55 protein-coding genes and 4 pseudogenes (1 of these 59 running past the window's edge) are annotated in these 57,671 nt (G+C 35.6%); 36 read left to right on the top strand and 23 right to left on the bottom strand.

Annotated elements, in window-relative coordinates:
* Window positions 1-8 precede the first annotated feature (8 nt).
* The 7 genes from EG359_RS06700 to EG359_RS06670 are packed head-to-tail and all read right to left on the bottom strand — an operon-like array spanning window position 9 to window position 5,859.
* Complete coding sequence (locus tag EG359_RS06700; RefSeq protein ID WP_076350765.1) at window positions 9-707, bottom strand: SDR family NAD(P)-dependent oxidoreductase; 699 nt, start codon at window positions 705-707, stop codon at window positions 9-11.
* A gap of 13 nt (window positions 708-720) precedes the next feature.
* Window positions 721-1,002: a TIGR03643 family protein gene (locus EG359_RS06695; protein ID WP_076350767.1), complete on the bottom strand. Its 282-nt coding sequence runs from the start codon at window positions 1,000-1,002 to the stop codon at window positions 721-723.
* Window positions 1,002-2,480, bottom strand: coding sequence for a cryptochrome/photolyase family protein (locus EG359_RS06690; protein ID WP_076350769.1), 1,479 nt, complete (start codon window positions 2,478-2,480; stop codon window positions 1,002-1,004). The genes EG359_RS06695 and EG359_RS06690 overlap by 1 nt, the downstream gene beginning before the upstream one ends.
* Complete coding sequence (locus EG359_RS06685; protein ID WP_076350771.1) at window positions 2,468-3,769, bottom strand: DASH family cryptochrome; 1,302 nt, start codon at window positions 3,767-3,769, stop codon at window positions 2,468-2,470. The genes EG359_RS06690 and EG359_RS06685 overlap by 13 nt, the downstream gene beginning before the upstream one ends.
* Entirely contained in the window at window positions 3,721-3,876 is a 156-nt protein-coding gene (locus EG359_RS06680; protein WP_076350773.1) for a DUF2256 domain-containing protein, read from the bottom strand. Before EG359_RS06680 ends, EG359_RS06685 begins: the two co-directional genes overlap by 49 nt.
* The gene (locus tag EG359_RS06675; protein ID WP_076350775.1) at window positions 3,877-5,199 is read right to left on the bottom strand and encodes an ABC1 kinase family protein; all 1,323 of its coding nucleotides are present in this window, start codon (window positions 5,197-5,199) and stop codon (window positions 3,877-3,879) included.
* Between the two features lie 3 nt (window positions 5,200-5,202).
* Entirely contained in the window at window positions 5,203-5,859 is a 657-nt protein-coding gene (locus EG359_RS06670; RefSeq protein WP_076350777.1) for a hypothetical protein, read from the bottom strand.
* Window positions 5,860-5,956: 97 nt separating this feature from the next.
* Here EG359_RS06670 and EG359_RS06665 point away from each other — a divergent pair, with 97 nt between their 5' ends.
* From EG359_RS06665 to EG359_RS06615, 12 genes and pseudogenes are all read left to right on the top strand, one after another.
* On the top strand, window positions 5,957-6,247 hold the full coding sequence (locus EG359_RS06665) for a GTP cyclohydrolase II (protein WP_084180261.1): 291 nt from the start codon (window positions 5,957-5,959) through the stop codon (window positions 6,245-6,247).
* A pseudogene (locus EG359_RS06660) lies at window positions 6,237-6,421 on the top strand (DUF2867 domain-containing protein); the annotation flags it as partial. The gene EG359_RS06665 and the pseudogene EG359_RS06660, both read left to right, overlap by 11 nt.
* Before the next feature lie 809 nt (window positions 6,422-7,230).
* Window positions 7,231-8,091: an AraC family transcriptional regulator gene (locus tag EG359_RS06655; protein WP_076350779.1), complete on the top strand. Its 861-nt coding sequence runs from the start codon at window positions 7,231-7,233 to the stop codon at window positions 8,089-8,091.
* A gap of 23 nt (window positions 8,092-8,114) precedes the next feature.
* Entirely contained in the window at window positions 8,115-8,750 is a 636-nt protein-coding gene (locus EG359_RS06650) for an SDR family oxidoreductase (RefSeq protein ID WP_076350781.1), read from the top strand.
* Between the two features lie 285 nt (window positions 8,751-9,035).
* Entirely contained in the window at window positions 9,036-9,596 is a 561-nt protein-coding gene (locus EG359_RS06645) for a nuclear transport factor 2 family protein (RefSeq protein ID WP_076350783.1), read from the top strand.
* A complete protein-coding gene (locus EG359_RS06640; protein WP_076350785.1) occupies window positions 9,596-9,982 on the top strand; it encodes a nuclear transport factor 2 family protein in 387 nt (128 codons plus the stop codon). The genes EG359_RS06645 and EG359_RS06640 overlap by 1 nt, the downstream gene beginning before the upstream one ends.
* Before the next feature lie 78 nt (window positions 9,983-10,060).
* Window positions 10,061-11,131, top strand: a complete 1,071-nt coding sequence (locus EG359_RS06635) for an NADH:flavin oxidoreductase/NADH oxidase (RefSeq protein WP_076352053.1) — start codon at window positions 10,061-10,063, stop codon at window positions 11,129-11,131.
* Between the two features lie 127 nt (window positions 11,132-11,258).
* Window positions 11,259-11,429, top strand: coding sequence for a putative quinol monooxygenase (locus EG359_RS22950; protein ID WP_084180292.1), 171 nt, complete (start codon window positions 11,259-11,261; stop codon window positions 11,427-11,429).
* Window positions 11,430-11,469: 40 nt separating this feature from the next.
* Entirely contained in the window at window positions 11,470-12,213 is a 744-nt protein-coding gene (locus EG359_RS06625; RefSeq protein ID WP_076350787.1) for an SDR family oxidoreductase, read from the top strand.
* A 28-nt stretch (window positions 12,214-12,241) separates the two neighbouring features.
* Window positions 12,242-13,387 (top strand): NADH-dependent flavin oxidoreductase, encoded by a 1,146-nt coding sequence (locus EG359_RS06620; RefSeq protein WP_076350789.1) that lies wholly within the window; start codon window positions 12,242-12,244, stop codon window positions 13,385-13,387.
* A 297-nt stretch (window positions 13,388-13,684) separates the two neighbouring features.
* A pseudogene (locus EG359_RS22945) lies at window positions 13,685-13,771 on the top strand (hypothetical protein); the annotation flags it as partial.
* A 27-nt stretch (window positions 13,772-13,798) separates the two neighbouring features.
* Complete coding sequence (locus tag EG359_RS06615; RefSeq protein ID WP_123867288.1) at window positions 13,799-14,008, top strand: hypothetical protein; 210 nt, start codon at window positions 13,799-13,801, stop codon at window positions 14,006-14,008.
* 102 nt (window positions 14,009-14,110) lie between these two features.
* On the opposite strand, the gene EG359_RS06610 is transcribed toward EG359_RS06615, so the two are convergent.
* Window positions 14,111-15,406 (bottom strand): NRAMP family divalent metal transporter, encoded by a 1,296-nt coding sequence (locus tag EG359_RS06610; RefSeq protein WP_076350791.1) that lies wholly within the window; start codon window positions 15,404-15,406, stop codon window positions 14,111-14,113.
* A gap of 848 nt (window positions 15,407-16,254) precedes the next feature.
* Between EG359_RS06610 and EG359_RS06605 the strand changes: the two genes are divergently transcribed.
* The 13 genes and pseudogenes from EG359_RS06605 (at window position 16,255) to EG359_RS06545 (ending at window position 33,136) form a co-directional block, all read left to right on the top strand.
* Window positions 16,255-17,700, top strand: coding sequence for a helix-turn-helix transcriptional regulator (locus EG359_RS06605; protein WP_076350793.1), 1,446 nt, complete (start codon window positions 16,255-16,257; stop codon window positions 17,698-17,700).
* Window positions 17,701-18,220: 520 nt separating this feature from the next.
* Window positions 18,221-19,141, top strand: a complete 921-nt coding sequence (locus tag EG359_RS06600) for a hypothetical protein (protein ID WP_076350795.1) — start codon at window positions 18,221-18,223, stop codon at window positions 19,139-19,141.
* Window positions 19,142-19,151: 10 nt separating this feature from the next.
* Window positions 19,152-20,063, top strand: a complete 912-nt coding sequence (locus EG359_RS06595; protein WP_076350797.1) for a hypothetical protein — start codon at window positions 19,152-19,154, stop codon at window positions 20,061-20,063.
* Between the two features lie 640 nt (window positions 20,064-20,703).
* Window positions 20,704-21,090 carry a hypothetical protein gene (locus EG359_RS06590; RefSeq protein ID WP_076352054.1) on the top strand — a complete coding sequence of 129 codons (387 nt, stop codon included), beginning with the start codon at window positions 20,704-20,706 and terminating at the stop codon, window positions 21,088-21,090.
* A gap of 140 nt (window positions 21,091-21,230) precedes the next feature.
* Window positions 21,231-25,578, top strand: a pseudogene (locus tag EG359_RS06585) (CusA/CzcA family heavy metal efflux RND transporter).
* Window positions 25,579-25,580: 2 nt separating this feature from the next.
* Complete coding sequence (locus EG359_RS06580) at window positions 25,581-26,735, top strand: efflux RND transporter periplasmic adaptor subunit (protein WP_076350799.1); 1,155 nt, start codon at window positions 25,581-25,583, stop codon at window positions 26,733-26,735.
* A 42-nt stretch (window positions 26,736-26,777) separates the two neighbouring features.
* Complete coding sequence (locus EG359_RS06575; RefSeq protein WP_076350801.1) at window positions 26,778-27,242, top strand: heme-binding domain-containing protein; 465 nt, start codon at window positions 26,778-26,780, stop codon at window positions 27,240-27,242.
* A gap of 68 nt (window positions 27,243-27,310) precedes the next feature.
* Window positions 27,311-29,806 (top strand): cation-translocating P-type ATPase, encoded by a 2,496-nt coding sequence (locus EG359_RS06570; RefSeq protein WP_076350803.1) that lies wholly within the window; start codon window positions 27,311-27,313, stop codon window positions 29,804-29,806.
* Between the two features lie 50 nt (window positions 29,807-29,856).
* On the top strand, window positions 29,857-30,246 hold the full coding sequence (locus tag EG359_RS06565) for a hypothetical protein (protein ID WP_047099116.1): 390 nt from the start codon (window positions 29,857-29,859) through the stop codon (window positions 30,244-30,246).
* 70 nt (window positions 30,247-30,316) lie between these two features.
* Window positions 30,317-30,760, top strand: a complete 444-nt coding sequence (locus tag EG359_RS06560) for a thioredoxin family protein (RefSeq protein ID WP_047099117.1) — start codon at window positions 30,317-30,319, stop codon at window positions 30,758-30,760.
* Window positions 30,761-30,765: 5 nt separating this feature from the next.
* Entirely contained in the window at window positions 30,766-31,692 is a 927-nt protein-coding gene (locus tag EG359_RS06555) for an FAD:protein FMN transferase (protein ID WP_076350805.1), read from the top strand.
* On the top strand, window positions 31,689-31,910 hold the full coding sequence (locus tag EG359_RS06550) for a DUF4266 domain-containing protein (protein ID WP_047099119.1): 222 nt from the start codon (window positions 31,689-31,691) through the stop codon (window positions 31,908-31,910). The genes EG359_RS06555 and EG359_RS06550 overlap by 4 nt, the downstream gene beginning before the upstream one ends.
* Window positions 31,911-31,945: 35 nt before the next feature.
* Window positions 31,946-33,136, top strand: coding sequence for a DUF3570 domain-containing protein (locus EG359_RS06545; RefSeq protein WP_076350807.1), 1,191 nt, complete (start codon window positions 31,946-31,948; stop codon window positions 33,134-33,136).
* 294 nt (window positions 33,137-33,430) lie between these two features.
* Here EG359_RS06545 and EG359_RS06540 read toward each other — a convergent pair whose 3' ends face one another.
* The gene (locus EG359_RS06540; protein WP_076350809.1) at window positions 33,431-34,105 is read right to left on the bottom strand and encodes a DUF6629 family protein; all 675 of its coding nucleotides are present in this window, start codon (window positions 34,103-34,105) and stop codon (window positions 33,431-33,433) included.
* 138 nt (window positions 34,106-34,243) lie between these two features.
* On the bottom strand, window positions 34,244-34,924 hold the full coding sequence (locus EG359_RS06535) for a BON domain-containing protein (protein WP_076350811.1): 681 nt from the start codon (window positions 34,922-34,924) through the stop codon (window positions 34,244-34,246).
* 193 nt (window positions 34,925-35,117) lie between these two features.
* Here EG359_RS06535 and EG359_RS22940 point away from each other — a divergent pair.
* Window positions 35,118-36,728: pseudogene (locus EG359_RS22940) on the top strand (HAD-IC family P-type ATPase).
* A 234-nt stretch (window positions 36,729-36,962) separates the two neighbouring features.
* Window positions 36,963-37,520, top strand: coding sequence for an inorganic diphosphatase (locus tag EG359_RS06525; RefSeq protein WP_076350813.1), 558 nt, complete (start codon window positions 36,963-36,965; stop codon window positions 37,518-37,520).
* A gap of 84 nt (window positions 37,521-37,604) precedes the next feature.
* On the opposite strand, the gene EG359_RS06520 is transcribed toward EG359_RS06525, so the two are convergent.
* The 4 genes from EG359_RS06520 to EG359_RS06505 form a co-directional block, all read right to left on the bottom strand.
* Window positions 37,605-38,663 carry an MlaD family protein gene (locus tag EG359_RS06520; RefSeq protein ID WP_076350815.1) on the bottom strand — a complete coding sequence of 353 codons (1,059 nt, stop codon included), beginning with the start codon at window positions 38,661-38,663 and terminating at the stop codon, window positions 37,605-37,607.
* Between the two features lie 11 nt (window positions 38,664-38,674).
* Window positions 38,675-39,454, bottom strand: coding sequence for an ABC transporter ATP-binding protein (locus EG359_RS06515; RefSeq protein ID WP_076350817.1), 780 nt, complete (start codon window positions 39,452-39,454; stop codon window positions 38,675-38,677).
* On the bottom strand, window positions 39,454-40,218 hold the full coding sequence (locus EG359_RS06510) for an MlaE family ABC transporter permease (protein ID WP_076350819.1): 765 nt from the start codon (window positions 40,216-40,218) through the stop codon (window positions 39,454-39,456). The genes EG359_RS06515 and EG359_RS06510 overlap by 1 nt, the downstream gene beginning before the upstream one ends.
* 110 nt (window positions 40,219-40,328) lie before the next feature.
* On the bottom strand, window positions 40,329-40,991 hold the full coding sequence (locus EG359_RS06505) for a BON domain-containing protein (protein WP_076350821.1): 663 nt from the start codon (window positions 40,989-40,991) through the stop codon (window positions 40,329-40,331).
* A 165-nt stretch (window positions 40,992-41,156) separates the two neighbouring features.
* Here EG359_RS06505 and EG359_RS06500 point away from each other — a divergent pair, with 165 nt between their 5' ends.
* Complete coding sequence (locus EG359_RS06500; RefSeq protein ID WP_076350823.1) at window positions 41,157-42,089, top strand: 1-phosphofructokinase family hexose kinase; 933 nt, start codon at window positions 41,157-41,159, stop codon at window positions 42,087-42,089.
* A 52-nt stretch (window positions 42,090-42,141) separates the two neighbouring features.
* Here the strand turns inward: EG359_RS06500 and EG359_RS06495 are convergent, their stop codons facing one another.
* The 3 genes from EG359_RS06495 to EG359_RS06485 all read right to left on the bottom strand — a co-directional run bounded on the left by EG359_RS06495 (window position 42,142) and on the right by EG359_RS06485 (window position 44,207).
* Window positions 42,142-42,618 carry a Dps family protein gene (locus EG359_RS06495; RefSeq protein ID WP_076350825.1) on the bottom strand — a complete coding sequence of 159 codons (477 nt, stop codon included), beginning with the start codon at window positions 42,616-42,618 and terminating at the stop codon, window positions 42,142-42,144.
* Between the two features lie 45 nt (window positions 42,619-42,663).
* A complete protein-coding gene (locus EG359_RS06490; RefSeq protein WP_076352055.1) occupies window positions 42,664-43,425 on the bottom strand; it encodes an SDR family NAD(P)-dependent oxidoreductase in 762 nt (253 codons plus the stop codon).
* A 116-nt stretch (window positions 43,426-43,541) separates the two neighbouring features.
* Window positions 43,542-44,207: a BON domain-containing protein gene (locus EG359_RS06485; protein WP_076350827.1), complete on the bottom strand. Its 666-nt coding sequence runs from the start codon at window positions 44,205-44,207 to the stop codon at window positions 43,542-43,544.
* A gap of 400 nt (window positions 44,208-44,607) precedes the next feature.
* Between EG359_RS06485 and EG359_RS06480 the strand changes: the two genes are divergently transcribed.
* From EG359_RS06480 to EG359_RS06445, 8 genes are all read left to right on the top strand, one after another.
* Window positions 44,608-45,978: a L,D-transpeptidase family protein gene (locus tag EG359_RS06480; RefSeq protein WP_076350829.1), complete on the top strand. Its 1,371-nt coding sequence runs from the start codon at window positions 44,608-44,610 to the stop codon at window positions 45,976-45,978.
* Window positions 45,979-45,985: 7 nt separating this feature from the next.
* Window positions 45,986-46,861: a universal stress protein gene (locus EG359_RS06475; protein WP_076350831.1), complete on the top strand. Its 876-nt coding sequence runs from the start codon at window positions 45,986-45,988 to the stop codon at window positions 46,859-46,861.
* Between the two features lie 131 nt (window positions 46,862-46,992).
* Window positions 46,993-48,180: a PAS domain-containing sensor histidine kinase gene (locus tag EG359_RS06470; protein ID WP_076350833.1), complete on the top strand. Its 1,188-nt coding sequence runs from the start codon at window positions 46,993-46,995 to the stop codon at window positions 48,178-48,180.
* Window positions 48,181-48,204: 24 nt separating this feature from the next.
* Window positions 48,205-49,257: a response regulator gene (locus tag EG359_RS06465; protein ID WP_076350835.1), complete on the top strand. Its 1,053-nt coding sequence runs from the start codon at window positions 48,205-48,207 to the stop codon at window positions 49,255-49,257.
* A 79-nt stretch (window positions 49,258-49,336) separates the two neighbouring features.
* The gene (locus EG359_RS06460) at window positions 49,337-49,699 is read left to right on the top strand and encodes a Rossmann-fold NAD(P)-binding domain-containing protein (RefSeq protein ID WP_228434857.1); all 363 of its coding nucleotides are present in this window, start codon (window positions 49,337-49,339) and stop codon (window positions 49,697-49,699) included.
* Between the two features lie 84 nt (window positions 49,700-49,783).
* Window positions 49,784-50,203, top strand: a complete 420-nt coding sequence (locus EG359_RS06455) for an Hsp20/alpha crystallin family protein (RefSeq protein ID WP_076350839.1) — start codon at window positions 49,784-49,786, stop codon at window positions 50,201-50,203.
* Between the two features lie 108 nt (window positions 50,204-50,311).
* Window positions 50,312-51,679, top strand: coding sequence for an MBL fold metallo-hydrolase RNA specificity domain-containing protein (locus tag EG359_RS06450; RefSeq protein WP_076350841.1), 1,368 nt, complete (start codon window positions 50,312-50,314; stop codon window positions 51,677-51,679).
* A gap of 41 nt (window positions 51,680-51,720) precedes the next feature.
* Window positions 51,721-53,433 (top strand): adenosylcobalamin-dependent ribonucleoside-diphosphate reductase, encoded by a 1,713-nt coding sequence (locus EG359_RS06445; protein WP_076350843.1) that lies wholly within the window; start codon window positions 51,721-51,723, stop codon window positions 53,431-53,433.
* A 391-nt stretch (window positions 53,434-53,824) separates the two neighbouring features.
* Here the strand turns inward: EG359_RS06445 and EG359_RS06440 are convergent, their stop codons facing one another.
* The 6 genes from EG359_RS06440 to EG359_RS06415 all read right to left on the bottom strand — a co-directional run.
* Window positions 53,825-54,436 carry an NAD(P)H-dependent oxidoreductase gene (locus tag EG359_RS06440; RefSeq protein ID WP_076350845.1) on the bottom strand — a complete coding sequence of 204 codons (612 nt, stop codon included), beginning with the start codon at window positions 54,434-54,436 and terminating at the stop codon, window positions 53,825-53,827.
* Between the two features lie 23 nt (window positions 54,437-54,459).
* Window positions 54,460-55,095 (bottom strand): NAD(P)H-binding protein, encoded by a 636-nt coding sequence (locus tag EG359_RS06435; protein WP_076352056.1) that lies wholly within the window; start codon window positions 55,093-55,095, stop codon window positions 54,460-54,462.
* Window positions 55,096-55,108: 13 nt separating this feature from the next.
* Complete coding sequence (locus tag EG359_RS06430; protein ID WP_076350847.1) at window positions 55,109-55,510, bottom strand: cupin domain-containing protein; 402 nt, start codon at window positions 55,508-55,510, stop codon at window positions 55,109-55,111.
* 72 nt (window positions 55,511-55,582) lie between these two features.
* Window positions 55,583-56,494 carry an alpha/beta hydrolase gene (locus EG359_RS06425; RefSeq protein ID WP_076350849.1) on the bottom strand — a complete coding sequence of 304 codons (912 nt, stop codon included), beginning with the start codon at window positions 56,492-56,494 and terminating at the stop codon, window positions 55,583-55,585.
* 36 nt (window positions 56,495-56,530) lie between these two features.
* Window positions 56,531-57,436 (bottom strand): alpha/beta hydrolase, encoded by a 906-nt coding sequence (locus tag EG359_RS06420; RefSeq protein ID WP_076350851.1) that lies wholly within the window; start codon window positions 57,434-57,436, stop codon window positions 56,531-56,533.
* A 116-nt stretch (window positions 57,437-57,552) separates the two neighbouring features.
* A protein-coding gene (locus EG359_RS06415) for a helix-turn-helix domain-containing protein (protein ID WP_076350853.1) crosses the window boundary here: on the bottom strand, window positions 57,553-57,671 show its 3' portion. The gene runs 727 nt beyond the window's last position; the window shows 119 of its 846 coding nt (coding positions 728-846); its start codon lies beyond the right edge, outside the window — the gene reads right to left on this strand; its stop codon occupies window positions 57,553-57,555.

The following is a 57,671-nucleotide window of genomic DNA, read 5'->3' as shown; positions in this document are numbered from 1 at the left end:
GGGAATGATTACAATTTGATGTTGCTCATTCCTCCGTCAATTCCAATGATCTGTCCTGTGATCCAAGCTGAATTATTAGATAAAAGAAACGCAACCATTTTTGCAATTTCGTCGGCTCTTCCAACTCTTTGTAATGGATGTCTTCTTCCTGAAGCTTCCCGTTTTTCAGGTGTTGACAGAAGTGGTGAAGCTAAATTAGTATCCGTTAAAGAGGGAGCGATGGCATTCACTCTGATTTTCTGAGGAGAAAATTCTGCGGCCATACTTTTCGTCAAACCTTCAACAGCACTTTTACTTGCAGAAATTGAGGCGTGAAAAGGCATTCCCAGCTTTGCCGCCACCGAACTGAACAATACAACAGAAGCAGTTTCCGACTTCTTCAAATTAGGCAACAGTTTCTGAATCGTTTTGACAGCACCCAAAACATTGATTTCAAAATCATTCTTGAAATCTTCAATCGAAAGCCGGTTAAATGGTTTTAAATTAATACTTCCCGGCGCATAAACCAATCCGTCAATAACTTCAGGGAATATAATTTCATCCAAATTCCCCGAAAGGATATCTATTGGATGAAATTCAATATTTAAATTTTCAATTTCAGGATTTTCGGTTCTTGAAATACCAATAACGTAATGATTTTCTGATAATATTTTTGCAGCAGCAAATCCAATTCCCTGTCCGCAACCGATAATGACTATGTTTTTCATTTTATTCTGTTTTTTATCGTTTCGAAATTCTATTATGACTTATCGTACGCTGTCTTTTACATTTAAACCTATCAATTTCAGGATTTCTTTTCATCAGATGTTTCTGGCTTACTCCAGAATTCACTCTTTTTCTCCAAAGCCGAAAACTTGATGGTTTCAGTTCTTTTCTCATCAATTTAATCACTTCAGATTCTGAAATTCCAAACTGAAATGCTATCGCTTCAAACGGCGTTCTGTCTTCCCAAGCCATTTCAATGATGCGGTCTGTTTGTATTACATTAAATTCTTTCACCATTATTTTAAATTTTTAATCGTGTGCCGGGCGATTTTAAAGTGTTCAGATTTTTTCTCATCCGTCATTTTATCCAAAGTTCGCAACATCATTCCCAATCTCGGATTTGTTTTGAAAAATTCTTTGTTATCATTCACAAAATTCCAAAAGAGGGCATCCCATTTTTCCGTCCAGTCGTCATCAGAGTAATCGCTCATCTTTTTGATGTAATTGCTTCCGCTGATGTACGGTTTTGTACTCATTTTTCCTCCGTCAGAAAAGCTGCTCATCCCATAAACATTAGGAACCATTACCCAATCGTAAGAATCGATGAACATTTCCATAAACCATTGGTAAACGTCGTCTGGATTAAGTTTCAACAGATTCATAAAGTTGGCGAAAATCATTAATCGTTCGATGTGATGTGCATAACCAGTTTCCAGGACCTTCAAAATTGTGCTGTCAATTGGTTTAATTTCAGTCCTCCCTGTATAAAAAGATTCGGGAAGCGGATTTTGATGTTTCCAATAATTTTTATTTCGCTGATAAGTTCCCTGATAAAGGTAAATCCCTCTCACAAATTCTCTCCAACCCAAAATCTGCCGCACAAATCCTTCAAGAGAATTGATAGGGATTTTATATTCGTTCGCATATCCAATGGCTTCTCTCAAAACGTTTTCTGCAGTTAAAAGTCCAATGTTTAACAATGGCGAAAGCACGCTGTGATGCAGAAAATGTTCACGCTCCACGATGCTGTCTTCATAGATTCCAAAATCTGCGAATCGAAGCTCCAGAAACTGATTCAACCAGTTTTCTGCTTCTTCAAAAGAAACCGGATAAAGCTGATATGACGTTAAATTGCCATAATTTTCACTGAAGTTTTTCTCGGTATAAATTTTTGCTTCCTCAAAATATTTGCTGTTTTCGGGAAAGTGAACCGATGGCGCTTTTTTATTTTTAGGATATTTCTTTCTGTTTTCTGTATCGAAAGTCCACTTTCCGCCGATTGGTTTTCCTGCTTTCATAAGAGTATTTCGGGAAATTCTCTGTTGTTTGTAAAAATCGGTTTGATGATACAATTTTTTATCTTCAAAATAGTCTTTCAGATCTTCCCGGGTATTGATGAATAAAGGACTTTCGAGAATCTCTAATTCCAATTTCGTTTCTTTGATTCTCTTTTCAAGCCAATTATCGCAAACATCTGTGATGAGAATTTTGTCAAAATTTAGTTTTTCTAAATGCTTCACTAAATTTCGAACATCAGAAAGTGGGGAAGTACTTTCAATATATTCCACCTTGAATTTTTCTTTGGTCAAAAATTCCTCATAAAACTTCATAGTCGCCCTATGAAAGGCAATTTTCTGTTTGTGAAATTTGTATTGTTTAAAAAACAGAAACTCTTCCACCAAAAAAACAGGTTGATTTTTATCCAGATAATCCGTGTCTTTAAAAAGCTGATGCGGAAATATCAATTGCACCGTTGAAGATGCTACTTTAGCCATAAATTTCTGAATTTTCGATCCGAATCATATTGTTCAGCCTGTTTTTCAGCATTGAAAGTTCTGCTTCTCGGGTCATTTCCAACGCCGGCGAGATACATCCAGTTTCCATAATTGCTGTGAACATCGTAATCGATGAGCATTTCCTCAAAATAAGCTGCACCCAGTCTCCAATCCTGCTTCAGGATTTTGCAGAAATAGGAAGCTGCGTTTTGTCGTCCACGGTTGCTCATCCAGCCAGTGTTTTTAATTTCCAGCATATTGGCGTTGATAAAATCAGAATCTGTCTCGCCATTGATCCATTGGTTAATTAAACTTTGATCATATTTCCATTCGTATTTCCGTTCTGAAATTCCATTTTGCTGAAATATTTTATCCCGAAACTGCATTGAAGTAAATTTGAAAAAGTCTCTCCAAAGCAATTCAAAAATAAGCCAATACGTCGATTCGTTACTTCCAAATTCATCCTCATATTTATTGATTTCGTGGAAAATAGATACTGCAGACAGACTTCCGTTGGCAAGCCACGCTGAAAATTTGCTGCTATAGTCTTTATCAATTAAACCATTTCTTGTATCTTTATAACAACTTAGATTTCTAGTTTCAAAAAAGTAATGATTCAATCGTTGAAATACTTCAGTTTCACCACCCGAAAATGGAAAAGCAGAAGATTGATGCATTTCAAAATCATCAAAACCTAAAGTCTTAAATGTAAAATCGTCGCTGTTTATTTTTAAATTTAAAATGGATTTAGTGTATACGATATGTTCAGCATTAAATTCATTTCTGATTTTAAAATCTTTCTCTATTTTTTGTCTGAATGTAGTAAACAGTAGAGGAATTTTATCTAATCGTTCTTTAACGAAATCTGGTTCAAGCAAAAGTTGAGAATAAGATTTTATCCATTGTACATCAGGAAAGATGGTTTTGATTTGATTTTCCAATTCAATTTCTTCCTTTGTCCATTCTCTCTGACAGAATATTTTTTCAACCTGAAAATCTTTAGAAATCTGCTTAAAAATATCTTCGGTCTTACCCAATTTTTTAAGAAACGGAATCTTCTTTTCTTTTAAATTATTTTCCAAATCCGAAACAGTTTGCAACAAAAATTGAGCCCGAAATTTTCCAATTTTCTTAAAACTAAGTTGTGTCGAATTGAAAAAAGTTTTGTCAAAAATATACACTGCAAGAAAAGGTAAATGTTCTTGCATCACGTTGAAAAGTGATTCATTGTCTCTGATTCTTAAATTATTTCCGAACCAGAGGAGGTTGATTTTTTGTTTTTCCGGCATTTTTCGCTGCAATATTTTACTTCGTCCCAGTTTTTCTTCCACTTTTTCCGCCAGTTGAATGGCAGTCCGCAGACTTCACAAATCTTTGAAGGTAAGTTGGCTGGCATTTATTGGTTAAAATTTTTGTACTGATTGATTACGACATTTTTGGCTTTCAAATCGTGCATCATATTATACAAACCAAAAAATGTACGGTTCAGATAAATAAAATGTTTCGAACCTCTGTTGGTATTCATTCCTTTCATATCGCTGATTTTGGCGTATTTCTGACCCAGATCTGCAATTTCCTGAAAGAACGATTCATCAGAAAAATCAAAAATTTCTGCGTTAAAAGGTCTTGTGAACAATTCCAGCAATTCGTAGAATAATTTGGTGAAAAATTCCTGTTCTTTAGCAGAATCATTAGAACTCAAAATCTCCAGATCGTATAATTTTTCTTTGTAAAATTCAGGATTATTCAGATTCTCAAGTTGAGCCAACTCAAAATAGGGTTTATAAAAGTCATTCGGGATTTCTTTGATACATCCGAAATCAATCACGAGCAGTTTTTTATCTTCTGAAACCAGGAAATTGCCTGGATGTGGGTCTGCGTGAACCTGTTTTAGGACGTGCATCTGGTACATATAGAAATCCCAGAGTGCCTGTCCGATTTTGTTCAAATCTTCCTGAGAATTTTTCAATTTTGTGAATTCCGAGAAATGTTTTCCGTTCATCCAATCCATTGTGATGATTCTTTCGCAAGATAATTCAGGATAATATTTTGGAAAATCTAAATTCGAAAGATGACTGCATTTTTTAGAAATTTCCTGACTTCTTTTCAGTTCAAGATCATAATCTGTTTCCTCAAACAATTTATTTTCTACTTCCTGAAAATAAGATTCTGAACCTTCTTTCTGGATATTAAACATTTTCATCGCAATAGGTTTTACCATTTTCAAATCACTTGAAATGCTTTCTCTCACACCGGGATATTGAATTTTTACGGCAAAATTTTGACCATCTTTTTTCGCTTTATGAACCTGTCCGATACTTGCCGCGTTAACGGATTCATTCGTGAATTCATCAAATAGATCCTCCGGATTTTTTCCGAAATATTTTCTAAAAGTTTTCTTTAACAGGGCTCCCGAAAGCGGCGGAACAGAAAATTGCGACAAAGAAAATTTTTCAACATAAGCCTGCGGAAGAATGTTTTTCTCCATGCTTAACATTTGGGCAACTTTCAAGGCTGAGCCTTTCAGTTCTTTCAGAGAATCATAAATGTCGGTTGCGTTGTTTTCATTCAAAGCTTTTCTCGCTTCGTCCTCATCTTTATTTTTTGTGATTTTATTTCCGTAATATTTAATGTAATTAACACCGACTTTTGCTCCTGCCTTCAGCAAGCTGCTCGTTCGTTCCAGCTTTCCTGTTGGTATTTTATTGAGTGTTTTCATCTGCTATTTTTTAAATTTTTCTTTAAATAAAAACTTTCCGAGGTCAACTACTTTTCTCAAAGGTTCGTTATCCATCAGCTCAAATCCTGTATCAATTGTTTTTTCGATAAATATATCCGTCTTTTCGAATGATGGAGATGTATCTTTTTTCCAAAATTCGATGGCGGAAACCAAATGAATCCACAACGCTTCTTCACGAGCTTTTTCGTGGAAATTTTTCACATCATCTTTCGCTTTTTGAATCATTTCCCAATCATTAAAATCAAGAGTTTTGATGAATTGTCGATGCGTTTCCTTAAGTTGATTTGAAATTTTTGCCAAGTGTAATTTGTCATTCCCCAAGATCATCAGAACCAAAGAACGGTTCATCGTCATATTTTCAAAAAAGATAAAATAGACATTCAAAAGTTTTTCTTTTGAAGTAATTTCATCAAAATTGTTAACTTCCGAAGCTAACTCTACAGATTTATCAAAAAGATTCACCAATATTGATTTCTCTATCTGTTCAAAGCTTGAAAAGTAATTGTAAAAGTCTTTTTCTTCGAACTCATTGTCTTTTGCGAAGCGGTAAATATTTTTTGGTCTTTCGCCGTGATTCAAAACGTAGTCACCATACAATTCAAATATTTTATCTTCTGTAATTATATTTTTTTGTTCCATTATGGATTTTATTTATTAACAAATTTAGTAATTAATTTTACTAATTTTATAAATGAAGTATAAATTTATACTATCGCATTGATTCAAAATATAACTAATGCTTACAATACAGGCTCAATCTAATGTTCCGACCGATTTTGGAATGTTTACCGTCTATTCATTTTCTGAAAATGAAAATGACCGGTGTCCACATTTGGTTTTGGTGGCTGAAAAAACAGATTTTAATGAAGTTGTTAATGTACGTTTCCATTCGGAGTGCATTACCGGAGAAGTTTTCCATTCGAGGAAATGTGAATGCGGACAACAACTGGATGCGGCAGTGAAATTTATGTCTGAAAAAGGAAGAATGATTATTTTTCTAAGACAGGAAGGCAGAAATATTAGCTGAAATGAAACTGCCTGGAGAGGCGTGGCTGATGTTCAAATTATGCAAAGGAAAGCTTTGGCAGAAAGCAGTTTCCGGCCAAAAGGATTGTGGGGAAGATTATATTGGCATTCTGTATTGCCTTTTCACGGATTGATTTTTAAAGGAATGTTGATAAAATTGGCTGCGGACCATTAAATGAGTTTAATTCATAAAAAATCTTTTGAACACAGGAAACGTAGCTTTTAGCAAAGTCCTTTATGATCGTGTTATTGAAGGTAAATTATCATCCCGAATTAAATAAAGACTTTTAAGAATATCATCTAATTGGTGCAGAAAAGTGTATAGTTCCTATTCTTTAGTTATGATATACTTAAATGAAACGGATTTTATTTTTTTCTGTCCACATATTACTGCCATTTCTTATTTTCTTACAATAGATTCACTAAAACAATAAAAATCCTAATCTGGCTTATTTTGGAATAAAAAAAATGGCTCAATTTGGATTAAGCTGAGCCATTTGGTTGTTTGTGAACTTGACAGGACGCTATCCACACTCCTTTTTTACTGATATAGAAAATATCGTAGAGTTATGTGGTTGAAAATGAGCAGTATATGAATATTATCTTTACATATATTCTTAAAAAGATGCTATTCAAACACATTTCCGGAAGATTTTGTCTTATAAGTCAGTTTGATTTGCTAGAATAATTGTTTTATATCTTAACGATTGATAAAATATCGGTTGGTGATCAAAATATTAGATGAGAAAAGAGTTGAAATATTGTGATTCACTTTCTACAATATATCATATGATCTGAACTAATTAGTAAAGTTTTTTGAACTAAAAAGGATAGTTCGTTTTTTACAGAATACATAAATTTGTATACTGTAAATTTGAATATGTGGCTACTTTTATAGAATTCATTATCTTAGAATTCATGCTCATTAGGTAACTTACCATTTAGTCATAAAATAATTAAAGTAGATATTTAAAAAGTAAGTAAATGAAAAAAATGATAAAGTTCCCGACTTCTCTGATAGGTCTTGATACACCTCAGAATACCTTAGAACTTGATGGTTGTACTTTAATTGAGCAATGTATACATAGTACAGAAGTTAGAGGTACTATGTATCTGGAACAGCATTTACTTCTTATTGTTCTTGAGGGAACGGTTGTTCTTACCTATGGAAAGCAGGAATATACAGTGGGCAAAAATGATATGATTTTGCTAAAGAAAGCTACTGCAGTAAAGTATCATAAATTTGGAAATACTGAAAATGATAATATCTACGATAGCTTAATGTTTAGCATCAAGGATGATCTTTTGAAATCATTTCTGTCAACTTCAGAGATCAAGGTGTCTAAACCTGAAGGTGAGATCAAAACACGACCATATCCAATGAATGAATGTTTGGTTGCATTTGCCCATTCCATGAAGCCCTATTTTTTTGATCATTCTGTGGTTCATCCAGGACAGCTTCGCTTAAAGATTATGGAATTATTATACGATGTTGCGGAATGTAACCGGAATATGTTTTTACAAATCCTACAATTACATGAGCCTATACGAACCGATATCCGTAACGTGGTGGAACAGCATTATGCTTCACCGGTTTCCGTTGCTGAACTGGCTTATCTTTCAGGCAGAAGCTTGTCAAGTTTTAAGAGAGATTTTCAGAATATCTACAATGTTGCACCAGCAACCTGGATCAGAGAAAAGAGATTGGAGAAGGCAAAAGAAATGCTGGAAACAACATCTTTGTCGGTCTCAGATATTTGTTATTCCTTAGGATTTGAAAATGTCTCTCATTTTTCAAGAATATATAAAGAATTTCATGGACAGGCACCAAGCATATCCCGTTAACAAATCATTTTAAAATTAAATGTATGAAAGTATTGGTTATTGGAGCAAATGGTAGAGTCGGATCTCTTTTAGTAAATAAGCTAGCTACTCAACATCAGGTTTTGGCAGGCTCAAGAAATCCAAATTCAGCAAATAACGCATATAATATTGAGCAGGTTTATATTGATTTGCTCAGCGATGTAGATATGCTTGCAGAAAGTATGAGCGGTGCTGATGCGGTTTATTTTGTTTCTGGATCGCGTGGGAAAAATCTTTTACTGATAGATTTACATGGAGCAATTAAAACCATGCAAGCCGCAGAAAAAGCTGGGGTTAAACGTTATATTATGCTGAGCTCAGTTTTTGCATTGCAACCCGAACGCTGGAATGAATCTTTCCTCAGTGATCTTACAGATTATAATATTGCTAAACATTACGCTGATCGCTACCTCACAACCCAAACTGATCTCGATTATACTATTTTGCAACCCGGAGGACTTAAAGAAGAGCAAGGAACAGGAAAAATAGAGACCAATGTTACTAGCCCGGGAACTAATTCTATTGCTAATGTTGTTGATACCCTTGTCGCAGTATTGGAAAATAATTCAACAATTGGTAAGGTTATTTTGATGCATGATGGAAATACACCGATTGATGAAGCACTTAATCAACTTGGATAAAAAGGCTGTATTCAATTAACTGAATATATTGTCTTCCTATCTTACTTAATCTTCACTTTTCCCATTAATTTTTGAATCTTATTAATGGAGAAACTTCAACATTATACTGCTCAATTTTTCACTTCTGAAAAGGACTAATTAGTCAAAATATTTGAGCTAATTAGAAAAGCTGTCACATTTTCGTCATCGTACCTTTGTTATAGAAAAAGAGCTTAATTATTCTGTCTGACAAGACAGTAATATATGCTTATAAAAATTATAACATTCGGGTAAACAAGATGATTTATGAAAAACATTCAAGAACAAAAAAATATGAATTCTGGTTCCGCAAATTCTAATCCAGATGGGTTAAGGCAAAACATCGGAAAAATATCGAAAATGATATTTTCTTCAATACCAACGGTAGCAATTATCTCAGCCTTTACCGTTGGAGGATTATTAATTTCATGTCAAGGTAAAAACAATCAAAATAATAAAACAGAAGTTATGCAAAACAATCAAGAACAAAAAGAAGCTATCCTAAAGCCAATAGATTTATATGTGGAAGCAGGAAGAAAAGGCGATGGCAATATTGCTAAACAGGCATTCGCATCGACTGCAACTATGTCATGGTCTGAAGCCGGAGCATTGAAAAGTGTACCAATACAGGTGCTTTTTGACGGATTTTCCGCAGCAGAGCCAATGGAAGCAAATTACAAACTGACAACTTTAGATGCAGAGGGAGATGTAGCAATCGTGAGAATCGAATCTCAGTTTGGAGCCAACAAATATGCCGATATGTTTACACTGGTAAAAGACGGTAACGATTGGAAAATTATCAGTAAAATTTATCAAACCATAAAATAATGTCAGCAAATAAAAATATCAACACCGTTCAGGATTATGAAGATGTCTTAGCGGCAATGGAAGGCTATGTTCACGGATTAAAAACAGGAAACGTAGCAGAATTAAAAAAGACCTTTCACAAGGATGCGATCATGTATGGTCATTTAGGAAGTGATCTGTCGCAAGGAAGTATAGATAATCTGTACACCTATGTGGAGAAATTTGGCGCGGCGCCCAATATCAAAACCAATCTTACGGTTTTACACAAAACACCCACTACAGCAGTTGTTCGTATCGAAATGGAACATGATGCTGCCGATGAAAATTTTACAGATTTCCATTCATTGATCAAAATTGATGGAGCTTGGAAAGTTGTTGCAAAACTTTTTCATCTCTACGATAAATAATTAAAAATCATTCTGTAAAAGTTTTACTGGGAGCTTCATATGGCTTCCAGTGGGAACTTTTGTGTCAAAAAAAATAAAATGTCAAAATTATTCAGTCCGTTAGCGGTTAAATCAGTTACGTTTAGAAATAGGATTATCACTTCTCCAATGTGTATGTACATGGCCGAAGATGGCTTTACAAGTGATTGGCACTTGATTCATTATGGTTCGAGAGCAATGGGAGGCGCAGGTGCAGTAATGCTGGAAGCAACAGCTATTAGAGCTGACGGACGTATTGGTGTTGGAGATTTGGGAATCTGGAAAGACGAACATATTGAAATGCTTACCAAGATCACGTCATTTATAAAAAGTACCGGATCTGTTCCTGCAATTCAATTGGCGCATGCCGGTAGAAAAGGAAGTACGTGGACTTCAGGACGTGAGAGCAGCCCGTTAATGCCCGATGAAGAAAATGGGTGGGAAGTGATTGCACCTTCTGCTATTGCATTTTCTCCAACAATGCAAACACCCCGCGAAATGACTTTGGAAGATATTGAAGAACTTCAACAAGCCTTTGCGGATGCTGCCGCGAGAGCGTTAAAGGCTGGTTTTGAAATGGTCGAAATTCACAGTGCGCACGGTTATCTGATCAATGAGTTTTTATCGCCCATTCCAAACAAAAGAACCGATCACTATGGCGGAAGTATTGAAAACAGAACAAGATTTTTATTTGAAATCATAGATAAAGTAAAAGCAGTATGGCCTTCTGAACTTCCAATTGCTGTTCGTATTTCGGCTACAGACTGGATGGAAGATGGCTGGAACATTGATGATTCAGTTTGGTTAAGCAAAAAATTAGCAGGGAAGGGAATTGACATTGTTGATGTTTCTTCCGGAGGCACCGTTCCGAATGCTAAAATTACAGTAGGCTCAGGTTATCAATTACCATTTGCAAGTAAGATTAAACGTGAGTTGAAAAACCAATTATTAGTGGGAACAGTCGGTATGATAACCAGCGCACATCAAGCCGAAACGATCTTGACCAATGGAGATGCTGATCTTATTTTCATAGGTCGAGAACTTTTACGAAATCCTTATTTTCCTTTAGACGCTGCAAAACAGCTTCGTTCGGAAGTTCCTGTTCCGAAACCTTACGAGCTTGCCTTTTAACATCAAAAAACAAATTTTATGAATATTTATTTAACCGTTGTCGTAAAGGCAAAGCCTGAGCATGTGCAAGAGATAAAAAGACCTTCTATACAGTCTCCAGGAATTATCTAAGAAAGAAGAGGCCTGCATCGAATATGATGTCCACCAGAGTATTGATGATGAAAATACTTTTATCCTTAATGAAAAATGGGAAAGTGTAGATGGCTTAGATCTCCATAATGAGCAATCATATTCAAAGGAGTTTTTTGCATCATTTGATAAATTACAAGAGCAACCGATTATTTATCGATCCAAATAATTCTGAGTCGAATTTATAATCGTTTATAAAATTTAGAAATATGAAAAAATTAAAAGAGTCAGTCACCATTATTACTGGGGCATCTTCAGGAATTGGTGCTGCAACAGCATTAAAATTAGCCAAAGCCGGAACCAGTATTGTTTTGGTATCCAGAGCTGATGATAAAATAGGGAAAGTTAAACAACAGATTCAAGATGGAGGGGGTAAAGCTGAGATCTTTGTTGCCGATGTAACAGATATTGAGCAAATGAAAACGATGGTTGATTTTGCCATTGAGAAATTTGGAAGGATAGATAACTTGGTTAACAATGCTGGTCTGATGTTATTTTCACAATGGAAAGACGTCGCGATTGATGAGTGGAATGCAATGATTGATACCAATATCAAAGGTTATCTGAATGCAATTGCAGCAGTTCTTCCTAAAATGTTGGAGCAGAAATCCGGTCATATTGTCAATATGGGCTCTGTGGCAGGAATCAATATCGACGTCGGTGCAGGTATCTATCACGGGACTAAATTTTTCGTTCGGGCAATTACCGAAAGTTTAAGAAAAGAAGTTTCTGTTCATAAAGGAATTAAGATAAGCTTGATAAGTCCGGGAGTGATTAACACTGGATGGGCAGATAAAGTGACCAATAAGGAAGGGGCGGAAATCGCGGCAGAGCTGAACAAGCAGGCTATTGAACCTGAAGACATTGCTAATGCTGTGTTATTTGCATTTGATCAACCTGATAATGTCAACGTGAATGATATTGTTATCAGCCCAACTTTGCAAGACTGGTAATATTTAATAAAAAAAGAATTTTTAAGTAATGAATAAATATAATAAGCTATTTTCTCCCTTAGCATTTGACAAAGGAATTAGTTTAAAAAATCGATTGGTAATGGCACCCATGACCACTTGGGCATCGAATGAAGATTTTACCATTTCCAATGAAGAAGTCGAATACTATCATAAAAGAGTTAATGGGGTAGGATTGGTGATTACAGGATCTACCCACGTTACAGCAAATGGTATTGGTTTTACGAATGAATTTGCAGGATACGACGATACTTTTCTTCCAAGTCTGAAGAAGCTGGCCAAAGCAGCCCAAAGTGGTGGAGCTTCCGCAATTCTACAGATGTTTCACGCAGGAAATAAAGCAATTCCTAGTCTGATTCCCAATGGCGAAGTGGTAAGTGCAAGTGCTGTTTCAAGTGGGCCAATACTGCTTTCTGATAAAGAAAATCTTCCGAAAGAATTGAATGAAAATGAGATTCTGGAGATCATCAAAGCATTTGGAGAAACTACCAAAAGAGCGATCGAAGCAGGTTTTGATGGTGTTGAGATTCACGGAGCTCACGGGTTTTTACTTCAGAATTTCATATCCCCTTTTTTCAATAAAAGAAATGACCAATGGGGAGGTTCTCTTGAAAATCGTTTGAGACTTAGCCTTGAAATTGTTCGAGAAGTTAAAAAAGTAGTTTTAGAATATGTTGATCGTCCGTTCTTAATTGGTTACAGAATCTCGCCTGAAGAAATACCTCAACAAACCTATGGACTTCAAGATACTTTCATTTTAATTGATAAGTTGATTGAAGAAAAGATTGATTATCTACATTTCTCTTTGCTGGATGCTGTCAATCAAAAACCAATTGATTCAGAATTTTCAGATGAGCCAATATCAGTTGTACTCAACAATTATGTAAACAACAGAGTTCCTGTTCTTGTTGCCGGAGGTATTACAACACCTGCAATGGCAAATCAGGTTTTAGAATATGGTGTTTCTATGGTGGCAATAGGCAGAACCTTGGTTATCAATCCGGATTGGATGGAATTGGTTGAAAGTGGGGAAGAAGAAAAAATTGTTTCAAACCTTAAACTTGATACGGTGGAAGACAAAAAAATTCCCTTGAAAATGATGACAATATTTGAAGCATTAGAAGGTTGGGTTCCATTGGAGTCTAAAACACTTTAAAAAACATTAATCTGCCTTATTCTGTTATCAAAGTAATAAAAAATGACGCCAACTGTCTTAAGTTGGCGCCATTTGGCTTTTGGTGACCAAGACGGGATTATCTTCAAACACTTTTATCGATGATTTGGTTCGTTTGAACCAAATTAAACAAGAGTTACAAGCTTCATTTATATCAACAATTTCCTTTCCTTTTTGATTATGTAATTTAACTTTAAAAATTAATAACAATCAGCCTTGGAATAATAAATCTTTAGTTGGCTTTGCGTATCTTTTATCCTTGGATGAAGAAATAATGAAATATTTATTGCAGAGCATATAATTGGTGGTTCAACATTAAAAAACTCAATATTAGGAGCCGGATTAGGAGCTGTACTTTTGGGTATTGCTTCATTAAAGACTGGAAATATAGCCTTGTCTACAGGGTTACATTTTGCATGGAACTCATTACATTGGATGCTGGGTTATAAGGATAACACAGGATTATTTGTTGAAGTAGTTTCTAAAGAAAATGGTAGACAAGGCGAAATTGTTTCCTATGCTGCTTACATTGTAGTTATGTTATTTGGAATTCTAACAGTTTCTCAATTAATCAAATCTCAAAAAAGATATAACTCAATATGATACTCAGATCTTGCAGATGTAAATTTAGTATCAAATTATACAAAAATGGTCAATATTAGCTGTTTCATTCTTTAGCATTTGCTGAAGTATTTACTGATTTATTTAGATAGTAAAAAACATAGCAATTGATGCTGCAGCCATGAAGAAAAATGTTGCCCATAATAAACTTTTTGACAGCCACCTGCTTTTGAATTCTCCCATAATATGTTCACTTGCAGATATCCGGATAATCAGAAATAAGAGGGGAACGGCAGCTACACCATTGAGAACTGCTGTGTAAACAAGGGCTTTCACTGGATTAATTCCAATAAAATTCATGCACAGGCCAATAAGTGTAGAGATAATAATGACCATATAAAAGCCTTTTGCTTTTGTAAATTTAAGATCTAAACTTGCATTCCAGTTGAGAGCTTCCGAAACTGCATAAGATGCTGATCCTGATAGAACTGGAACAGCAAGAAGTCCCAAGCCAATGATACCAATTGCAAATATAATTTTTGATATCAATCCGGAATTTGGAAATGATTGAACTAAAGGTTCTAAAGCCTTTGCTGCATCAGCGGCAGTATTAATATCTGTTATATGAGCGCTGTGTAAAACGGTTCCTCCGACCAAAATAATACACCATGTAGTAAATTCAGAGATAATCATGCCTATATTATTATCTTTTCTCATCGCATGAATATGACGCCACCCGATTCTGGGTTTTCCATCTTGAATCAGACCTCTTTTATTTTCTTCTTCCACTTCTTGAGATGCTTGCCAAAAGAACATATAGGGCGTAATCGTCGTCCCAAATACACCAGTGATTATGAACAGAAAATTGAAAGAAAATTCAAAATGAGGAACCATAGAGGCTTTTAATATTTCTTTCCACGGCTGATCAATGATGAAAGCTGTAAGAGGGTAGGCAAGGAGTGATAATGCCAGCCATTTGAGAACTTTTGAATATACGCGATAACTTGTGAAAACCTCCAAAGTAAGTATGCTAACAGTAAAAAACAACATTAGTACAACAATATCAGCAGGAATAATTAATTGTGCCGCCGCCGCCATGGCTCCGATATCCGCTCCTATATTAATTGTATTAGCAATGACAACCAATCCTACAGAACTATAGAGTATTTTTTTGCTATAATGTTCTTTGATAACTCCTGTTAATCCTTTACCGGTAACCATTCCTATTCTTGCACAGGCTTCCTGTACTGCAGTCATAAATGGGAGCATATAGAGTGCGGTCCATAGCTGCCCATAACCGAATTGAGCCCCGGTCTGGGAGTATGTAGCAATTCCCGAAGGGTCATCATCAGCAGCCCCTGTTGTCAGTCCAGGACCTAGTAGTCCGAAAAATTTTTTGATTTTTTTGCTTTGGTTTTGAAAATTATGCTTAACGGACATAATTAAATAGTTTTTAGGGATACAATATACTATTAAAGAGAATTAATTGGTATATTTTTTATAGCAAATCGCAGTTCTTAATTTTATATAGTAAAATAGCTCTTTCATAGTTGAGAAAACCTTCCCGACGTCCATAACAATCTTTTTATTTGATCTCTGTGGTAAATTTTTCAAAGAAAGAATTTTTCATGTATGGTAATTGAAATAGCCGCGTCTCAGATTGAACAGCTTCTGTATAGGAATGATATTTTCTCTGCAGACATTTATCAGACAGAATAGTTGATTCTAAAAACATATAATGATGTTCCAGAAGTAAAACTTTGCTTTTTATTCAATAATATTTAGTCTGTGGAATGTTATGTATCAAGTGTCCATGCGAATCTTATGCTGTACCCTTTCTAAATTATTACCTATTGAAGATTATATTGTTTACATCATAGAGCAAAAGAACTTGGATATATATTGTTGATACTGCATTTTAAAATCACAGCTCACACATAAGATAATGTATAAAGGATGCTGCTATATATCCTTAATAAGAAGAATTGATGGAATTTACTTTTTAACATTTTATGTATACCCCAATATACTTGTGATTTGTTAATTTTTTTTATTAAAAAAATAATTTAAAATCACCATTATTTAGAATAAAATTAATTTATAATATTTTTTTAATGAATAAAATAATATGAATTGAAAACAAAGTAAAACATTATATATTTAAGGTCAAAAAGTGTATGAAAAAAATAATACTATCTTCTTTTAGTAACTATAAATATTGTTCAGAATCAACAGTACTGGATAAACATTCCTTATCAATAAATGGAGTAAAAACAACTTTGTAAAGTATGAATTCAAATTTATTTATTGGTATGATTTATTTTAGAAAAGTACTTTTTTTATTGATCATTTTTTCTTTTTTAGAGTATAAGTCACAATCCAAGATACATGATATTGATAGTTTGCAGACAGAGGCTTTTGGCAGACTTTTGAGAAATGGTGATTTTAAAAAAATAATTTTGCAAGAAAGAAAGTACCTTGAAGTAGCTAGGAAACAGAACTATAAAAAAGGAAAAATAAGAGGGAACATTAATATTGCTTATGCTCTGACTGTATTTAAGAAAAACAAAACGAGTCTAGATTTTTTAGAAATTGCTAAAAAAGAGCTCGACAAAGATCAAGATAATAATCTTTTAGAGTACCTATATTTTGTCTATGGAGTCAATTATAATTCACTTCATATGCATTCACAAGCAATAAGAAGTTTTGATGTTGCATTTGAATATGCACAAAGAATCGAAGATAAAAAGACGAGGGAGAAGAGATTATATAATATCTATGATTGGAAAAGAAATAGCTTTCAGGTGTTAGGGATGATGGATTCAGTATATAGTAATGAAAAAAAGTGCATGCAGTCTCCAATGCCCATGCTGTTTATAACTATTGCCAACAGACATTTTCAAAAGCAAAATATTGATTCAGCTGAATTTTTTATTAATAAAGCTAATGACTTATTGTTGGTAAAGGAGATTCCCATCGAAGGAAAGGCTAATGTCTTGCGGGCCTTCGGCAAACTCAACATCAAAAAAAAACATTATGATAAAGCGTTGAGTTATCTATTTAATTCATTAAAAATTACTAGTAAAGCCAATCTACGAAAAAGAAATTTGGAATCATATGAATTAATTTCTGAAGCTTATAAGGGACTTAATGATAAGGAAAAAGAACAAGAATTTGTATTGAAGTACTCTCAGCTACGTGATAGTCTAAGAACAGAGGAAGAAAATGTTACCAACATTGTAATTGAAAAAATTCTTGATGAGGAGTTGAAAAAAGAAAAAGGTAATAAATATTATTTTTACTATATTATTATAAGTATTTTAATCATGAGTATCGTAGCTATTTATTTGATTCGTGATGAGTTAAAAAAACGAGTAAAGCTAAAAGATTTTTTAATAGATCAAAAAGTGCAGGAATCTCAAGAACTCAGAAAAAAGCTTAGCAATGTCCATGATGAACTGATTCAACTTGTAAAAAATTCTGATCCTTCTTTTATGAATTGTTTTAGGGAATTGTATCCAGAATTTTGTAATAATCTAACTTCGAAGTATAATCATCTTACTTTAAATGATTTAAGATTATGTGCTTTTATCAAACTAAACTTTTCCAATAAGCAAATTGCTGATTATGACCATATATCACTAAGGACTGTTGAATCTAAAAAATACAGGCTAAGAAAGAAACTTGAGTTACCAAAGGAGATCGATTTTAATAAATGGATTTTGGAGCATTAATTTTATCAATGCAACGGTTCATGTCTCAGGTGTAAAACTGTATGACGAATTGTATCTTAGGCAAGATCAGTTTTTGAGAAAACGTTTTACCGATGCTTCCCACATTACTTTTGGTCTACTCAGACTGAGATAGATTATATTGCTTCATAAAATATTCAGTATATACTTATCTATTTCATATTTTGTAGAAGCTATATTTCGATCATACAATGTATTAATTTGTAACCTTACTGCTGCAATTATGTGGTTTGGGGTTTTTCTTCTATTGAATTAATCCTTATAGTTTGAAAAGAAAGTATTCATTGGTTTAAATGTAAATTACACGTATTCAGTTGTTTATTTGTTGCAGTACAAATGCAGTGCAGATCTTTTTGTGATATTACAATACATTTGACAAGAAAATGTAAATATGTCATTAGGTTCCCTTTTCCATATCTATTCTATACTATTTTTATATAAATAGACCAAGATAGATTTACTTTTTTATATCCCATATTTTACAAACTCTAAAACAGCATATATGAAAAAAACAGTATTTTTTGCAAGTATATTATTGTCAGCTACTACACTTGCACAAGTTGGTATTAATGAGGTAACTCCTAGTGCCATGTTAGATATTAGATCTAAGGGAAATACAAATGCGACTAAAGCACTTGAAGTAAGTAATTCCAATGGAACAGAACTCCTGACAATTCTTGATAATGGAAATGTCGGGGTCAATGTTTCTACTCCTACTGCAAAACTGCATACCAATGGAAGTGTAAGGTATGAAAACCTACCTATTGTTTCAGGAAGTTTATCGCCTCTTGCTATCAAGGATGATGGTACAGTTGGAACCTACGTTCCAGAGCCTACTAAATATCTTTATATGGCAATGGCGTCAACGGTTACTACTTCTGGTTTCCCACTTTCAGACACTGGTATTTATACCAATATCCCACTTACTTCTGCACAGGTTGTTACCAATACTATTAGTACAGGATTTGGTACTGATGCTTCTGCCTCTTTAAATGTTAACAGTACTGTAATTTCATCCTCAAATATAAGATATATCACTTTTCCGGAGCCTGGGGTTTATAAAATAAATTTAAATTACTATACCAATTGCACTGGAAGTCCTACTGATTCATCCAATGGGATGTTGGGAATAGGAACAGCTCTATTCAAAGCATCTTCAGCTAGTACGAGCTACAATAGGTTAGCCGTAGTCCGTTACAATGGTTTACCCAGAAGAAATGATACTGGTGCAGTAATTACAGGCCCTTATAATTTTCCACTTCCCCACACTGTTTTTCTAGTATTTGAAACTACAGCAGCAAATGAAAAAATTGCCCTTTTTGTAAATTATGGTTTTGGTGATAGCTTTCCCACAAATGTGTGTGCCTTTGCTACTCCTCCTGGTTTATCCAATAAAATAACAATGAATATTTCCAAATTATGATTCACTAATTATGAAAAAGATATTTTTAATAATTTTAACTTCAGTCAGTGCTGAAGTTTGGGGGCAAGTGGGTATCAATACCACTAATCCTTCAGCAACATTAGATATTATTTCAAAGGGAAATGATTTGACAGCTAAAGCTCTGGAAATTAATAACTCAGACGGATCAGAATTATTTAAACTCCAAAATAATGGATACCTAGGAATTAATACAGGTACATCTCTACCTACTGATTTACTGCATGTAAAAACTGAGGTGAAACATGAAAATCTGCCTGTTTTGTCTTCTCCTTACAGTCCTCTTGCTGTTGATGCTAGTGGTGCTGCTAAGGTTAAGCCTGCAACAATTCAGTATTTTTACTTTAAACGCAGTTCATCCTTTGGTAACTTTTCGCTTTATAATACAAATATGTATACCAATATTCCTTTTCCTGCAGGAGGAGATGTTCAAGGTAATACAACAGGTTTTGGATTCGGAACAGATGTTTCGGGAACTGTCAATTCACAATCTGTCAGCAATATAAGTTATCTAACGATTCCCGAACCTGGTGTATATCTTTTTGAGATGTATCAGACAGCATTTTGTACCGGACTGCCAACAACATCATCTAATACCGGCCAAATTGCTATCAATACCATATTTGCTACAGCCAGTAATGGAAGTTCTGTTTATTCTACCAACACAATTTTCAGAGATTATGCGATTGCACGAAGAAATGCGACAGGAGGAATTCATGTTAGCAGTTATGCGTATGCTAATCCACAGAAGCTTATTGTTGCTTATCAAAGTACGGCAGTAAATGAAAAAGTGGCGTTGTTTGTTAATTATGCTGGAGGAGACAGCTATAATACCCAAACGTGTCAAATGAATATTCCAAATGGAAGTGATAATTATGGTTACTTAATTGTCACCAAACTTTAGATGGGCTAAAATCACACTTCAAGATTCTAAAAACAAAAATAAAGAAAAACTATTCCCAGGAACTCCTGCAACTTTACTCTATCCAGAGAACAGAAGCAGGAGTTTTTAAATACAGAATTTAGAAAAAAGAGTAATTCTATTCATATTTTACCTTCTGAATTCCTTATATATTATCAATTGCAATATTTATTTGGAGGATTAGTCTTCCTTTGCATGGAAAATGATATTTCCCCGATAGATATTAACTAATGCAGTGAGATCTCCGGTGAATGGTATTGTAGCACCCACCAGCTGATGTTATGCTGATATTTCGGCAGACAAAAATAACAAATACAGGGACTTCCAGAAGTGCATCTGCAGAAAGAACCGGAGGTTTATGTTAATTTTAAGTTAATCAAGAAAGGAATAATACGTTGAATTTTTTTTTGGTTTTAACCAATTATAATTAGTTTGCTGAACCTTGGTATTCTCTATCAAGTTTTTTTATAATATCAAACAATAAGCAGCATATCAGTAAAGTGTAGTTTTGAATTAAATTTATTCGGCAGAACCAACAAGTGTTTATTTGTTCTAATACTTAATAAGCAGTATTTGATTTTTTAAAATGATTCTTAATGAAAAAAGTTGTAATTTTGATACAGTGAAAAAGCTGATTTCCATATTGTTGTTGTCATTATATTTGGTTTCTACGACCGAATTGTATCAGCTTTTGAAAATGCCGCTCCTTATAGAGCATTATATACAACATAAAAATCTTAACCCAGAGATGTCTCTCACTGCATTTCTGAAAACCCATTACGATCATCCTGTAAAAGACAGCGACCATGATCAGGACCAAAGATTGCCTTTTGTTTCACATGCAAGCCTGCTGTCTGTTGTTTTCACCATTAATTCATATTTAGATTTTTATTCTACAGAGAAGGTCTACAATGCCCGTGAGGTTAAGAAACCCCTTTATAAAAGTGTTCTTTACAATAAAGAAATACTCAATTCTATTTGGCAACCACCAAGATTTCTTCAATCTTAATCTATTTTTCTCAGGCATTTTTTTGACTGAGAAGGTATTCTGTATTTAATAAAAGTGCCTGTATGTAATACAGAAGCATTGAGTCTATGTATCAGAATACCAGAATTTTATTACGATAATTAAGATTAATCAATCATTATATGCTTACAAAAATCATTGAGTTTTCTGTAAAGAATAAACTCATTATCGCATTGTTGGTACTGGGACTTATTGGTGTGGGATCTTATCAGGTTACCAAGCTGCCGATAGATGCGGTACCTGATATTACCAACAATCAGGTACAGGTTATTACCACCGCGCCTTCTTTTGGCGCAACAGATATAGAACGCCTTGTTACTTTTCCTATAGAACAGGCTAACAATAATATTTCAGGATTAAAGGAGATCAGAAGTTTCTCCAGGTTTGGACTCTCTTTAGTGACCATTGTCTTTGAAGATGATGTTGACATCTACTGGGCGAGACAGCAGGTTGCCGAAAGGCTTCAGCAGATACAGGCGATTATCCCACAGGGAATAGGAAATCCACAACTTGGACCTATTTCCACAGGGCTTGGCGAAATTTTTCAGTATGTGGTAAGGCCAGAAAAAGGATATGAGAAAAAATATAATATCACAGAACTTCGTACCATTCAGGACTGGATTGTAAGAAGACAGCTTTTGGGAGTAAAAGGAGTTGCGGAAGTGAGTAGCTTCGGAGGTAAGCTGAAACAATATGAAATTGCTGTAAATCCGGACAGACTTAATTCTTATGGAATAACAATCAATGACGTATTTGATGCGCTTCAAGCGAATAATCAGAATACCGGAGGTGCTTATATTGAGAAAGGGCCCACTGTTCTATATATCAGGAGTGAAGGGCTGGTTGGAAGTATTGAAGAAATCAATAATATCTCTATTGCAACAAAAACAAATGATGTTCCTTTGTTTATAAGAGATATTGCTGAGGTAAAGCCTGGGTTTGCCACCCGTTATGGAGCCATGACCTTTAATGACCAGGGAGAAGTGTCGGGAGCTGTAGTAATGATGCTCAAAGGTGAGAACAGCAATCAGGTCATAAAAAATGTAAAGGAAAAAATTGCCCAGGTTCAGAAAGCACTTCCGAAAGGAGTGGTGATAGAGCCTTTTCTGGACAGAACCAAAATGGTAAACAATGCCATCGGAACAGTAGAAAAAAATCTTACAGAAGGAGCCCTGATTGTAGTCTTTGTACTGGTTTTATTTCTGGGTAATATAAGAGCGGGTTTGCTGGTCGCCTCTGTTATTCCTTTGGCTATGCTTTTTGCAATATGTATGATGAACCTCTTTGGAGTCAGTGGAAATCTGATGAGTCTTGGAGCCTTAGATTTCGGGTTGATTATTGATGGAGCAGTGATTATTGTAGAATCTGTCTTACATCAGTTCAGTCATAATTCAAAGTTTAAAAAGATTTTTTCTGTCGGAAAATCGGAAATGGATACTGTCGTTATTGAATCTGCAGGAAAAATGATGAACAGCGCCGTTTTCGGACAGATTATCATTCTGATTGTCTATCTTCCGATCCTTACCCTACAGGGAATCGAAGGGAAAATGTTCAAGCCTATGGCCCAAACCGTAGCTTTTGCACTGCTTGGAGCATTTTTGCTTTCACTGACTTATATTCCGATGATGAGTGCGGTATTGCTGAGAAAAAGAAGTGATAAACCTACTTTATCAGACAGAATGATGAAAAAGGTGGAGAAAATATATCTTACAGTTTTACTTAAACTTCTCAGAGTACCCAAAATAGTTTTTGGGGTAGTGGCAATCTTGTTTATAACTGCTGTCTTCATTTTATCCAAAATGGGGGGTGAATTTATTCCTTCCCTTGAAGAGGGTGATTTTGCCGTAGATACAAGGGTTTTACCCGGAAGCAATCTGACAACAACGATTGAAAGTACCCAGAAAGCAGCACACATTCTCAAATCCAGATTTCCCGAAGTGGAAAAGGTGGTTACAAAAATTGGAAGCGGTGAGGTTCCTACCGATCCGATGCCTATGGATGCGTCCGATATGATGGTTATTTTAAAGGATAAAAAAGAATGGACCTCAGCGTCTACTTTTCCGGAGCTGGCCAATAAGATGGGTAAACAGCTGCAAGATGTACCGGGAATTACGGCCAGTTTTCAATATCCTGTTCAGATGCGTTTTAATGAATTGATGACTGGGGCAAGACAGGACGTTGTAATCAAGATTTTTGGAGAAGACCTTGATGTACTTTCCCAAAATGCACAAAAGCTCGGGAAAATAATAGAAACAGTGGAAGGAACCCAGAATCTCTATATAGAACCAGTTTCGGGAATGCCGCAGGTAATTATCGAATACAACCGTCCTCTGATTGCCCAGTATCATTTATCTGTTTCAGATATCAATCGCGTGGTTAATACTGCATTTGCAGGGCAAAGTACCGGATTGGTTTTTGAAGGAGAAAAACGCTTTGATATGGTTGTACGTCTGGATACCAAAGACCGGAAAAATGTTACTGATATTAAAAATCTTTTAGTCCCTACACCTTTCGGAAGTCAGATTCCGCTGTCTCAGCTTGCCAAAGTGGAGGTGAAAAACGGCCCCAACCAGATTCAGAGAGAAAATGCTCAACGAAGAATTGTAGTAGGCTTTAATATAAAAGACCGGGATGTTCAGAGTATTGTGGAAGAACTTCAGCATAAGGTAGATCAAAATATGAAACTCCCTACGGGATATTATATGACGTATGGAGGTTCGTTTGAAAATCTCAATAACGCCAAACAACGCCTCATGATAGCAGTTCCCATTGCTCTGGCTCTTATTTTCGTCATGCTGTTCCTGGCCTTTAATTCTGTTAAAGAAAGCTTGCTGATTTACACCGCGATTCCACTTTCGATTATTGGTGGTGTATTTCTGATGGCGCTAAGAGGAATGCCTTTCAGCATCAGTGCAGGAGTGGGATTTATTGCGCTCTTCGGAGTGGCAGTGCTAAATGGTATTGTGTTGATTTCAGAGTTTAACCGTCTTCACAAGAAAGGAATTAAAAATATTGTAAGAATCATCATAGATGGTGGAGAATCAAGGCTTCGGCCAGTGCTGATGACAGCATTTGTTGCTTCACTGGGGTTTATTCCGATGGCCGTCAGCAATGGAGCAGGAGCTGAAGTACAACGACCTCTTGCAACGGTGGTTATTGGAGGACTGATGGTTGCAACTTTTCTGACCCTGTTTGTCTTACCATTATTGTATGTAACTATTGAAAAAGGATTTAAAAATGAAAGAAATAAAAAATAAAAAACAGATTTCCGCTCTGGCTTTTTTTGTCTGCTTCGGTTTTGCAGGGCTTTTCAGTTCCCAGACCCCTGTTACATTGCAGGATGCTGTTGATATTGCTTTGAAAAATAACAGAAATCTTAAAAATGAAAAATTAAAATCAGAATATACAAAGGCCCTTATCAGATCATCATCTGATATTCCTCAGACAGGAGTCACAGTAGATTATGGGCAGATCAACAGTGCTTTGACGGATATGAAATTCGGAATATCCCAGAACATCGCATTTCCTACCGTATATAAAAAGCAGAAGAACGTATACACCGAAGAATGGAAAAAATCTCTGCTAAACGTTTCTCTTAAAGAATATGAGCTGAAGAAAGCCGTAAGTCTTACCTTTTATAATATTCTCTACGGAAAAGAAAAGGAGAAACTTCTTCAGGAAACGTTGAAGCTTTACACTGATTTTCTGGATAAGGCGAACATCCGTCTGAAAGCTGGAGAAAGTAATATCCTGGAAAAAACTACAGCTTCCAATCAGAAATCTTCTATTGAAATTCAGTTAAAGCAATTACACCAGGAGCTTTCAGTGCTGGGGTATCAGCTTCAGTGGCTTTTAAATGCAGAGACAGATTTTCTTCCGGAAGATCAGAAAATTTATCATGGAGGCCTTAAAGAAGAGCTTAGTTTACATCCGGCTATTAAAGTATTGCAACAGCAGAAAAATATTTCTGAACAGCAGATCGCCCTTGAAAAGGCAAAGATGCTTCCCGGACTTCAGCTGGCCTATAACCTCAACAGCTTCAGAGGAATGGGCGCGGATGATAAAGTGTACAATGGGACACCACAGTTTCATTCTGTACAGCTTGGGGTTTCGGTTCCTGTTTTTTCAGGTGGGCAGAAAGCCAGAATTCAGGCTGCAAAAATTGCAGAATCTGTTGTGGAAAGTGATATTGCTAACATGGAATTCAATCTGCAGAATCAGTACAGAAAGACATCCGGGATTTATCATGCTAACCTTGATATTGTTTCGCAATATGAAAGTTCAGAATTGAAAAATGCCAATATTATTACTGAAACAGCTAAAAAACAGTTTCTTGCCGGTGAGATCAATTATCTGGAATTTGTCATCTTGATCAATCAGGCGGTTACTTTAAAAAACAGCTACACCGATGCAATCTGGAAACTGAATCAGAGTGCTATAGAGCTGGAATATCTTACTTTAAATCCATAACAATGAAACGTCAATTTAAAATTATATTATATTCCCTGTCAATAATAGGATTGCTCATGTTTTATGAGTGTAAAGATCATGGAAAAACGGAGCCGGCACCCGCAGCGGTATCTTCCAAAGATGAAAACGTTGTAACTCTTACCGATGCTCAACTGAAAAATGCAACTGTAGTAACAACAGTACTTTCTCTGCAGAAAATCTCTTCCGTCTTAAAACTTAACGGAATGATAGATGTACCACCACAAAATCTGGTTTCTGTCAGTATACCTTTAGGTGGATATTTAAAGTCGAGCAGCCTGCTTCCGGGAAAGCCGGTGTCAAAAGGGCAGGTGATTGCTGTGATAGAAAATCCGCAGTTTATTCAGCTTCAGCAGGATTATTTAATGGCAAAATCTAAAATGCATTTTGCCCAATTGGATTATAACCGTCAGAAAACTCTTAATCAAAGTCAGGCCACCAGTGATAAGGTAATGCAGCAGGCCCAGTCTGAAATGAACAGCCAGAAAATCCTGATGAATTCTCTGGCACAGCAGCTCCGTCTTATCAATATCAAACCTGAATCTCTGAATTCGGGGAATATTCAGAAAAGTGTACCTGTTTACAGCAGTATCAATGGTTTTGTAAGTAAGGTCAACGTGAATATCGGGAAATATGTGAATCCTTCCGATGTTCTTTTTGAACTTATCAATCCGGATGATATTCATCTTAATCTTAAAGTATATGAAAAAGATCTGGCAAATCTGAAGAAAGGGCAGAGGTTTTCCGCCTATACCAATGCTGAACCTGATAAAAAATACTATGGTGAAATTCTGCTGATCAGCAAGGATGTTAATCCAGGCGGATGGGCTGAAGTACACTGTCATTTTGAAAAATATGATCAGAGCCTTGTACCGGGAATGTATATGAATGCCGAGATCGAGACCAGTACTTCTTTTTCCAATGCAGTTCCTGAAGAGAGTATTGTCAATTTTGAAGGAAAAGATTTTGTCTTCATAGAAGAAAAAAAGCAGACCTACCGATTGACTCCTGTAACATTAGGTGAAGCAGAAAACGGATTTGTACAGATCATAAATGCTGATGATTTTAAAAATAAAAAAATAGTCATCAGGAATGCATATACACTTCTTATGAAACTTAAGAACACTGCAGATGAATAAAAATTATAGTAAAATAAAAGAACTTATAAATAAATACAAATTATGAAAACATCATCTTTAATGAAAATAGGAACAGGTTTTATAGTTCTGTTTCTGATTGTAATTCAGTTTTTTGATACTGATAAAAATATTGCAACAGTTCCTTCGGAAAATGCGATTGAAAAACATTATGTGGTACCCGGACATGTACAGGGATTATTGAAAACGAGCTGTTATGACTGTCATTCCAACACGACGTCTTATCCGTGGTACAATAACATACAGCCTGTAAAATGGTGGCTGGCAGATCATGTGAACTCAGGAAAACGGCATTTTAATTTTGATGAATTTAACAGCTACTCAAAAGAAAAAAAATTAAAGAAACTTGATGAAGTGGCAGAAACCATCAGAGAAGGTGAAATGCCGCTTACATCTTATACTGTTGTTCATCAGAATGCAAAGTTGTCTGACATCCAAAAGTCAGAAATAGAACAATGGGTAAAAGAGGTGAAAAAACAGATTGAATAGAAAAAACAGAAAATATTACTCTGATATAATAAAAACAATCAGTAAATTTAATATAATATCCATTTCCTATGAATTACAATATACCGGAAGACTTAAAAGGACTTACAGACGCTGAAGTAGCCGATTCAAGAAAAAAGTACGGATATAACCGCCTCGAAGCAGTTAAGAAAGAATCATGGGCAGATCTTCTTCTCAATATCCTTAAAGAACCGATGCTGATTCTTCTTATCTGTGTTTCCTTTATTTATGTGCTTACAGCAGATTATGGTGAGGCCTTATTTATGTTTGCAGCTATTGTTGGAGTTACTGCCATTTCTTTTTACCAGGATAACCGAAGCAAAAAGGCGCTGGAAGAACTTGAAAAACTGAATGAACCTTTGAGTAAAGTAATCAGGGATTCAAAGATCATAGATATTCCCACTTTTGAAATAGCAGTCGGAGACTTGTGCATTACCGAAGAAGGGAGCCTCATCAATGCAGATGGAAGAATTGTTCACAGCAACGATTTTTCTGTCAATGAGTCTTCCCTTACGGGCGAAAGTTTTTCTGTTTTCAAGGACAGCAGATCTGAAGATCATAAAGTATACAGCGGAACAATCACTGTTTCCGGGCTTGCCGTTTTTGAGGTCGAAAATATAGGAAAAGAAACCAAAGTAGGAAAAATAGGACAGTCTATATTGGGTATAAAAACAGAAATATCTCCTTTACAGCTTCAGATCCGGAATTTTGTAAAGGGGATGGCTGTTATTGGAGTCATTATTTTTCTTGCAGTATGCATTTTCAGTTTTGTTAAAACGGGAGATTTTGTGACCAGTTTACTCAGTGGACTTACCTTGGCAATGTCTGTGCTTCCTGAAGAAATTCCTGTAGCCTTCACAACATTTATGGCTTTGGGGGCCTGGAAGCTGATGCGGGAAGGAATTATTATTAAGCGAAGCAGTATTGTGGAGACCCTGGGAAGCGTTTCCGTAATTTGCACAGATAAAACAGGTACGATTACAGAAAACTCCATGCAGCTGAAACATCTTTATGATTTCCGTTCTGACAGAATTTATGAAGAAGCAGATTTCAATACAACAGCGCTCAATGACCTTATTGATTATGCGATGTGGAGTAGTGAGCCTGTACCTTTTGACCCCATGGAAATCACACTGCATAAAATCTATGAGCAGAACCGAAAGCCTGATCACAGGAAAGACTATCAAATGTTTCATGAATATCCGCTGGAAGGTAAACCACCAATGATGACCCATCTTTTTGAAAATGAACACAAAAACCGGATTATTGCTGCTAAAGGAGCTCCGGAAGCTATCATCAGTGTTTCCGATCTTTCAGAAGAAGAAAAAAACAAAATAAGAAAGTTAATAAAGAACTTCGGAGAACAGGGATTCAGGGTTCTTGGTGTTGCCAGATCTCATTTTGAAGGAAATGATTTCCCGGATAAACAGCAGGATTTTAAATTTGAATTTTTAGGATTAACTGTGTTTTATGATCCTCCTAAAAAAGGAATAAAAGAGGTATTTAAACATATCTACGATGCCGGTATTCAGGTAAAGGTTATTACCGGAGATAATGCGGATACCACCAGAGCCATTGCATTGCAGGCAGGAATAGAGAGTAGTACTTCGCCCGTTAATGGAAGTGAAATTGCAGAATGCTCAGAGGAAGAACTTATAAAGCTTTCCGAAGAGACCACTTTGTTTACAAGGATGTTTCCGGAAGCAAAGCTGGAAGTGGTTTCTGCCTTGAAAGCTCAGGGGCACGTAGTCGCAATGCTGGGTGACGGTGTGAATGACGGACCAGCTTTAAAGGCCGCTCATATTGGTGTGGCAATGGGAAATAAGGGCACTGAAATTGCCAAATCAGCAGCAGCACTGGTCATTACCAATGATGATCTGGATAAGCTCGTAATTGGGGTCGCAGCAGGAAGAAGAATTTATGCGAACATAAAAAAAGCGGTCCAGTATATTATTTCCATTCATATTCCTATTATACTCACAGTTTCTCTGCCTTTGTTTCTGGGCTGGGTATTTCCTCATATTTTCACTCCTGTGCATGTTATTTTTCTTGAACTCGTTATGGGACCCACCTGTTCCATTGTATATGAAAATGAGCCTATGGAAAAAGATGCAATGCACAGACCTCCGAGAGCGCTTTCAGATACATTTCTGAACTGGAGAGAACTTATGATAAGTATTATTCAGGGATTAGTCATTACCGCAGGAATACTATGGATGTATCAACATTCTGTTAGTCTGGGGAATGATGAATCCAAAACCAGATCTTTGGTATTTAGTACTTTGATATTTGCTAATATATTACTTAGTCTGGTAAACCGGTCTTTCTATTACAGTATTTTTGAAAGTTTTAAAAATCGTAACTTTTTATTGACGGGAATTTCCGCGTTGGTTCTTGTATTACTGCTTTGCATTCTTTATATGAAGCCGGTATCAGGATTCTTTAGTGTAAGTCCGCTTGAAGCAAAAGAATTGGGAATGACGTTGATTGTAGCTACTATTTCGGTTTTGTGGTTCGAAGTTTATAAGTTGATGAAAAGACATTGAGGAAGAAAATAAAAAAATATTTGTAATAAAATATTTCATAATTTTGAATATTGAAAAAGTTGATTTCCATATTGTTGCTATTTTTATATTTGGTTTCCACAACCGAATTATATCAGCTTTTGAAAATCCCGGAACTTGTCGAACATTATTTCGAACACAAAGAATTGAATCCGGATATGACACTTACTGCATTTCTAAAAACACACTATGATCATCCTGTGAAAGACGGAGACTATGGAAAAGATCAGAAACTTCCGTTTATTATTCATTCCACCCCTTTGTCTCTGGTTTTTACCATTAATCCGGAATTCAGTTTTGAAACGGAACCATATCATTTTGATGCTTTAGAATTTCATAAAATCCCTTCAAAAGACGAAGATCTTTGTTATAAAGGATTTTTGAACTCCGTATGGGAACCGCCAAGGCTTTCTTTTTCATAATTCAGTCCTAATTTGATTTGTATTCACAGATCAAGATCATTAGTTATTTTATATTATTAATTTCAGAATAATGAAAACACTATTTTCAGCCATATTAATGGCTGCACTCGCTGTTGGCATTCATGCGCAAAGCCGTTTGGATAATGCCAAAAAACAAGCCTCACAAAATAAACAGCTTATCTTATTGAACTTTTCAGGTTCAGACTGGTGTATTCCGTGCATTAAGCTTCATAAGAATATCATCGAAACCGATGAATTTAAAAAGTTGGAGACGGAAAATTTCATCGTTTATATCAATGCAGATTTTCCAAGAAATAAAAAGAATCAGTTGTCCTCTGAACTGAAAAAAGAAAACGCTTCGCTTGCTGAGCAGTACAATCAAAAAGGATTATTTCCTTATACATTGTTGCTGAATTCAGAAGGAAAAGTCCTGAAAAGCTGGGAAGGTTTACCTTCAGAAAATGCACTGGCTTTCAGCAAAGAGATCAGAGATATCAAAGAACATCAAAAATAAAAGGTATGTTAAGAGAATTCAAAAGACCTCAGAAACTAATGGGGAACGCTTTTGAAATTACTGTTGTAAGTGATGATGAAAATTCTGCATATGAGCACATCGACAAAGCGATTGACGAAATCCGGAGAATTGAAAAACTTCTGACGACATTCAGTGAGGAAAGCCAGACGAATCTCATCAACAGAAATGCAGGAATCGAACCCATAAAAGTGGATTGGGAGATTTTTGATCTGATTGAAAGAAGTCTTAGAATCAGCAGAATAACGGACGGTTATTTCGATATTTCCTATGGCGGAATCGATAAAAGTTTCTGGAATTTCGACAAAGAAATGAAAGAGCTTCCCAATCCTGAAGTGATTAAAGATCATCTTAAATTGGTTAATTATCAGAATATTATTCTTGATCGCGAAAAGCAAACCGTTTTCCTCAAAGAAAAAGGAATGCGGATCGGTTTTGGGGGAATCGGGAAGGGGTATGCTGCAGAAATGGCAAAACAAATGCTTCAAAACAGAGGTGTCACTGCCGGAATTGTAAATGCTTCAGGAGATTTAACGACCTGGGGAAATCAGGCAGACGGAAAACCCTGGACTGTCGGAATTGCTGATCCCGATAATGCAAAACAGCCTTTTTCTTATATGAATATCACCAATATGGCGGTTGCAACTTCGGGAAATTATGAAAAATTCGTTGTTATCAACGGTAAAAAGTATTCTCATACCATTAATCCCAAAACAGGACTGCCTGTTTCGGGCGTAAAAAGTGTTACGATCTTTTGTCCCAACGCAGAAATTGCCGATGCAATGGCAACTCCCGTAAGTATTATGGGAATTGATATGGCACTCAATATGATCAACCAGATCAATCATCTGGAATGCATCATTATTGATGATCAGGACAAGATTTATTCATCTCAAAACATTAATTTAAAATGAAAAACCTGATAAAAATATTCAGCTTCTTCCTTATCACAGTTGCTTCAGTACAGTCCTGCACAACGGTAAAAGAGTACGAAAAAAACAAATTAAATGACGCCGAAATGGCTCTTGGAAACAGAAAAATTGAAAAAACTGAACTGAGCTTTCAATCGTACAGAGAAGGATCTTCGGGTGCGAATGCAGGAAAAGTAGGTGGTGGTTGCGGGTGTAACTAAAAAGAGTAATCGTAAAATGTAATTGTGATTCAAGAATGAAAAAACTAATCGTAAGTGTTATTGCTCTTTTTGGAATTTTCAATGCAAAAGCACAGGAAAATACAAACAATGAGCAGCCTAAAAAACTGACTTTTGATGAAGCTAACTTAGTTTCAAGCTATTATAAACAAAACGGAAACAACTCCGCAGTGACGGGAGGAATTGGCACAGAAAAGCTGACTGATATTTCTAATACCATTGACGTAACTATGGTAAAATATGATAAGAAAGACAGGAAAAATAAATTCGATTTCAGTGTCGGGATTGATCATTATACTTCTGCTTCGTCGGATATGATTGATCTGAAAGCCAATTCATCCGCTTCCCACGCAGACAATAGAATTTATCCTGCGTTAAGCTGGAGCCGTGAAAATACGAATAATGGAACCACTTTAATGGCAGGTGTTTCCACGTCCTTCGAGTTCGATTATACATCGTATGGAGCAAACATTGGAATTTCACAAAAGACAAAGAACAGAATGGGAGAGTTTACGGCGAAATTCCAGGCTTATCTGGATCAGGTAAAACTGATTGCGCCGATTGAATTGAGAACCAATGGAAGTGCAGGAGGAGAACACGAGAACTACGGAACAAGCGGAAGAAATACGTATGCTTTGTCTTTATCATATTCGCAAATCATCAACCAGAACTTTCAGGTTGAATTTTTGGCGGATGGTGTTCAGCAGACAGGATATTTGAGCCTGCCTTTCCACAGAGTTTATTTCAATGATAATTCAGTTCATCAGGAAGCTCTGCCGGATAAACGGTTTAAAATTCCTTTGGGCGTAAGAGCGAATTATTTTCTTGGAGACAAAGTTATTTTGAGAGCATATTACCGTTATTATACCGATGATTGGGGCTTAAGATCCAATACTTTCAGCCTGGAAACACCGGTGAAAATCTCGCCTTTTGTTTCGGTAAGTCCTTTTTACAGGTATTATTCTCAGACTGCGGCTAAATATTTTGCCCCTTATCAAGAGCATACGGCTTTTGATGATTTTTATACCAGTAATTATGACCTTTCAAAATTTGACAGTCATTTTTATGGTGCAGGTATCAGAATCAGTCCGAAAAACGGTTTATTTGGTATAGAAAGGCTGAATATGCTTGAAATCAGATACGGACATTACACGAAATCTGTTGGGATGAAATCTGATATTATTTCCCTGAATTTAAGATTTAAATAACATCTTTTTCTTGTTAGGATTTCAAGATTAAACTTTTATCAATATTTATTAAAAAATAGCGCTACTTGGCTTCAAGTGGCGCTATTTGGCTCTGTTTGAATAGCTGCTGATCATGAAAAGAATGAGATTGAGCAAAATAAATGGAAATGAAAAAGACATCTGTAAGTATTCAGTTCAAGAAATATAGTGATCTCTTGAAAAGTTGGGGAAATCCATTTTTAATAAATTCAAAATACCATGCCTAATCTTCCGAGTTTGTATTTCTTCATCTTTTCTACTATAGCTAAATTATTTTTATTTGACATAAATTTCAGGATACTCTCTTTGCTTTTTATCTGTTTTTTCACTCACAATTATATAAACAGACATGCTTATGATCGCCGCGAAAAAACACCAAACAGAGAGTATGTAATGATCGTAAAAGATCTCTGAAACTATATAAGAGATCAAAATGGCTATACCAAAAAAGTGCATTCTTTTAAGGTGGGAAAAAAACGGAGGAGCAATTGTTGCCACACCGTATAAGATAATACTGTAATTTCTCCATGAAGCAGGATAGTTTTGGATGTAAGTAATATGATGACCAATAATCTTTGCTTCCACATGATATGATAAAAGACAATAAGCCAAATAAATACTCACGATGATTCCTACACCTAATAATATCTTCTGTACTTTTTTTCGTGGCTCATTGTCCTCAAACATTAAAAGAGAAATAGGTACCCAAACGGGCCACAGAATCTCTGCAAAAAATAGAAATATAAAGGTTGTAGCCTGTTGCATAATGATATGATCTGGCTGGGGAAGGGTTAGCCAAAGTATTCCTTCTGTTAGCTGTTGGACTCCAAAAATAAATGGAATACATGCAAAAAGATGCTGTGAAGAATGCCGTGTTTTTTTTATACATGCTATACCAACAGCCGTGAGTGCTATACCTGCTGAAAAACTTGAAATTGCTGAAAAACACATTTGAATGGGATTTAGAGGTTGTTTTTGTGAATTTTTTACAGAATAGTGTTAAACTTAATTGCTATTCATTATTATTAAAACAAAGTCTGCTGTAATTTAACAGTTCGCTGCTATACAGCTTGAATAAAAGAGTCAGATCTACGATGATAAACTATTTTTTGAATATTCATAATCCACAAATAACCTGTTATCTACACATCTTACCCCTGGAGTTTTCCATGCAATGCGGCCGGCTTCTTCTTTTTGATGCCATGAATTTACTGTTCCTGTTAAAATCACTGTAGTGCCGGATACTTGAATGTGAATATCATTATTATAAAGTGCCCAGGTCATGTTCATTGCGTGCTCAATATCTTTTTGTTTAATATCATTCATTATGTCTGATCTGATTTTTATATGATTGATTACCCCTTTTACACCTGAAAGATACCGGATTGCATTTTGAGTAATTTCCCGTTGATAATCCCATTGTAATTCACCTTCCAAAGTCACCTGACCATTTTCTACAATCACTTTGATTTTGTTCTCTGGAATCAATGCATTGGATTTAAAAGTTTTTAAAATCTCTGCAGCAATTTCATCATCAGTTATAGATAAGGAATCTTGAGATTTAACGATAATGTTCTCTACTAAAACTTTTACTCCAATAACTTTTTTTGCAGCATTCTCGGCTTCTATTTTTTTTGCATAATGATCAACTACTCCAGTAAGGGCAACGACACCGTCTTTTGCAGTTACCCCTATTTCTGCTGCATGCAATAATGGCTCTCTTTTAATGGCATCCTGAACATTTTTTTGTAATTCTGTATTTGTCTTCATGATAACGTAATTTATCAATCAAAATTCCAGAAACTTTGCAAAAAACACTATGATATACATCACATTGAAACCTGATACTGGTCAAGAAGGGAAATTTAATTTGTATATAATAATTGCTTATTTTTAGATAACCTATTTATTTGTTATGTCTTACAATATACCCTAATGTCTTACAGGTCTTACACATGATGAAGTGGTAGCTTTCCGGCAACGAAATGGATATAATCGTTTGGAGGGGGTCCATAAAAATACATGGTTTGATCTGGTCATTGATATTTTAAAAGAACCTATGCTGATATTGCTTATCATTATTTCTGTCATTTATTTGATAGTAGGGAATTATGGTGAGGCTGCTTTTATGTTTGTGGCTATTGTTGCGGTAACTGCTATTTCTTTTTATCAGGATAATCTTAGTAAAAAAGCTTTGGAGGAACTTGAGAAGCTGAACGAACCTTTAAGTAAGGTCATCAGAAACTCGCAAATAATGGAAATTCCAACCCCATGAAATTGTTGTAGGTGATTTAAGTGTTACTAAAGAAGGAAAAAATATAAATGCTGATGGAATGATTGTGCACAGCAATGATTTCTCTGTGAATGAATCATCTCTTACGGGTGAACGTTTTCAGTTTTTAAGGATAGTAAATCCGAGGACAATCTTGTGTATAGCGGTACAGTTACAGTTTCAGGTTTGGTAGTTTTTAAAGTTAAAAAAATAGGCTCAGAAACCCGTGTAGGAAAAATTGGGGAATCTCTATTGAATATAAAAGAAGAAATATCACCGTTACAGATCCAGATCCGAAAGTTTGTAAAATGGATGGCTGTTATTGAGATCATTATTTTTCTTATGATTTGTATCTTCAGTTAAATTAAAACCGGAGACCTCATAACAAGTCTTCTTAGTGGATTAACCCTGGCAATGTCTTTATTACCTTAGGAAATTCCTGTAGCATTTACAACCTTTATGGCGTTGGGAACATGGAAGCTTATGCATCAGGGAATTATTATTAAGCGAAGCAGTATTGTAGAAACTTTAGGAAGTACTACCGTTATATACACTGATAAAACAGGAACCATTACAGAAAATTCAATGCACTTGAAACATTTGTACGATTACCAATCAGGAGGGACTTATGGAGAAAAAGAATTTAGTGTTGAAAATTTGAAAAAACTTATTGATTATGCAATGTGGAGTAGCGAACCTGTCCCTTTTAATCCTATGGAAATCACTCTGCATAACACCTATCGGCGGACTCAAAAAAATGATGCAAGGAAAGAATATAAGATGTTTCATGAATATCCGCTTGAAGGCAAGCTATTGTTTATGAGAATGAGCCCATGGAAAAAAACGCAATGAAACAGCCGCCAAGAGCCATCGGAGATACTTTTTTAAGTTTGAGTAAGTTGGGAATCAGCTTTATTCAGGGGGCGTAATAACCCTCGGAGTTTTTTTGTATATCAGTTTACAGTTCAAAATTGAGGTGATGAAACCAAGACAAGGGCAATGGTATTCAGTACATTGATCTTTGCCAATATATTACTGAGTTTTGTTAACAGATCATTCTTTTATAGTGTGTTGGAAAGTTTCAGAAACCGTAATCCCTTGCTTATTGGTATTTCTGCCTTAGTTCTGGGGTTTCTTTTTGCAATATTATATGTAAAGCCTGTCTCTCTATTCTTTAAGGTAACAGCACTTAATATAGGTGAATTGGGATTCACTGTTTTCATCGCAGCGTTTTCTGTTTTATGGTTTGAGGTTTATAAATATGCCAAAAGAAAATATGATAATATGTATGAGCAAGGGTAATAATTACCTTTAAAAAAGCAGAGTATTTAAGTCCGTCTCTTCATCTGGCAAGGTCATTTTTTTTAGTGACTGATGTCATTTCTTAACATTACTAATTTGATGAATTTTACACAAGCAAATTAATAACCAAGAAGATTCGTGCAACATGTGGTTTGTTGGAAAATTCTGACAAAAGGAGGAGTATTCATTAAGGAGTGGTCCTCCTTTTAGTTTAAAAAAAACAATTTTAAGATTATGATAGGAAATCAACACCCATGGCATGATGTTTCTCCGGGAGAACATCTGCCTCAAATAGTTACAGCAGTTATTGAGATTCCCACCGGTAGCCGGACAAAATATGAAATAGACAAACACTCAGGGTTAATCAGATTGGATAGGATTCTTTTATCTTCCATGTATTATCCTGCCAATTACGGGATCATACCACAGACCTATTACAGTGACGGAGATCCGTTAGATATTCTTGTGCTATGTTCGGAAAACCTCGTTCCCCTTACTCTGGTTAATGCAAGGGTAATAGGAATAATGGAGATGACGGACGAAGATAAAAAAGATCATAAAATAATAGCGGTGGCTGAAAATGATTCTTCTATGCTGCACATTCATGATATTGAAGATCTGCCGGCTTATACCATTAATGAGATTCAGAATTTTTTTGAAGAATATAAAAAATTAGAAGAGAAAATAGTACAGGTATTTGGTTTCAAAAATAGGAAAGAAGCTTTCACTTGTATTGAAGAAAGTTTAATGATGTATATCAAAGAAATTAAACCCAAAATAAAAAATATTTAATTGGGTTCTTTTTTGCCTATCTTAATAGTACGTTGGCATTATGTAAGGATAAATGAATTATAATTTTGAATGATTAGGCAGCAATCATCTTTTTTGTTTTTCGTTTTCTTTTCTCTTTTTATTAAAATAACCCCTTAGCAAAAAATTGTTCTTAGCGGCGGCTTCTATTTCTCTCAATTCACCGACACCTTTTTCAATATTAATGATAGTGGAATCTACAGACTTCCCTAATTTAGGATTGTTGGTAAGTTTCGATAATACATTCTCATCATTATTTATTTTCGACGTAAATTGAATAAGATCATCAGAGCTTTTTTCAAGATTGTGCAATGTCTTTTCTATTGAAAGAGCTAAAGAATCGTTGGAAGATAGTTGAGAAAATACATTGTTTTTGTCGTTTAGTTTTGTTGTAAACCTACTGATTTCTTGAGAACTGTTCCTCAAATTAGAAATACTGCTTTCAATATTATCTGACCATTTCTTATCGGTAAATATTTTTGATGCAAATCCATTTTTATTATTCATAAGGGAGGTGAATTTTGCCAGTTCTCGGGAGCTTAGTTGCAGGTTTTCTATGGTCTTGTCAATTCTCGAAGCAAAATCTTTATTGGTCATTATTTTTGTCAATAAACTATTCTTGTTATTCATTTTACTGCTGAACTCCACAAGCTCATCAGTAATTGCTTCGGCATTGTCAGTACTTTGTTTTACACTCGAGAGTATATCATCTATCTCGATAGTTTTATAAGAAGTAATGAAGTCATTATCCTTCACTATAGTGTTAGATTGGGGGCCGGGGGTAATAATAAGTATTTTATCACCCATTAATCCGTCAGATGCAATGCTGGCAACTGCATCAGTTTTGATATATTTTTGAACATCCTTTCTTATTAATAGCTTTACCAAAACCAATGAATCTGAAATAAAATTTATTTTGCTGACTGTTCCAATGTTAATTCCGGAAAGGCGGACATTACTGCCTTGCTTTAATCCGCTGACGTTTTTAAACTCAGAACGAAGAACGAAGTTAGAGCCAAACAAATTTCTGTTGACCCCAATAAAGTAGATGGTTGCTATGAAAAGAAGGATGCCAGCTGTGACAAAAATTCCCAATTTCCAGTTGTTTGATGACTCGTTGTTCATGATTACTTTATTTATTTCTCAAAAAAAGATTTTACCCAATCATCGGCATTATTTTCTATGTCTTTATAGCTGCCTTCAGCTTTAATGATACCGTCTTTAAGGACGATGACCCTGTCACCGGTATATTTTGCACAGGTTAAATCATGTGTTATGATAAGGGATGAGGTATTGTATTTTAGTTTGATATTTCGAATGAGCCCGATAATTTCACGGGCTGTAATGGTATCAAGCCCTCCGGTAGGCTCATCATAAATGATAATTTCCGGTTTAATTATTAATGCTCTTGCCAGCCCGATTCTCTTTCTCATTCCTCCGGAGAGCTCTGCCGGCAATAGGTCAATCGCTTCCTCCAGTCCTACATTTTGTAACGCTTCTTTAACAGCTGTTTCTATTTCCTGCTCATTAAGCATTTTATTATTGTGCTGCAATGTAAAAACTAAATTCTCCCTGACGGTCATTGAATCATATAAGGCTCCATTTTGGAATAAAAAACCAATCTTCATTCGGATCAGGTTGAGTCCTTCCTCATCCAATTTTGTTATATCTTTTCCTGATATAAATATTTCTCCTTTATCAACTTTGGTGAGACCTACAAGACATTTAACAGTAACAGATTTCCCCGAGCCTGATTTTCCTAAAATGACCAGATTTTCTCCTCTTTTAACGGTAAAGCTGATACCATTGAGTACCTTATTACTGCCATATGATTTGTAAACATTTTTAAATTCTATCAATGTTTCGCAGTTTTGTAATTCATTATGCTCAGCTGTAAATTTTTCCCTATTTTCCATTATAATTCAAAAAATAAGTCGGTTATCTGTACTGCAATAAGATCAATGATAAAAATGATCAAAGATGCTGAAACTACGGCTGAATTTGCCGCTTTTCCTACACTTTTAGTTCCCCCCGAAGCATTAAATCCCTCATAACAACCAATAATTCCAATAAAAAATCCGAAAAAGAATGTCTTAATGATAGCCGGTAAAATATCTTCATATTCTAACGATTGAAATACATGGGAGAAATAATGTTCAATATTGCTTTCACTATGCATATTGATGCCGACAAAGCCGCCCATAATCCCAATCAAGTCGGCATATAGTACTAAAACAGGAATCATTAATGTTGTAGCAAGAGTTCTGGTTACCACCAGATACCGATAAGGATTGATCGCTGAAACCTCCATGGCGTCAATTTGTTCTGTGACTTTCATAGAACCCAGTTCTGCTCCAATTCCTGACGAAACTCTTCCTGCACAAATCAAAGCCGTAATAACTGGTGCAATTTCCCTTATTAATGACAGTGAAACCATACCAGGTATCATAGATTCTGCACCGAACCTTGCCATAGCCGGACGTGACTGTATGGTAAGGACTAATCCCATAATAAAAGCCGTTATCGTTACTAAAGGCAACGACTGGTAACCAACAACAAAACATTGTCGTATAAACTCTTTAAACTCAAATCCCGGTTTGAAAATTTCTTTAAAAAATCGCCGGGAGAATAAAGCTATGTTGCCTGCGATGCTAAGGTAATTTTTAAAATAAGTTTTCACGATGTTTCATTTAAAATATTCCAGTGCCTTTTGTTTATGATCTATAGGATTATGCCTATCAACAAAACCGATAGCATGCAGTGCGTAAAAAATGGGTATAGGCCTATTATTTATAAATTATACTCATAATCTACCTCTAACTTATTTTTTACATCCTTTATACCAGGGGTTTTCCATGCAATACGACCAGCTTCCTCCTTTTGATGCCAGGTATGTACCGTGCCCGTTAATATGGCAGTCGTTCCGGATACTGATACACTGATTTCACTATTATCAATCGAACTTCTGTCAAGTGCCCTCTCAATATCACTCTTTTCAACAGTGTCCCGGATTTCTGGGTTAATGGTGATATTATTGTAAATACCTGTAACGCCGGGAAGATACTTAACGGCATTTTCTGTAATTTCCCTTAAATACTCCCAAGATACTTCACCATCCAGATCCACCCAGCCATCTTCTACTTTTACTGTTATTTTTTCTTGTGGAATAAATGAGTTTGCATTAAATGCAGTTATAATTTCACTGGCGATTTCGACATCGGTTTTTGAGCGGGGGTCCGGTAATTTTACTTCAATATCTTCTACCAAAACCCTTACCCCTGTAACATTTTTTGCGGCATGCTCAGCCTGCAGCTTTTTTGCATAACTGTCTACATTACCTGTAAGGGAAACAATTCCGTTATTTACAACAACACCAATTTCTGCTGAATACAGCAAAGGTTCCCATTGAATGGCATCCTGAACATCTTTTTGTAATTCTGCATTTGTTTTCATTTGTTATACGATTTTATACTTCAAAGTTCCGGCAACTTCGCAGAATATAAGATGACTAACATCACAATGAATCATGATGTTAATCAGGATAAATGTTTGGTGGTGTGTATTTTATTATTGAAATTTGGATAGCTATGTACGCGTGAAGCTTAAAAAATAATAAAAATGGACAAAACTATTTTAACAATAACACTGAACCCATCAGTAGACAAAAGCAGCAGTGTTCAAAACATCGTTCCTGAAAAGAAGTTGCGTTGTAATTCCCCTATATACGAACCGGGAGGAGGTGGGGTTAATGTATCCAGAGCCTTAAAAAGATTGGGAGTAGTCTCAGATATTTTTTTTACTTCAGGGGGGAGGACCGGCAGACTGCTTGAAAACTTGCTTAAGGGCGAAGAGCTGAATGTATTCCCTTTTCATATTACTTCAGAAACGCGGGAAAATTTCATTGTTTTGGATCTCTCTACCAACAAACAGTATCGATTTGGATTTCCCGGAGAAGAGCTGACGCTGGAACAGCAAAAAGATATTCTAAGCATTTTGCCTACCATAAATCCCTGTCCGGATTTTGTCGTCATCAGTGGTAGTCTGCCAACAAACACAAATCCGAATTTTCTAAGAAGACTTGTTAATATCTATAAGGCAATGGGAACTAAGGTAATTATCGATACTTCAGGAGAAGCTCTGAAAACAGCGGTAGAAGAAGGGGTATTTTTATTAAAACCTAATATTGGAGAACTTGCCTTTTTAGTGGGAAAAGAAAAACTGGAAGAAACTGATATAGATCATGCTGCCCGGTTTATTATTTCACAGGGTAAAGCTGAGATTGTGGTAGTGTCGTTGGGCTCTCAGGGAGCTGTCTTATTTTCAGAAAGTGAAAAAATTAAGATCGCGGCACCGGTTGTCGAAGTGAAAAGCACTGTTGGTGCCGGAGACAGCATGGTTGCAGGAATGGTTTCAGTTTTGGTAAAAGGGGGTAATTGTAAAGAAGCCCTTTCCATGGGAATTGCTTGTGGATCTGCCACTACAATGACCCAAGGAACAGGACTTTTTACTAAGGAAAATGCAAAGCATTTATTTTATGAAATATGGAAATAATTCTTACTCAAAAAAGATATATCACATTTAGAACTAATTTTAGTCTGAGAATTTATTCTATTATATGTGAACGTAAAAGCCAAGCCATTTTCTGATGTATTTCTAATAGGCGCGTTATAAAATGCCCTGTTGCTATATCGTGTAAGTCATCCTTACAACTCATGATATACTCACAAAGTATTAGAATTAGACTCTCATGATCTTGTAACAATTCTGTAATAAAGGCCTGGCCGTTATGCCTTTCCTCAATCTGCTCAGTAAAATGAGTTAATCTTAAATACGATTGTAGCGTTGCCGGTACAACATGACCGAGGGAACGTATTCTTTCTGCGATGCTGTTTATGATATCATCCAATTGTTTGTATTGAGTTTCAAAAAAAACATGTTTGCCATAACAATCAGCTCCTTCAACATTCCAATGGGCATTTTTAGTTTTTGTATACAAAATGTTTTCATCTGCCAATATTTTTATAAGTTGATCAGCGATTGCCTGACGATGATTGTTTGCTATTCCTATCTGTATTTTCATTTTAATTGATTTTACCGTTTTTTATACTGCAGACAATACATATAACTATTCAGCGGACATTCCGCCGTCAATAATCTGAGTTGTCCCTGTAATGAACTTGCTGTCTTCGCTTGCAAGAAATAAAACCAGTTTTGCAATTTCAATAGGTTCCGCATATCGTCCCAGCGGTATCGCTGCCTCAAATTGTTTTCTGATTTCATCACCGTGTCCAGCAGAAGAGCTCTCTTCTATAGAACGCATCATCCTGTTATTTACAGGAGAAGGATGAATTGTATTTACTCTGATTTTTCGCGAAGATGCTTCAAGGGCCATAGTTCTCATAATGCCAACTACAGCATGTTTGCTTGTTACATAGGCGCTTAATCCTGCAAACCCCAATATTCCAGCCACAGATGAAGTTATAATGATGCTTCCACCATCGTTCATCTGGGGCAAAACATATTTATTACCCAGCCATACACCTTTGACATTGACGGATATGATTTTATCAAAAATATCCTCAGGATAATACTCAATTGGCTTTACAATCCCTTCAATACCTGCATTGTTGAAAAACACATCTATTTTTCCAAATAGTTTTATGGTCTCAGCAACATAGTGTTCAACTTCAGCTGTATTTGAGACATCTGCAACACAATATTTTATATGCTCACTGTTAAGTTCTTGAACAGCATCTTTTAGAGAATTTTCAGAAAGATCTACCAGCATTACTTTTGCTCCCTCTTCTAAAAATATTTTAGCTGTAATTTTTCCTATGCTTCCAGAACCACCGGTTATGATGGCAACTTTGTCTTCTAACTTTTTCATAATTTCAACGGTATTTAATGAATAGATTTTGGTGATTTTTTTGATAATAATGTATATGAACCGATAATTGACTTGCGGAATAGTCATCTTCTACAGGTCAAAGATTAAATCCAGGATTAATAAAAATCATATTCATAATTAACGTCCAGTTCATTTTTTACATTCCATATACCCGGAGTTTTCCAGGCAATACGGCCGGCTTCTTCTTTCTGATACAATGAATTTGCAGTTCCCGTTAAGGTTACTGTTGTTCCTAAAACGGATACTTTAATATCATTATCATAAATTGAACTTCTTTTCAAGGCATCTTGAATGTCTTTTTTTTGTATTGCATCGTCTAATTCTGATTTAATTGTAATCTTATTGATCAAGCCCTTTACACCGGTAAGATATTTTACCACGCTGGCCACCTCTTCCTTTTGGTAATGCCATGGTAATTCCCCTTCTAAGGTTACCCATCCATCTTCCACTTTTACCATTATTTTATCATCAGGAATAGAATAATTAGATCGTAATGCATCCAGTACTTCCTTGGCTATTTCAGCATCTGCCTTTTTCAATGAGCTTGGAAATTTTACTTCAATATTTTCAACTAAAGCCTTAACACCGGCAACTTTTTTAGCAGCATTTTCGGCCTCAGCTTTTTTTGCATAGTTATCAACTACGCCGGTAAGGGAAATCACACCGTCTTTTGCAATAACTCCAATTTCTGCTGCATGCAGTAATGGTTCCCATTTAATGGCATTTTGAACATCTCTTTGTAATTTTGCATTTGTTTTCATTTCAATTTTTTTTGATTAATAAATGTTTAAAGTTTGTTAATTGGAAGAATTTTATAATTGTATCAAATTCTTATATTATTTTTTACTTAAAAGATTTTCTATTGTCTTAGCATATGCTTTTCTTCAGATTCATGGTTATGCTTTATGTTAATTCATCCCAAAGGTCAGTAACCTGCATGAGAAATAATATGATACGTATCACTGCGAAAAATGATGCTGATCAGTTCAACAATTCAATCTTTTAAACGCATAAAATCTTAAATCGAATTTCTTATAATAAGCGTTTGGATAGCTTTGATAAAAAATAGATGAAAGTATAAGTGATATCATTTTTTTTAGTGATGGCAGTCATTATTTGATAGTGTGGTAATTTGGAAATTTGTGGTATAAACTTCATATTATGAAAGCCTTTTTAACATTCACCATTATTTTTTGCTTTGCAATAATTACGCAAGCTCAGGATATAAAAACAGGGCAGGAGATTTCTTCTTTACTAAAAGACAATGGTATGCTCTCAAAACTGCATTATCCTCAATCGGTTATTAGGTTTTATGCCGGAATTAATTCTGAATTTGCGTGGATTACCGCAGAAAAATCAGATCAGCCTGAAACCGCAATGTTACTGTTGGAGTATTCCTATCGATTTGGTCTGTCTTTGTCTGATTATCATTGGGATTCCATTTCTCTTCAGAAGTTAAGAAAATTGCGAGATACTCCCGTTGAAGAGAATCAAAGTGAGAAAGCTGAGTTCGATATTCTTATGACGGATGCTCTTATCACTTTCATCAATCATCTGCATTTAGGAAAATACAACCCTTTGTACAAATCATCATATATTGATTCCAATGATATTAATGGATTTAGATCCGACGATATATTACAGAATGCAAGACAGCAGACAGATTTTCTTAAGACAATCCTCGAGATTCAGCCTAAAATAAAAGAATATGCGGACTTCCAGAACTATTTAAATACACTGTATGAAGAAGGTGACTGTATAGCTCCGGAAAGTGAATCTGAAAAAATAATGATCAATATGGAGCGCTTACGATGGATTGATACGAATGATACTTCCTATATTCTGGTAAATATTCCTTCCTATACATTGAAACTTTATCACGAGGGTAATGTATTTGATTTTAAAGTTATTATAGGAAATCTAGCCACTAAAACACCAGTTTTGAGGAGTAGTATTACTTATTTTACGACAGCGCCTGACTGGAAGGTTCCTCAAAGTATTTTTGTAAAAGAAATGCTGCCTAAAATCTTAAAAAACCCTCAATATTTAGAGGACCATCATTACTCAGTTTATGATAAAAATGGAAATCAAGTTGAAATAAGTTCATCAAAACTAAAAGAGATTCGTCAAAACCCTTACCGATATAGTGTAAGGCAGTCATCCGGTTGTGATAATGCATTGGGAGCGGTAGTTTTTAGATTTGAAAACTCTTATGGAATATACCTCCATGATACTTCTCAGAAACAATTATTCAATAAAGATGATAGAGCTTTGAGTCACGGATGCATTCGTGTTGAAAATGCTCAAGAGCTCGCAGCTCTCCTATTAAAAGACGATGGCTCAGGAAGCAAGATTCCTGTTTTAGAAAGTGCAATGTCAGAGTATAAAAGAAAAGATTTCGTTCTAAAGCAACCTGTTCCGATTATTATAACCTATCTGACCTGTCTTATAATAGATGGAAAGCCTGTATTATATAAAGATATTTACCATTTAGATGATTCATTAGAAAATATGTTTAACCAAAATAAATAATCCGATTATGAGAACGATTTTAGTCGCTACAGACTACTCAAAGCCAGCGAGAAATGCTGCCTTTTATGCTCTGCATTTAGCCAATGCCCTGAAGGCTAACATCGATTTATGCCATGCCTTTGGGTTACCGATTGAAAGTCCAATGCTTGGGCAGATCGCGTGGTCTGTATACGAATATCCAGATTTATACGAAGAAAATACAAAAGAGCTTAAAAAGTTGGCAAGGGCACTGGAAGACAGAGAAAAAGTTATATGGGGAGATGAAGCTTTCCCATTTCATCCTTCAATACATTATGGAAGTGAGGGAGGTGATGCCGTTCATGTGATCAACAATATGGCAGCCGATAAAAAGCCGCTTCTTATCGTAATGGGTATGCAGGGAGCAGGGATGCTTACCCGTTTTATTTTCGGAAGCAACAGCATACAGATGATTGAAAACACAAAGTATCCGCTTCTTTTAGTTCCATTAAACCATAAATATAATGGGCTTAAGAAGATTGCTTTCGCTACAGATCTGAATAAAAAAGACATAAAAACAGCCCAATTATTAATTGAATTTGCCAAATACTTTGATGCTGAGCTTTTAATTACCCATATTATTCAGAGTGATAATGATGTGATCCAGGATGCCACTTATGAACATAAGAAAGAGACGTTTCTAAAGAACCTGAATGGTAAAGTTTGCTATAACTGTATATACAGTGAAAATATAGATTATGGCTTGGAAATATTAAAATACAAAGACATCGATATGTTAGTGATGGGCCATCATGACAAAAGTTTTTTCAAAAGACTATTTTTGGGAAGCCATGCCGCAAGACAGGCTGTAGAATTGGAAATTCCACTATTAACGATTCCTGAAAATGGTCATGTTCATTTTTGAATATTTGAATTAATTATTACATATAATTGTTTATAATAAAAATAATATTGAATACGAAAATATTTTCATAGTTCATATATGTTCATTATGCTAAAATGTATAACTTTATATGGCTGCATAATACGATAACTATGGAAAGTGCCAAACTGTTGCAAGCCATTATTGAAACGGCTATTGACGGTATTATAACCATTGATGACAGGGGGAGAATAGAAAGCCTGAATCCCTCTGCATTAAAAATATTTGGCTACAAAGAACAAGAATTAATCGGGAAAAATATCTCAGTCTTAATGCCGGAACCAGACAGGAGTCGGCATGATGGTTATCTACTCAATTATCAGACTACCGGCGAAAAAAAAATCATCGGAAAAGGAAGAGAAGTAAAAGGTTTAAGAAAAGATGGTACACAATTTCCATTCAGGCTTGCAGTGAGTGAAGTTCAGTTTCAGGAAAGAATTATTTACACAGGATTTATCCATGATCTTTCCAAAGAAAAAGAAGCGGAAGAATTTCTTAAAAAGTATACGTTAGAGCTGGAAGAACTAGTCGAAAACCGTACAAAATCGCTGAAAAAAATGCTTCATGAGCTGGAAGAAGCCAAGGAAGAAGCTAATGTATCTTTGGAAAAAGAAAAAGAACTGAACCGTATGAAAAGCCGTTTCGTATCAATGGCATCTCATGAATTTCGTACGCCTTTAAGTTCTATGCAGCTGTCTGTTATTTTGATAGAGAAATACCTTCAGGTTTCAGACAGTCTCCAGATTGTAAAGCACCTTCATAAAATAAAGACCGCTATTGGGAGTTTGAACGGCATTCTCAATGATTTTCTTTCATTGGAAAAGCTGGAAGCAGGGATTGTACATCCTAATCACTGCCTATTTGATGTCATCAGGTTTTCAGAAGAACTAACGGAAGAAATGCAGCTTATCACCAAAGAAGATCAAATTATAATTTACCAGCACACAGGATCAGAAAGTGAAATCAATTTAGATCAAAATTTATTGAAGAATTGTCTGATGAACCTGATGAGTAATGCTATAAAATATTCCGGAGAACACACCCTGATTGAGTTTTCCACAGAAATAAAAGAAAATCAATATGTATTTTCGGTAAAGGACAATGGAATAGGAATACCTGAAGATGATCATTCTGCTCTTTTCCAGCCATTTTTCCGCGCTCATAATACAGGAAACATACCCGGAACGGGCTTAGGTCTCAATATTGTACAGCGCTATGTCAGTCTTATGGATGGGAAAATACATTTCAAAAGCACATTCGGTAAAGGAACTGAGTTTACTTTATCATTTCCTAAAAATTGATAATAATATTCCAATTGAGTTGAGATGGAAAAAATACAGATACTGATTATAGAGGATAATGAGGACATTCGTGAAAGTACTTCTGAGATCCTTGAACTTGCCAATTATCAAGTATACCAAGCTTCTAATGGTAAGCAGGGCATAGATCTGGCCATAAAACATATTCCGGATATCATACTCTGTGATATCATGATGCCGGAGCTTGACGGCTATGGTGTGCTGCACCTTCTGAATAAAAGAGAAGATACGGCGCTTATTCCTTTTATTTTTATAACGGCAAAAGCAGACAGGATTGAAATAAGGAAAGGAATAGAAATGGGGGCAGATGATTATCTTACAAAACCTTATGATGATATAGAACTTCTGAATGCTATAGAAAGCCGTCTGAAAAAAAGGGAACGACAGAGAAATATTTACAGTTCCAATCTTACTCAAATCACCAATTTATTTCAGGCATCACACGGACTTGAAGAATTGCAAAAAGCGTTTAATGAGAGGAAAATTAAGTCTTTTAAAAAAAAGCAGGTGATATATTATGAAGGAGATGCAGCAAGTACAGTATATTTAATGATATCCGGTTCTGTAAAAACAACAAAAATGACAGAAGATGGAAAGGAATTTATGACCGGAGTATATGGAGCCGAAGATTATTTTGGCATTACCTCATTATTCGCTGGAAAAGAATACAAAGAAACTGCAGAAGTTCTGGAAGAAGCCACTCTATGTTCAGTTCCCAGAGAGGTTATCGATCAATTGTTTTACAAATATCCTGATGTAGCAGAAAAATTTATTAAGATTCTTGCCGGAAATGTTATCAGTCATGAGGAGCAGCTATTGCAGCTTGCCTATTTTTCAGTAAGAAAAAGAATGGCAGAAGTCTTACTTAAACTTCACACAAAACATCCTCAGACTGAAAATTTTGAAATTTCAAGAGAAAACCTTGCTTCTATGGCTGGAATGGCTATTGAAACGGTAAGCAGAATTCTCAGTGATTTTAAAGAAGAAAATTTAATAGACAGAAATGCTGGCAGGATTACAATATTGGACATTTCACGTCTTCAAAAATTAAAAAACTAATATCTGTCACTTTTTATCATGATTTCATACATTGAATAGTTCTGTTGGGTTCTATACATTTGATTATTCAAAAGACATTATGAAAGTGATAGTTTATAATATAAATCAGGAAGAAAAAGAACTTCTTGCGTTGGCTAATCGTAAGATACACAAGATTACCATCATAACAGATCCTTTGGATGAAAATACAGTTCATTTTGCAGAGGCAAAAGATGCTGTCATTATCATCAATCAGGAAAATCAACTTTCACATAGTTTTATCCTGAAACTTATTTCATTGGGAATACCATACCTCATTTTAAAATCAGCGGAAGAGTTTTTTATTGATTTACCAATTATTACAAATTCCGGAATACAATACAAAATTATTAAATGCTCAGATCCGAAAGTGGCCGCTTCCTTGATTATTAAAACTTTAGATAATTGGGGAAATAGTGATTAGGATCATTTGAAACCCTAACTGAAATCATGGTCGGAATGCTGTTCCCATAATACCTTTGGAGTATTAATCTAAAATAATTTTATTATGAAAACTTTAGAAAAAACCACTCAATCTCCAATGGCTCGTGTAATAGAAGATTTCTGGAATAAGGACGGATTTTTAGATGAATCAATGAAAATGGAACCTACCATTAATATCATTGACAGAAATGGTGTCTATAAAGTCAGAGTATCAGCTCCGGGCTTTAAGAAAAAAGATTTTAAGGTAGCGGCGGAAGACGGATCGCTAATTATCAGCGCTGAAAAGAGGATAGAGAAAAAAGAAGAAAAGGAAAATTTTGTAAGAAAAGAGTTTTCTGCTTCCTCATTTTCCCGCAGTTTCCGTCTCCCGGAAAACATCACCTTGGGACATATAAAAGCCAATTATAAAAACGGGCTGTTAAATATTACGATCAGTAAAACTAATCTGGATAAAAGGGAAGTAAAAGAGATTAAAATACGTTGATTTTTTCACTATTAATTTATAAAACGTGTTGTTTATTTGAGAATAGTCTTGGCCATAAGACTTTCGAATAGATTTTCAAACGCTCAACAAGTTTAAAACAATAAAGAAATGGATACAATGATTATAAAATCCCTTGGAGGAGCGGGGACCGTTACCGGATCTAAGCATTTACTAAAAACTTCTGAATTAACCATATTAATCGATTGCGGATTGTTTCAAGGGGTAAAATCACTACGTGAACAAAACTGGGAGCCGCTAAGTATTGATTTAGCAGAAATCGATCTTGTTATTCTTACCCATGCTCATCTGGATCATTGCGGATATATTCCCCTTCTTGTAAAAAATGGATTTAAAGGTAAAATTTATATGACTGCACCTACGAGGGAACTGACCAAATTAATCTTGCTTGACAGTGCAAAGTTACAGGAAGAGGATGCAGAAAAAGCAAACTATCATCACTATACCAAGCATAATCCTGCAAAGCCCTTATACACGATAAATGATGCTGAAAAATCTTTTAAACAATTTTTTACTGTGAAGGAAAATACCAGCATACCATTAAGTAATCACATACAATGCAGATTCAAGTCCTGTGGTCATATCATTGGAGCTTGTTCAGTAGAAATTGTATGCTTTGATAAAACCATTATTTTTTCAGGAGATATAGGGCGTAGCCACAGTGCTATTCTCGCTTCACCAGATTTTTTTACTAAAGCTGATTTTTTAGTGATGGAATCAACTTACGGAGACAGGCTTCATGACAGTACCGATTTGTATGATAGTTTGGCGCATTGGATCAACCATACTGTTAAAAACCATGGCAATGTAATTATTCCAAGTTTTGCTGTTGGCAGAGCGCAGGAGCTTATTTATATACTTTGTCGCCTCAAGGAACAAAACAGAATACCCCGTAACCTTCCAATAATAATGGATAGCCCTATGGCAGCTTCCGCTACTGATATTATGGTTGAATATGCTGAATATACTACTATAGATAAAGAAAAATGGCAGGGAATTATTGAGCATGTCAATATTAATAGAGAATATGCAAATACCGCGGAAATTATTCTGGATAAGCAAAGTAAAATAATTATTGCAGGAAGTGGTATGCTGACGGGAGGTCGTGTTCTTGAATATTTAAAGCATGATATAGGAAATAGCCGTAATACAGTATTGATTGTTGGATTTCAGGCAGAAAGTACTCGCGGACGGGCATTGCTGAATGAATCTCATGAGTTAAAAATTCACGGAAAATACTATCCGGTAAAAGCAAGAATAATAGAATTAACGGGGTTATCAGCCCATGCTGATCAATCTGAACTGATAGAATGGATAAGAAAATATAATATTCCGCCCCGACAAATCATGCTGGTACATGGTGAACCTTCCGCATTGGAAGCATTACGGGTTAAAATTCAGACAGATTTGAAAATACCGGTTAAAATTCTGGTAAAAGATATGGAAGTAGTCTGCTAATTTAGGGATGATAATTAGTTAATCAATCTAAAATTTACTCTATGGAAGTTCTTACCAAAAACGCCATACAAATTCTGGAAGACCGATATCTGATGAAAAATAACGAAGGTGTGGTAACAGAAACTGCAGATGCACTTTTCAAACGAGTTGCAGAATATATTTGCGGCTGCGAAAAAAAAGATAGTGCCAAATGGAGCAAAGCTTTCTATAAAGTAATGAGTGAATTAAAATTTCTACCTAATTCACCAACACTTATGAATGCGGGTTGTGATCATGCACAATTAAGCGCTTGTTTTGTATTACCTGTTGAAGATAGTTTAGAAAGTATTTTTACAACCCTTAAAAATGCGGCATTAATTCATCAAAGTGGAGGAGGTACCGGGTTTAATTTTTCAGCTGTCCGTCCCAAAGGAGATTTGATAAACTCTAGCAAAGGGCAATCTTCCGGTCCGGTTTCTTTTATGAAAATTTACGATGCTGCCACTGAATATGTAAAACAGGGCGGTAAAAGAAGAGGAGCCAATATGGGAATTTTAAATGTTGACCATCCGGATATCGAAGAATTCATCATGTCAAAATCGGATAAGAAATCTATAGAAAATTTTAACCTTTCGGTAGGGATCAGTAATGCTTTTATGAAAGCAGTAGAAGATGATTCGGGTTGGCAGCTCATTAATCCACATACCCAAAAGATAGCCCGAATCATCTCTGCAAAATCACTCTGGGAATTAATGGTACAGGAAGCTTGGAAAACGGGTGATCCCGGATTGATTTTTATCGACGCCATTAACGATTCCAATACAACACCTGATCTCGGTAGAATACAGGCAACTAATCCTTGCGGAGAAGTTCCCTTATTTGATAATGAGAGCTGTAATCTAGGTTCGGTTAATCTTTCAAGAATAACAATATTTAAAAATGGGAAATATGAAATAGACTGGCATGAGTTATCCCGGATTATTCATATTGGAATCCGTTTTCTGGATAATGTCATTACACTCAATCATTATCCACTTCCCGAAATTAAGATCAGTACTTTACATTCCCGAAGGATAGGGCTCGGATTAATGGGATGGGCGGAATTGCTCATTCTGTTAAATATTCCTTACGCATCTAAAAAAGCCTTGCTATTGGCAGAAAAGCTCATGAAGTTTTTTCAAAGGGAAAGTTATGATGCTTCAGAAAAACTGGCACTGGAACGGGGCACTTTTCCAAGCTGGAAACTCAGTACATTTGGAACTTCCAATAGAAAGATGAGAAATGCAACCTGCAACAGTATTGCTCCTACTGGAACCATTTCAGTTATTGCTAATACTTCTTATTCAATAGAACCTTTATTTGCGTTGGCTTACAGGAGAGTAGGTATTTTAGAAGGTAAGATCCAAACTGAGATTAATGCGGTCTTCATTAAAAAAATGAAAATGTTAAACTTATGGAATTCACCTATAAAAAAGATCGTGTTAGAATCTGGGAATTTAAATGGGTGCAACAATATTCCTAGGAAGATAAAAGATATTTTTACAACAGGATTAGATATTCCGTGGAAATATCACTTATTACATCAAAAAGCATTTCAAAAATATACCGACAATGCTGTTTCCAAAACTATTAACCTGCCTGAACAGACCAGCTTAAGGGATATTTCAGATATTTACAAAACTGCTTATAAATATGGTCTTAAGGGGATAACGGTGTATCGTTATGGCAGCAGAGTAGGTCAGGTACTACAGAAGTGCAATGTTACAGGTTGCTGAATATAAACTGTATGATCATTTAGAAATTATTTCTTTCAATTTTGGTAATTATATACCTGAACCTTTATTATGGTGTATAGAGTTCTTGTTGGCGGTTGGGATAAGAATCAACCAGATTCATCAGATGTTACTTCTCACTAATACTTTATGGTTATTTTAAATTAAAGGAGCTTATCGAAAGATAACTCCTTTTTTATTAAGTAATAATATATTTAAATGTAGTACTTCTTCAATTTTAGGGTCGGAACAATCGCTCGGGCTGCGATTGATCAGTAATATTTTTTAACTGATGCATTAGCTATGCATTCCTTAAGTATACCTTCACCTAGCATTCCGGTAACTCCTGCTATAATAGCTTTCAGCTCAAATCTACTAGTTTCAAAATTTCTGTTTAATTATTTTGTAATGAAAGGATACCTGCCAGATGTATTTTGTAATTTTTAAGGTCTTCTTTTGGTGTACCATTTTTAACTACATCAAAGCTATTAAATCCGGGAAGGATGCTACTGCCGCAAAATGCGTAGTTACTGGTAATGTTCAACAGCAGATCAGCAGTTGTTTTACCTTGTAGTAATCTTTGCTCAATATTACTGAATGCTTCTGCCGGTGCATTCCATGTAGCAGATACCATAAACCTTTTCCCGGTTAGTTTACCTCCGGAGCCATATTGTTTGCTCACATCTTGTCTGCTGCGTCCATCTCCTTCCAAAAATTCATGATTGGCATATCCAGCTTCGAAAAGTTCATCCGTATATTTTTTGTAAATCCAAGGAGCGCCAAACCAATTTATCGGAGTTTGAAGGATAATAATATCTGCATTCAGATGCTTTGTTACCTCTTCCTTTGGGTCGTAACCATTTTCTACTTTGGTTTCCAGCACATGATATCCATTAGATATAAAAAAGTCGCGTGCGACTTCCTGAAAAGATGCATTAAGTTTCCCTTCTGATCTATTCGGATAGGTCAGATGGGTATTTATTAGTAATACTGTTTTATTGTCCATTTGATTTTATGAATGGCTTATTATTAATAAAAAGCAGGTTTGTCACCTTCGGAACCCGGTTTTTGTACACCTACGCTTGCTTTCGCATCTTTTGATGGCTCTTCTATAACAGAAACGATATATGCTCCAACGGCTTTTCTTGCGACTTCTGTTCCGGTAAACTTTTCGCCTTTTTGTGTTGTTTCATAATCTGTTTCATCCTTATCAGTCAACCAAGATGGGCGTACTATAGTATAGTTAAGTGTTGATTTTTCAATAGCATCAGCCGCTTTTCGGTATCTTACTAATTCAGAACCTATCATGCGGTTGTTCCACTCCCCAAATTTTCCGGCAACTTCATTGTAAATACCCAAAGCAGTTACGAAAATCAACCTATTGACTCCATTAACATACATTGCCTCTATAATTATTTTCGCCATTTGATCAACTGCTCCGGAAAGATTGGCATAAACAATATCTTGTCCTTTAATAACATTGTTTATATCTTCTTTGCTCAATACATCCCCTTCGATAATGCTCGCTGTTGATTTAAAATTGTCCAGGTGTTCACTGTTTCTTGCAAATAAAGTCAGCTCTATATTTTCATTTTTCTGAAGAAATGATATAACATGATGTGCAATAGCTCCTCCAGCGCCTAACACTAAAACTTTTGTTTTCATATTTAATTTGTATTTAGTATTGATTGTACTCTTCATCAGACACTGGTTCCATCCAGTTTACGAGTCCTTTTTCAGTATTAAGTCCTATTGCCGTATGAATCATAATACCATCAGGTGATGCGCCGTGCCAGTGCTTTATACCGGGCATAACGTTCACAAAATCCCCTGCTTTTATTTTTTGTATTGGCTTTCCTTCTTCCTGATATAAGCAAATACCTTCGCGTACCAATAAAATTTGGTTACTTTCATGAGTATGCCACTTGGTACGGGTTCCTGCTTCGAATAAGACCTCACCGATATAGGCATTGGTTCTTTCATCCGGATTTACATATGTTTTTAGCAAAGCTCTTCCTGTAAAATAACTTTCCGGAGCAGGGTTATAACCCATTGCCGTTATTTCTTTTTCTGTGTACATTTTTTTAGTTGAATGGAAAAAGCCAATGACCTTACCATAGATAAAGCCATTGGCATTATTTACAGTTAATGATTAAAGGTTCTCTTGATAGAAAGGGATCAATTTATCTAATGCAGTTTTCACCGGTTCCGGTTTATCATAAAGATCATAGTGTGACCATCCATCAACAACGACCAATTCTTTTTTAATAGAAGCTGAACGACGAATGATTTCAAAACCATCTCTATACGCACCAAAAGCCCCCGGTTTGCGACCTACGATGACCAATAATGGTTGCGTTAATAATTTCTCAGCTAAATTGTATGCATCCCAGGTCAATGCTGATGCATTATGAGAGAATAAGGTTTTGTTTACCCCATTTGGTTTTTCGCCACGTGAAGTACGGTAATATTCTGTTGCTTCTAAAAGGTCGATGTCCGCACCTGCTTCTTGTGCCATTTCATAGGTTGGATAAAGCCCCTGGTCAACTCTAAGAGCTGCACCTCTTGCCTCAGCGGTTCTTTGTGCTGCAATTGCTTCAAGGTTGGCAATAGGATCTCCAAACTCACGCATTACACGACCATAGTTTGCCCCGGTAAGAGTTGCAACTGCCTTAATACGGCGTTCTTTCATCGTTGCGCTGATAACATAACCACCTGCACCACACATCCCTAATGCACCGATACGGTTTTCATCAACAAAAGGAAGCGTTACAAGATAGTCACACGCATAGCTGTAATCTTCTACACGGAACGAAGGATCTTCCAAAAACCTTGGTTCTCCACCGCTTTCACCTTGAAAAGAAGCATCGGGAACCAATACTACAAAACCTGCATCTGCAAATGCCTGTCCGTAAACGTTTCCTGAAGTTTGCTCTTTACAACTTCCAATTGGATGCGTACTGATGATAACAGGATATTTTTTGTTTTCGTCAAAATTTGGAGGGAAAAGAAGGTCTGCTGCAATATCCCAATAAAGTGCCTTAAATTTCACTGATTTTTTCATTGTATTAAATTTTAGAAATTAATATGTATTTGTTGTTTAAAGGTTGTCTCTGAAAAATTGGGTCATTCTTTCAATACCCTGATCTACATATTGTGGAATATCATACAAATCGAAATGATTGGCTCCATCCACAATGAAATACTCCTTAATCTTGCTTCCTGCGTTAGCGTAGAGGAAATCACTGTTCCATTTGGAATTGGCTTCACTGCCTGCAATCACAAGTAAGGGTTGTGTTAATAAAGTTTCAATCCTGTCAAATGCTCTGAAATTAATAAGTCTGTTTAAATCGGTTAATAGAAATGCTCCTGTAGAATTAGGATGCTGTGCTCTTTCAGTACGATAGTAATCATAGCCGTCTGTTGCTTCTTTACCATATTCAGGATTGCGATCACCCAACCAATTCAGGAATATAGGCTCTGCTCCTCCAGCTTCAGCTGTACGTTGATTTGCTACAGTTTTTAATGTTTCCTCTATATTAACTGTTCCTCCTTTTCCGTTCCATCCCTCATGGTACATCTTTCCGATATCAACACCGCTTACTGTTGTCAGGGCTTTGATACGTTTATCTTCTTTTGTGGCGGCAACAAAATATCCTCCACTGGCACAGATACCAATTCCACCGATATGTTCTACATCAACGTAGGGTAATGTTGTCAGAAAATCAACAGCAGCACTAATATCACCAACTCTGGCTGATGGCTTTTCGGTGTTCCTTGGAAGGCCGCCACTTTCACCTTGATAACTGGCATCAAAAGCAAGCGTCACGAATCCTTTCTCTGCCATTTTTTCAGCGTATATTCCGGCTGTCTGTTCTTTTACGCCTCCGGCAGGGTGCCCAATTACAATTGCAGGGTACTTATTTGTTTGATTGAAATCTTTAGGAAGGAAAATATTTCCGGCCATGTCGATTTCTCCATTTTTGAATTTTATTGACTGTTTCATCGTCTTGTTCTTTTTCTTTTAAATTGAATGTCAAACATTCAATCTCTTTGATAGAACAAAGGTAAACAGACCTTTAGGTTAGATTTGAAAACAAAATACTTTAAAAACGAAACGTTTTACTGATTTCTAAAAACTTTAGGGGAGATACCCGTTTTTTTGCGGAAGAAACGGGTAAAATAAGTGGGATATTCAAAGCCTAGACTATATGCAATCTCATTAATAGTAAGTTTGGTTT

The organism is Chryseobacterium joostei (genome assembly GCF_003815775.1).
In the GTDB taxonomy this organism is placed as follows: Bacteria; Bacteroidota; Bacteroidia; order Flavobacteriales; family Weeksellaceae; genus Chryseobacterium; species Chryseobacterium joostei.
This window is presented reverse-complemented; position numbering and strand designations above follow the sequence as displayed.

Excerpts from the sequence above, each read along its gene's own strand:
- EG359_RS06555 (WP_076350805.1), top strand. The coding sequence starts at position 30,766 with ATGTTAAGAGAATTCAAAAGACCTCAGAAACTAATGGGGAACGCTTTT.
- EG359_RS06695 (WP_076350767.1), bottom strand. The coding sequence starts at position 1,002 with ATGGTGAAAGAATTTAATGTAATACAAACAGACCGCATCATTGAAATG.
- EG359_RS06670 (WP_076350777.1), bottom strand. The coding sequence starts at position 5,859 with ATGGAACAAAAAAATATAATTACAGAAGATAAAATATTTGAATTGTAT.
- EG359_RS06675 (WP_076350775.1), bottom strand. The coding sequence starts at position 5,199 with ATGAAAACACTCAATAAAATACCAACAGGAAAGCTGGAACGAACGAGC.
- EG359_RS06505 (WP_076350821.1), bottom strand. The coding sequence starts at position 40,991 with ATGAAAACAAATGCAGAATTACAAAAAGATGTTCAGGATGCCATTCAA.
- EG359_RS06425 (WP_076350849.1), bottom strand. The coding sequence starts at position 56,494 with ATGAAAAAATCAGTGAAATTTAAGGCACTTTATTGGGATATTGCAGCA.
- EG359_RS06500 (WP_076350823.1), top strand. The coding sequence starts at position 41,157 with ATGGACAAAACTATTTTAACAATAACACTGAACCCATCAGTAGACAAA.
- EG359_RS06455 (WP_076350839.1), top strand. The coding sequence starts at position 49,784 with ATGAAAACTTTAGAAAAAACCACTCAATCTCCAATGGCTCGTGTAATA.
- EG359_RS06685 (WP_076350771.1), bottom strand. The coding sequence starts at position 3,769 with ATGCCGGAAAAACAAAAAATCAACCTCCTCTGGTTCGGAAATAATTTA.
- EG359_RS06605 (WP_076350793.1), top strand. The coding sequence starts at position 16,255 with ATGAATTCAAATTTATTTATTGGTATGATTTATTTTAGAAAAGTACTT.
- EG359_RS06485 (WP_076350827.1), bottom strand. The coding sequence starts at position 44,207 with ATGAAAACAAATGCAAAATTACAAAGAGATGTTCAAAATGCCATTAAA.
- EG359_RS06520 (WP_076350815.1), bottom strand. The coding sequence starts at position 38,663 with ATGAACAACGAGTCATCAAACAACTGGAAATTGGGAATTTTTGTCACA.
- EG359_RS06550 (WP_047099119.1), top strand. The coding sequence starts at position 31,689 with ATGAAAAACCTGATAAAAATATTCAGCTTCTTCCTTATCACAGTTGCT.
- EG359_RS06475 (WP_076350831.1), top strand. The coding sequence starts at position 45,986 with ATGAGAACGATTTTAGTCGCTACAGACTACTCAAAGCCAGCGAGAAAT.
- EG359_RS06700 (WP_076350765.1), bottom strand. The coding sequence starts at position 707 with ATGAAAAACATAGTCATTATCGGTTGCGGACAGGGAATTGGATTTGCT.
- EG359_RS06560 (WP_047099117.1), top strand. The coding sequence starts at position 30,317 with ATGAAAACACTATTTTCAGCCATATTAATGGCTGCACTCGCTGTTGGC.
- EG359_RS06655 (WP_076350779.1), top strand. The coding sequence starts at position 7,231 with ATGAAAAAAATGATAAAGTTCCCGACTTCTCTGATAGGTCTTGATACA.
- EG359_RS06690 (WP_076350769.1), bottom strand. The coding sequence starts at position 2,480 with ATGGCTAAAGTAGCATCTTCAACGGTGCAATTGATATTTCCGCATCAG.
- EG359_RS06470 (WP_076350833.1), top strand. The coding sequence starts at position 46,993 with ATGGAAAGTGCCAAACTGTTGCAAGCCATTATTGAAACGGCTATTGAC.
- EG359_RS06580 (WP_076350799.1), top strand. The coding sequence starts at position 25,581 with ATGAAACGTCAATTTAAAATTATATTATATTCCCTGTCAATAATAGGA.
- EG359_RS06545 (WP_076350807.1), top strand. The coding sequence starts at position 31,946 with ATGAAAAAACTAATCGTAAGTGTTATTGCTCTTTTTGGAATTTTCAAT.
- EG359_RS06650 (WP_076350781.1), top strand. The coding sequence starts at position 8,115 with ATGAAAGTATTGGTTATTGGAGCAAATGGTAGAGTCGGATCTCTTTTA.
- EG359_RS06540 (WP_076350809.1), bottom strand. The coding sequence starts at position 34,105 with ATGTGTTTTTCAGCAATTTCAAGTTTTTCAGCAGGTATAGCACTCACG.
- EG359_RS06665 (WP_084180261.1), top strand. The coding sequence starts at position 5,957 with ATGCTTACAATACAGGCTCAATCTAATGTTCCGACCGATTTTGGAATG.
- EG359_RS06460 (WP_228434857.1), top strand. The coding sequence starts at position 49,337 with ATGAAAGTGATAGTTTATAATATAAATCAGGAAGAAAAAGAACTTCTT.
- EG359_RS06640 (WP_076350785.1), top strand. The coding sequence starts at position 9,596 with ATGTCAGCAAATAAAAATATCAACACCGTTCAGGATTATGAAGATGTC.
- EG359_RS06680 (WP_076350773.1), bottom strand. The coding sequence starts at position 3,876 with ATGCCAGCCAACTTACCTTCAAAGATTTGTGAAGTCTGCGGACTGCCA.
- EG359_RS06620 (WP_076350789.1), top strand. The coding sequence starts at position 12,242 with ATGAATAAATATAATAAGCTATTTTCTCCCTTAGCATTTGACAAAGGA.
- EG359_RS06435 (WP_076352056.1), bottom strand. The coding sequence starts at position 55,095 with ATGAAAACAAAAGTTTTAGTGTTAGGCGCTGGAGGAGCTATTGCACAT.
- EG359_RS06595 (WP_076350797.1), top strand. The coding sequence starts at position 19,152 with ATGAAAAAGATATTTTTAATAATTTTAACTTCAGTCAGTGCTGAAGTT.
- EG359_RS06625 (WP_076350787.1), top strand. The coding sequence starts at position 11,470 with ATGAAAAAATTAAAAGAGTCAGTCACCATTATTACTGGGGCATCTTCA.
- EG359_RS06575 (WP_076350801.1), top strand. The coding sequence starts at position 26,778 with ATGAAAACATCATCTTTAATGAAAATAGGAACAGGTTTTATAGTTCTG.
- EG359_RS06610 (WP_076350791.1), bottom strand. The coding sequence starts at position 15,406 with ATGTCCGTTAAGCATAATTTTCAAAACCAAAGCAAAAAAATCAAAAAA.
- EG359_RS06535 (WP_076350811.1), bottom strand. The coding sequence starts at position 34,924 with ATGAAGACAAATACAGAATTACAAAAAAATGTTCAGGATGCCATTAAA.
- EG359_RS06420 (WP_076350851.1), bottom strand. The coding sequence starts at position 57,436 with ATGAAACAGTCAATAAAATTCAAAAATGGAGAAATCGACATGGCCGGA.
- EG359_RS06430 (WP_076350847.1), bottom strand. The coding sequence starts at position 55,510 with ATGTACACAGAAAAAGAAATAACGGCAATGGGTTATAACCCTGCTCCG.
- EG359_RS06570 (WP_076350803.1), top strand. The coding sequence starts at position 27,311 with ATGAATTACAATATACCGGAAGACTTAAAAGGACTTACAGACGCTGAA.
- EG359_RS06600 (WP_076350795.1), top strand. The coding sequence starts at position 18,221 with ATGAAAAAAACAGTATTTTTTGCAAGTATATTATTGTCAGCTACTACA.
- EG359_RS06465 (WP_076350835.1), top strand. The coding sequence starts at position 48,205 with ATGGAAAAAATACAGATACTGATTATAGAGGATAATGAGGACATTCGT.
- EG359_RS06495 (WP_076350825.1), bottom strand. The coding sequence starts at position 42,618 with ATGAAAATACAGATAGGAATAGCAAACAATCATCGTCAGGCAATCGCT.
- EG359_RS06445 (WP_076350843.1), top strand. The coding sequence starts at position 51,721 with ATGGAAGTTCTTACCAAAAACGCCATACAAATTCTGGAAGACCGATAT.
- EG359_RS06450 (WP_076350841.1), top strand. The coding sequence starts at position 50,312 with ATGGATACAATGATTATAAAATCCCTTGGAGGAGCGGGGACCGTTACC.
- EG359_RS06440 (WP_076350845.1), bottom strand. The coding sequence starts at position 54,436 with ATGGACAATAAAACAGTATTACTAATAAATACCCATCTGACCTATCCG.
- EG359_RS06490 (WP_076352055.1), bottom strand. The coding sequence starts at position 43,425 with ATGAAAAAGTTAGAAGACAAAGTTGCCATCATAACCGGTGGTTCTGGA.
- EG359_RS06645 (WP_076350783.1), top strand. The coding sequence starts at position 9,036 with ATGAAAAACATTCAAGAACAAAAAAATATGAATTCTGGTTCCGCAAAT.
- EG359_RS06515 (WP_076350817.1), bottom strand. The coding sequence starts at position 39,454 with ATGGAAAATAGGGAAAAATTTACAGCTGAGCATAATGAATTACAAAAC.
- EG359_RS06525 (WP_076350813.1), top strand. The coding sequence starts at position 36,963 with ATGATAGGAAATCAACACCCATGGCATGATGTTTCTCCGGGAGAACAT.
- EG359_RS06635 (WP_076352053.1), top strand. The coding sequence starts at position 10,061 with ATGTCAAAATTATTCAGTCCGTTAGCGGTTAAATCAGTTACGTTTAGA.
- EG359_RS06480 (WP_076350829.1), top strand. The coding sequence starts at position 44,608 with ATGAAAGCCTTTTTAACATTCACCATTATTTTTTGCTTTGCAATAATT.